This window comes from Paraburkholderia sp. RL17-347-BIC-D, from assembly GCF_046027915.1.
Taxonomy (GTDB): domain Bacteria; phylum Pseudomonadota; class Gammaproteobacteria; order Burkholderiales; family Burkholderiaceae; genus Paraburkholderia.
Genome location: NZ_JARESS010000005.1, coordinates 114,744 through 172,414, shown reverse-complemented (window position 1 = coordinate 172,414; position 57,671 = coordinate 114,744). Strand labels below are relative to the sequence as shown.

50 protein-coding genes and 3 tRNA genes (2 of these 53 cut by a window edge) are annotated in these 57,671 nt (G+C 62.5%); 31 read left to right on the top strand and 22 right to left on the bottom strand.

The window, feature by feature from the left end; all coding sequences use genetic code 11:
* Both P0D96_RS09580 and ompR read right to left on the bottom strand, forming a co-directional pair.
* A protein-coding gene (locus P0D96_RS09580; protein ID WP_095419485.1) for an ATP-binding protein crosses the window boundary here: on the bottom strand, positions 1-1,014 show its 5' portion. The gene continues 336 nt to the left of window position 1, outside the view; only the first 1,014 of its 1,350 coding nucleotides appear in the window; its start codon is at positions 1,012-1,014; the stop codon falls past the left edge of the window.
* A gap of 44 nt (positions 1,015-1,058) precedes the next feature.
* Complete coding sequence (ompR, locus tag P0D96_RS09575) at positions 1,059-1,793, bottom strand: osmolarity response regulator transcription factor OmpR (protein WP_006048917.1); 735 nt, start codon at positions 1,791-1,793, stop codon at positions 1,059-1,061.
* A gap of 229 nt (positions 1,794-2,022) precedes the next feature.
* Between ompR and P0D96_RS09570 the strand changes: the two genes are divergently transcribed.
* The 3 genes from P0D96_RS09570 (at position 2,023) to P0D96_RS09560 (ending at position 5,504) form a co-directional block, all read left to right on the top strand.
* Complete coding sequence (locus P0D96_RS09570) at positions 2,023-2,343, top strand: hypothetical protein (protein ID WP_132374732.1); 321 nt, start codon at positions 2,023-2,025, stop codon at positions 2,341-2,343.
* 181 nt (positions 2,344-2,524) lie between these two features.
* Positions 2,525-4,162 carry a DUF1800 domain-containing protein gene (locus tag P0D96_RS09565; protein ID WP_408313165.1) on the top strand — a complete coding sequence of 546 codons (1,638 nt, stop codon included), beginning with the start codon at positions 2,525-2,527 and terminating at the stop codon, positions 4,160-4,162.
* Between the two features lie 97 nt (positions 4,163-4,259).
* Positions 4,260-5,504 carry a DUF1501 domain-containing protein gene (locus P0D96_RS09560; protein ID WP_408313162.1) on the top strand — a complete coding sequence of 415 codons (1,245 nt, stop codon included), beginning with the start codon at positions 4,260-4,262 and terminating at the stop codon, positions 5,502-5,504.
* 46 nt (positions 5,505-5,550) lie between these two features.
* On the opposite strand, the gene P0D96_RS09555 is transcribed toward P0D96_RS09560, so the two are convergent.
* The gene (locus P0D96_RS09555) at positions 5,551-6,375 is read right to left on the bottom strand and encodes a squalene/phytoene synthase family protein (protein WP_408286716.1); all 825 of its coding nucleotides are present in this window, start codon (positions 6,373-6,375) and stop codon (positions 5,551-5,553) included.
* Positions 6,376-6,785: 410 nt separating this feature from the next.
* Between P0D96_RS09555 and P0D96_RS09550 the strand changes: the two genes are divergently transcribed.
* The 11 genes from P0D96_RS09550 to P0D96_RS09500 all read left to right on the top strand — a co-directional run bounded on the left by P0D96_RS09550 (position 6,786) and on the right by P0D96_RS09500 (position 19,270).
* A tRNA-Leu gene (locus tag P0D96_RS09550) sits at positions 6,786-6,872 on the top strand.
* A 382-nt stretch (positions 6,873-7,254) separates the two neighbouring features.
* The gene (locus tag P0D96_RS09545) at positions 7,255-8,391 is read left to right on the top strand and encodes a porin (protein WP_408313159.1); all 1,137 of its coding nucleotides are present in this window, start codon (positions 7,255-7,257) and stop codon (positions 8,389-8,391) included.
* 156 nt (positions 8,392-8,547) lie between these two features.
* Entirely contained in the window at positions 8,548-9,957 is a 1,410-nt protein-coding gene (locus tag P0D96_RS09540; protein ID WP_408175510.1) for an MFS transporter, read from the top strand.
* 9 nt (positions 9,958-9,966) lie between these two features.
* On the top strand, positions 9,967-10,512 hold the full coding sequence (locus P0D96_RS09535; RefSeq protein WP_408175508.1) for a GAF domain-containing protein: 546 nt from the start codon (positions 9,967-9,969) through the stop codon (positions 10,510-10,512).
* Positions 10,513-10,673: 161 nt separating this feature from the next.
* Positions 10,674-11,822, top strand: coding sequence for a branched-chain amino acid ABC transporter substrate-binding protein (locus P0D96_RS09530; RefSeq protein WP_132374725.1), 1,149 nt, complete (start codon positions 10,674-10,676; stop codon positions 11,820-11,822).
* A gap of 60 nt (positions 11,823-11,882) precedes the next feature.
* Entirely contained in the window at positions 11,883-13,157 is a 1,275-nt protein-coding gene (locus P0D96_RS09525) for an NAD(P)/FAD-dependent oxidoreductase (protein ID WP_408175507.1), read from the top strand.
* 73 nt (positions 13,158-13,230) lie between these two features.
* Complete coding sequence (locus tag P0D96_RS09520) at positions 13,231-14,133, top strand: dihydrodipicolinate synthase family protein (RefSeq protein WP_132374723.1); 903 nt, start codon at positions 13,231-13,233, stop codon at positions 14,131-14,133.
* A gap of 57 nt (positions 14,134-14,190) precedes the next feature.
* Positions 14,191-15,189: a 4-hydroxyproline epimerase gene (locus P0D96_RS09515; RefSeq protein ID WP_132374722.1), complete on the top strand. Its 999-nt coding sequence runs from the start codon at positions 14,191-14,193 to the stop codon at positions 15,187-15,189.
* A 46-nt stretch (positions 15,190-15,235) separates the two neighbouring features.
* The gene (locus P0D96_RS09510) at positions 15,236-16,471 is read left to right on the top strand and encodes a metal-dependent hydrolase family protein (RefSeq protein ID WP_132374721.1); all 1,236 of its coding nucleotides are present in this window, start codon (positions 15,236-15,238) and stop codon (positions 16,469-16,471) included.
* Positions 16,472-16,604: 133 nt separating this feature from the next.
* Positions 16,605-17,282 carry a GntR family transcriptional regulator gene (locus P0D96_RS09505; protein ID WP_243658260.1) on the top strand — a complete coding sequence of 226 codons (678 nt, stop codon included), beginning with the start codon at positions 16,605-16,607 and terminating at the stop codon, positions 17,280-17,282.
* 371 nt (positions 17,283-17,653) lie between these two features.
* Positions 17,654-19,270 carry an aldehyde dehydrogenase (NADP(+)) gene (locus P0D96_RS09500; protein ID WP_408313155.1) on the top strand — a complete coding sequence of 539 codons (1,617 nt, stop codon included), beginning with the start codon at positions 17,654-17,656 and terminating at the stop codon, positions 19,268-19,270.
* A gap of 75 nt (positions 19,271-19,345) precedes the next feature.
* Here P0D96_RS09500 and P0D96_RS09495 read toward each other — a convergent pair whose 3' ends face one another.
* Positions 19,346-20,506, bottom strand: a complete 1,161-nt coding sequence (locus tag P0D96_RS09495) for a pyrroline-5-carboxylate reductase (RefSeq protein ID WP_408286705.1) — start codon at positions 20,504-20,506, stop codon at positions 19,346-19,348.
* On the opposite strand from P0D96_RS09495, the gene P0D96_RS09490 reads away from it, so the two are divergent.
* Both P0D96_RS09490 and P0D96_RS09485 read left to right on the top strand, forming a co-directional pair.
* Positions 20,414-20,800 carry a cupin domain-containing protein gene (locus P0D96_RS09490; protein ID WP_408286704.1) on the top strand — a complete coding sequence of 129 codons (387 nt, stop codon included), beginning with the start codon at positions 20,414-20,416 and terminating at the stop codon, positions 20,798-20,800. The two genes, P0D96_RS09495 and P0D96_RS09490, sit on opposite strands and share 93 nt — an antisense overlap.
* Positions 20,801-20,848: 48 nt before the next feature.
* Positions 20,849-21,043, top strand: coding sequence for a hypothetical protein (locus tag P0D96_RS09485; RefSeq protein WP_408286703.1), 195 nt, complete (start codon positions 20,849-20,851; stop codon positions 21,041-21,043).
* A 16-nt stretch (positions 21,044-21,059) separates the two neighbouring features.
* Here the strand turns inward: P0D96_RS09485 and P0D96_RS09480 are convergent, their stop codons facing one another.
* The 5 genes from P0D96_RS09480 to P0D96_RS09460 form a co-directional block, all read right to left on the bottom strand.
* Positions 21,060-21,530, bottom strand: a complete 471-nt coding sequence (locus P0D96_RS09480) for an aconitase X swivel domain-containing protein (RefSeq protein ID WP_408286701.1) — start codon at positions 21,528-21,530, stop codon at positions 21,060-21,062.
* Between the two features lie 10 nt (positions 21,531-21,540).
* Entirely contained in the window at positions 21,541-22,797 is a 1,257-nt protein-coding gene (locus tag P0D96_RS09475) for an aconitase X (protein ID WP_408286700.1), read from the bottom strand.
* A gap of 102 nt (positions 22,798-22,899) precedes the next feature.
* On the bottom strand, positions 22,900-24,438 hold the full coding sequence (gene hpnR / locus P0D96_RS09470; RefSeq protein WP_132374715.1) for a hopanoid C-3 methylase HpnR: 1,539 nt from the start codon (positions 24,436-24,438) through the stop codon (positions 22,900-22,902).
* A gap of 250 nt (positions 24,439-24,688) precedes the next feature.
* On the bottom strand, positions 24,689-25,354 hold the full coding sequence (locus P0D96_RS09465) for an ureidoglycolate lyase (protein ID WP_408313151.1): 666 nt from the start codon (positions 25,352-25,354) through the stop codon (positions 24,689-24,691).
* Positions 25,355-25,450: 96 nt separating this feature from the next.
* The gene (locus P0D96_RS09460; RefSeq protein ID WP_408286694.1) at positions 25,451-26,065 is read right to left on the bottom strand and encodes a TetR/AcrR family transcriptional regulator; all 615 of its coding nucleotides are present in this window, start codon (positions 26,063-26,065) and stop codon (positions 25,451-25,453) included.
* 85 nt (positions 26,066-26,150) lie between these two features.
* On the opposite strand from P0D96_RS09460, the gene P0D96_RS09455 reads away from it, so the two are divergent.
* A complete protein-coding gene (locus tag P0D96_RS09455) occupies positions 26,151-27,281 on the top strand; it encodes an MBL fold metallo-hydrolase (RefSeq protein WP_408313149.1) in 1,131 nt (376 codons plus the stop codon).
* 534 nt (positions 27,282-27,815) lie between these two features.
* Positions 27,816-28,337, top strand: a complete 522-nt coding sequence (locus P0D96_RS09450; protein WP_408313146.1) for an SgcJ/EcaC family oxidoreductase — start codon at positions 27,816-27,818, stop codon at positions 28,335-28,337.
* A gap of 84 nt (positions 28,338-28,421) precedes the next feature.
* Here the strand turns inward: P0D96_RS09450 and P0D96_RS09445 are convergent, their stop codons facing one another.
* On the bottom strand, positions 28,422-29,264 hold the full coding sequence (locus P0D96_RS09445; RefSeq protein WP_408313144.1) for a LysR family transcriptional regulator: 843 nt from the start codon (positions 29,262-29,264) through the stop codon (positions 28,422-28,424).
* 173 nt (positions 29,265-29,437) lie between these two features.
* Here P0D96_RS09445 and P0D96_RS09440 point away from each other — a divergent pair, with 173 nt between their 5' ends.
* Positions 29,438-30,142, top strand: a complete 705-nt coding sequence (locus P0D96_RS09440; RefSeq protein ID WP_408313141.1) for an SDR family NAD(P)-dependent oxidoreductase — start codon at positions 29,438-29,440, stop codon at positions 30,140-30,142.
* Positions 30,143-30,222: 80 nt separating this feature from the next.
* On the opposite strand, the gene P0D96_RS09435 is transcribed toward P0D96_RS09440, so the two are convergent.
* The 9 genes from P0D96_RS09435 to P0D96_RS09395 form a co-directional block, all read right to left on the bottom strand.
* Positions 30,223-30,576: a RidA family protein gene (locus tag P0D96_RS09435; protein ID WP_408175489.1), complete on the bottom strand. Its 354-nt coding sequence runs from the start codon at positions 30,574-30,576 to the stop codon at positions 30,223-30,225.
* Positions 30,577-30,656: 80 nt separating this feature from the next.
* Positions 30,657-31,829, bottom strand: coding sequence for an NAD(P)/FAD-dependent oxidoreductase (locus P0D96_RS09430; RefSeq protein WP_408313138.1), 1,173 nt, complete (start codon positions 31,827-31,829; stop codon positions 30,657-30,659).
* Positions 31,822-33,240: an FAD-dependent oxidoreductase gene (locus P0D96_RS09425; protein WP_408313136.1), complete on the bottom strand. Its 1,419-nt coding sequence runs from the start codon at positions 33,238-33,240 to the stop codon at positions 31,822-31,824. The genes P0D96_RS09430 and P0D96_RS09425 overlap by 8 nt, the downstream gene beginning before the upstream one ends.
* Positions 33,230-33,610 (bottom strand): (2Fe-2S)-binding protein, encoded by a 381-nt coding sequence (locus P0D96_RS09420; protein ID WP_408286686.1) that lies wholly within the window; start codon positions 33,608-33,610, stop codon positions 33,230-33,232. Before P0D96_RS09420 ends, P0D96_RS09425 begins: the two co-directional genes overlap by 11 nt.
* A gap of 7 nt (positions 33,611-33,617) precedes the next feature.
* Positions 33,618-34,766 carry an NAD(P)/FAD-dependent oxidoreductase gene (locus P0D96_RS09415; protein WP_408286684.1) on the bottom strand — a complete coding sequence of 383 codons (1,149 nt, stop codon included), beginning with the start codon at positions 34,764-34,766 and terminating at the stop codon, positions 33,618-33,620.
* Positions 34,763-35,560: an ABC transporter permease gene (locus tag P0D96_RS09410; protein WP_132374704.1), complete on the bottom strand. Its 798-nt coding sequence runs from the start codon at positions 35,558-35,560 to the stop codon at positions 34,763-34,765. The genes P0D96_RS09415 and P0D96_RS09410 overlap by 4 nt, the downstream gene beginning before the upstream one ends.
* Positions 35,561-35,576: 16 nt before the next feature.
* The gene (locus tag P0D96_RS09405) at positions 35,577-36,449 is read right to left on the bottom strand and encodes an ABC transporter permease (protein WP_132374703.1); all 873 of its coding nucleotides are present in this window, start codon (positions 36,447-36,449) and stop codon (positions 35,577-35,579) included.
* Positions 36,436-37,515: an ABC transporter ATP-binding protein gene (locus P0D96_RS09400; protein ID WP_408286683.1), complete on the bottom strand. Its 1,080-nt coding sequence runs from the start codon at positions 37,513-37,515 to the stop codon at positions 36,436-36,438. The genes P0D96_RS09405 and P0D96_RS09400 overlap by 14 nt, the downstream gene beginning before the upstream one ends.
* A gap of 57 nt (positions 37,516-37,572) precedes the next feature.
* The gene (locus P0D96_RS09395; RefSeq protein WP_408313133.1) at positions 37,573-38,640 is read right to left on the bottom strand and encodes an ABC transporter substrate-binding protein; all 1,068 of its coding nucleotides are present in this window, start codon (positions 38,638-38,640) and stop codon (positions 37,573-37,575) included.
* Between the two features lie 157 nt (positions 38,641-38,797).
* On the opposite strand from P0D96_RS09395, the gene P0D96_RS09390 reads away from it, so the two are divergent.
* Positions 38,798-39,766: a LysR substrate-binding domain-containing protein gene (locus tag P0D96_RS09390; RefSeq protein WP_132374701.1), complete on the top strand. Its 969-nt coding sequence runs from the start codon at positions 38,798-38,800 to the stop codon at positions 39,764-39,766.
* Between the two features lie 201 nt (positions 39,767-39,967).
* On the top strand, positions 39,968-40,648 hold the full coding sequence (locus P0D96_RS09385) for an alpha/beta hydrolase (RefSeq protein ID WP_408313130.1): 681 nt from the start codon (positions 39,968-39,970) through the stop codon (positions 40,646-40,648).
* 120 nt (positions 40,649-40,768) lie between these two features.
* Here P0D96_RS09385 and P0D96_RS09380 read toward each other — a convergent pair whose 3' ends face one another.
* On the bottom strand, positions 40,769-41,056 hold the full coding sequence (locus P0D96_RS09380) for a hypothetical protein (RefSeq protein WP_106283485.1): 288 nt from the start codon (positions 41,054-41,056) through the stop codon (positions 40,769-40,771).
* Between the two features lie 451 nt (positions 41,057-41,507).
* Here P0D96_RS09380 and P0D96_RS09375 point away from each other — a divergent pair, with 451 nt between their 5' ends.
* Both P0D96_RS09375 and P0D96_RS09370 read left to right on the top strand, forming a co-directional pair.
* A complete protein-coding gene (locus tag P0D96_RS09375; RefSeq protein ID WP_408313127.1) occupies positions 41,508-44,927 on the top strand; it encodes a DUF2339 domain-containing protein in 3,420 nt (1,139 codons plus the stop codon).
* The gene (locus tag P0D96_RS09370; protein WP_408313125.1) at positions 44,924-46,390 is read left to right on the top strand and encodes a DUF3999 domain-containing protein; all 1,467 of its coding nucleotides are present in this window, start codon (positions 44,924-44,926) and stop codon (positions 46,388-46,390) included. Before P0D96_RS09375 ends, P0D96_RS09370 begins: the two co-directional genes overlap by 4 nt.
* A gap of 27 nt (positions 46,391-46,417) precedes the next feature.
* Here P0D96_RS09370 and P0D96_RS09365 read toward each other — a convergent pair whose 3' ends face one another.
* A complete protein-coding gene (locus P0D96_RS09365) occupies positions 46,418-46,867 on the bottom strand; it encodes a MarR family winged helix-turn-helix transcriptional regulator (protein WP_132374698.1) in 450 nt (149 codons plus the stop codon).
* Between the two features lie 62 nt (positions 46,868-46,929).
* Complete coding sequence (locus P0D96_RS09360) at positions 46,930-48,075, bottom strand: glycerate kinase (protein ID WP_408313122.1); 1,146 nt, start codon at positions 48,073-48,075, stop codon at positions 46,930-46,932.
* Between the two features lie 568 nt (positions 48,076-48,643).
* Between P0D96_RS09360 and tig the strand changes: the two genes are divergently transcribed.
* From tig to P0D96_RS09320, 8 genes are all read left to right on the top strand, one after another.
* The gene (gene tig, locus P0D96_RS09355) at positions 48,644-49,990 is read left to right on the top strand and encodes a trigger factor (protein WP_132374696.1); all 1,347 of its coding nucleotides are present in this window, start codon (positions 48,644-48,646) and stop codon (positions 49,988-49,990) included.
* Positions 49,991-50,181: 191 nt separating this feature from the next.
* Positions 50,182-50,835, top strand: a complete 654-nt coding sequence (gene clpP, locus P0D96_RS09350; protein WP_007182010.1) for an ATP-dependent Clp endopeptidase proteolytic subunit ClpP — start codon at positions 50,182-50,184, stop codon at positions 50,833-50,835.
* A 183-nt stretch (positions 50,836-51,018) separates the two neighbouring features.
* Positions 51,019-52,290: an ATP-dependent Clp protease ATP-binding subunit ClpX gene (gene clpX / locus P0D96_RS09345; protein WP_007182009.1), complete on the top strand. Its 1,272-nt coding sequence runs from the start codon at positions 51,019-51,021 to the stop codon at positions 52,288-52,290.
* 202 nt (positions 52,291-52,492) lie between these two features.
* Entirely contained in the window at positions 52,493-54,916 is a 2,424-nt protein-coding gene (lon, locus tag P0D96_RS09340; RefSeq protein ID WP_132374695.1) for an endopeptidase La, read from the top strand.
* 342 nt (positions 54,917-55,258) lie between these two features.
* Entirely contained in the window at positions 55,259-55,531 is a 273-nt protein-coding gene (locus tag P0D96_RS09335; RefSeq protein WP_012432917.1) for an HU family DNA-binding protein, read from the top strand.
* A gap of 73 nt (positions 55,532-55,604) precedes the next feature.
* Positions 55,605-55,680: transfer RNA gene (locus P0D96_RS09330), tRNA-Val, on the top strand.
* 49 nt (positions 55,681-55,729) lie between these two features.
* Positions 55,730-55,806, top strand: a tRNA-Asp gene (locus P0D96_RS09325).
* A gap of 86 nt (positions 55,807-55,892) precedes the next feature.
* A protein-coding gene (locus P0D96_RS09320) for a SurA N-terminal domain-containing protein (protein ID WP_408313119.1) crosses the window boundary here: on the top strand, positions 55,893-57,671 show its 5' portion. Its footprint extends 159 nt past the window's final position; only the first 1,779 of its 1,938 coding nucleotides appear in the window; the start codon lies at positions 55,893-55,895; its stop codon lies off the right edge, out of view.

Below are 57,671 nucleotides of genomic sequence, written 5' to 3'. Positions count from 1 at the left end.
CCGCCGCATGTCGGTTTCGTCGGCTTCGATCACCGCCGACGGCGCGAGCCGCGTGATCAGGCGCATGCTGTCTTCGCTCTGCATGCGCGCGGCCAGTTCTCCCGCGATCACGGACAGGTCCACGGGTTCCGGCACGCGCTGCACCGGGCGCGCGTAATCGAGGAACCGGCCGATGATCATGTCCATCTGCTCGATGTCGTCGACCATCGCATCTTTGGTGGCCTGGTCGGACGGGCTCATTTCGGTTTCGAGCCGCAGCCGCGCGAGCGGGGTGCGCAGATCGTGCGAGATGCCCGCGAGCATCAGCGCGCGGTCGGCCTCGAGCTGTTCGAGGTCCTGCACCATTTGATTGAAACTGCGATTGGTTTCCGCGGCGACGCCCATGCCGCGCTCGGGCAGCGGCTCCGGCGACTGCCCGGAGCCGACCTTGCGCGCGGCCATGGCGAGGCGCGCGAACGGACGGTTCACGAGACTCGTGATGAATGCCGCGCCGAACAGCGACAGCGCCAGCGCGAACACGCCCCAGCCGGCCCATTGCAAACCGGTGGCGTTGTCGAGCTGATCGCGGTCGAGCGCGACCCAGTAGTCGTCGTCGTCGATCTTGAAGCTGATCCAGACGCCGGGGATGTCGTTCACGCTCTGGGCAATCACGGTGTCGTCGCCGAGACGGCCGCGAATGTCGTGTTCGATCAGCCGGTTCAGCGACTCGTCGGGCTGCAACTTGTACTTGTCGGTGGTTTCGCGCGGGTACACGCGCACCCCTTCATTGCTTTCCAGATCCTGCAGCAAGGCGCGCCGCAGGTCGGGATCGGAATAGAGGAGTGCGGTGCGCGTGAGCTTGACGATGGCGACGAGCTGCAACGCCACGCGCTGCGCGCGCGGCTCGCGTTCGATCACCCGGAAGCTCTGGAACCAAGCGGCGAGACTGACTGCGATCAACAGCGCGATCAACAGAAAGGTCCGCCAGAAAAGGCCGCCGAACGCGAGCGTCAGGAGGCGCCGGTCGATCCGCATGGGCCCTTCTTATCTAGAATCAAAAGCAGCAGATGAAAACAAACTCAGGCTGCACCGTCGGGGATGAACACGTAGCCCAGACCCCAGACGGTCTGAATGAAACGCGGGCTGCCCGGATCGGGTTCGATCAGCTTGCGCAGACGCGAGATCTGCACGTCGAGACTGCGGTCGAAGACTTCGTACTCACGGCCGCGTGCGAGCTCCATGAGCTTTTCACGCGACAGCGGCTGGCGCGGGTGACGCGCGAACACCTTGAGCACCGAGAACTCGCCCGTGGTCAGCGGAATTTCCTGGCCGGCCTTGGTGAGCGTACGGGTGGCGAGATTCAACGCGAACTCGCCGAACTCGAACACCTCGGTGGTTTCGGACGGCGCGCCCGGCAACTCCGAAGGCGACTGGCGGCGCAGCACCGCGTGGATGCGTGCAACCAGCTCGCGCGGGTTGAACGGCTTGGGTAGATAGTCGTCGGCGCCCATTTCGAGGCCTACGATCCGATCGACGTCTTCGCCCTTGGCCGTCAGCATGATGATCGGCGTGCGGTCGTTGCTGCCGCGCAGGCGCCGGCAGATCGACAAACCATCTTCGCCTGGCAGCATCAGATCGAGCACCAGCAGGTCGAAGCGCTCACGCACCCAGAGCTTGTTCATGGACGGCGCGTTCTCGGCGACATAGACATTGAAGCCCTGTTCACCGAGGTAGCGGCGCAGCAGATCGCGCAGGCGCGGATCGTCGTCGACGACGAGGATTTTCGAAGGGTTTTTAGTTTCCATGGTCGGCATCTTAGCGCGATTAGAAAGTGGTGCGCGTTTGCATCATTTAACGGGTTACAGTCAGTTACAAAATTTACCCGCACTGTGGCACGACGTAAAGCGGGGGCAGGTAGACTCCTTTACTGAATGCGGCTGTTCGGTGGATACTTCACACGACTAAAACTATCGCACCCGGCTCGTTACCGGGGTTCGTATACGCATTTGAGGTAGCCGGTTGCCGCGCCACGAAGGGAACAACATGAAGGGAGGGGTTTGGCCGAATGTGCGCCTAAGCGTGATTGCACTGGCGGTAGCCGGTACGCTTGCAGGCTCACTAGGACCAACGCTCGCCCATGCCCAGCCTTCCGCCGACAGAGCTGCGAGCGAGCACGCGCCCAAGCAGGGCAAGCCCAGCCGCCACAACCCGAACACCGACCACCCCGCATCAGACGTCATGTTGCGCACCGCAGTTCCCCCCGATCTTGATCAACGTCGTCGTGACGGTCATATGACGCCCGACGAACGGCGTCTGTTACGGCAGCATATCGAAGACGCTGTCCGCGAACTTTATAAACGGTAGCTATTATCGTGCCAGCCCTCGGCACGCGTTCACGCTTCTGCCCCGCGTGAAAGAATTCATCGCATTTCCCCCGTCAACTTTCCCGTTCAGTCTGCCGTTGAGCCGTCAGAGCGAAGCGCGCCATGCACGCACTGCACGCGCCAACGCCTGTTCCATGACGTCGCGCCAATCTTGATGACCGATGATGAAATTGCTCACGCGTGGTAGTCATGGCCGCCGGTTCGCAGCATCGGCGATTGCGCTGGCGGTGGTGGCATGTGGCGGACCGGCCGCCGCTGTGCAGCCGGGCGCGACCCATGGTCAACAGTTCAGGCACCGTGTGGCGACCGCCGATGAGCGTGCAGCTTCAGAGCGCGAACAGAGCATCCTCGGTGCCGACGATGCGCGCTTCTTCCTGACGCGCGTCGGCTTCGCGCCGGATAGCGCCGAGCTTGCGCAATACGTTGGACTCACGCGAGCGCAGGCGGTCGACAAGGTACTCGCGAGCACTCGAACCGAGGCGGTCACGCCGTTGCCCGACTGGGTCCTCGAACCGATTCCGACACGCGAGACGCGCAAGGCGTGGAGCGACGATCAACGTCGCGAAGCGCTGCGCCTGCGTGGCCAGCGTTACGAACTATTACGCGCGTGGTGGGTGCGCGAGATGTTGACCACGCCGTCGCCGTTCACCGAGCGCATGACGCTCTTCTGGCATAACCACTTCACGTCGGGTCAGGACAAGGTGCCGTATCCGCAGCAGATGGCGCTGCAGAACATGTTGTTGCGGCGAGACGCGCTCGGCCACTTCGGCGAGCTGTTGCACGACGTCGCCAAAGATCCGGCGATGCTGCAATATCTCGACGGCGCGAGCAATCGCAAGGGCAAGCCCAACGAAAATTTTGCCCGTGAAGTGATGGAGCTGTTCACGCTCGGCGAAGGGCATTACACGCAGCGCGACGTGTCGGAGGCTGCACGTGCGTACACCGGTTGGAGTCTCGATCCGGACACGCAGGCCTACGTGTGGCGCGCCAGCCAGCACGACGACGGCGAGAAGACCGTGCTCGGCGAGACGGGGCCGTTCGACGGCGACCAGGTGCTCGATATTCTGCTCGCACGGCCGGAAACGGCGATCTTCGTGACCACCAAACTGTGGCGAGAGTTCGTCTCGGATACGCCGGACCCGTCGCGCATCGAACCGATCGCGGCGCGGTTTCGCGCGAGCCACTTCTATATCAAAATCGCGTTGCGCGGTGTCTTCCTGAGCGACGCGTTCTGGGACGACGACAATCGCGGCGTCCTCGTGAAGTCGCCGGCGGAGTTCGTGGTCGGCACGCTGCGGGCGTTCGACATCGGCTACGACAACCCTGCGCCGTTCGCCTCGCAAATCCGCGCGCTCGGCGAGAACCTGTTCTATCCGCCGAACGTCAAAGGATGGCCGGGCGGCACGACATGGATCAACAGTTCCACGCTGCTCGCCCGCAAGCAATTCGTCGAGCAGCTGTTTCGCGCGACCGAGGCCGCCGGTCCGCGGCGCATGACCAATCCGATGAACGCAGAGTTCGCGGCAAGCGGCGCGATGCCGGACATGCAGACGGCGCCAGCGCCGCAACGCACGATGGCGCGAGCCGCTCAAGGTGGCAAAGGTGGCGTACGCTTCGACATCGAGACGTGGCTCGCGCACTACAACACCGCGCCGACGGCCAGGCCGGGCGTGTCGGCCGAGTTGCAGTTGCAGCATGCGGTCTTGCCGCTCACGCCGGTGGATGCGATCGAAACCGGTTCGACCGCGAGTGCGTATCTGGAGGCATTGCTGATGGACCCGGCGTATCAACTGAAGTGAGGTGAGCAGCTGAAATAAGCACGCGCCAGGCCGCTAAAAAGAATATGTCTGTCGACGGCGACACGATTCGCGCCGCGACAATCGAACGAGGTGCAGGATGAAACGACGCAGCTTTCTCTCGATGAGCGCGGCCGCCAGCGCAACACTCTGGCTGCCCCGCGCGTTCGGCGCGCAGATGGCGGCGCCGGGCGCGTCTCCGGCACGCGGCTACGACAACCTGTTGATTCTCGTCGAACTGAAGGGTGGCAACGACGGTTTGAATACCGTGATTCCCTTTGCCGATCCCGCCTACTACCAGTTGCGCAGGAACATCGGCATCAAACGCGAGCAGGCGATTCAACTCGACGAGCGCACCGCGCTGCATCCGTCCTTGCAACCGCTGATGCCGCTGTGGCGCGGCCAGCAACTGGCGATCGTGCAGGGCGTGAGCTATGCGCAACCGAACTTGTCACATTTCCGCTCGATCGAGATCTGGGACACCGCGTCACGTTCCGACCAATACTTGCGCGAGGGATGGTTGACGCGCGCGTTTGCGCAGACGCCGGTGCCCGCCGGTTTTGCCGCCGACGGCGTGGTGATCGGCAGCGCCGAGATGGGGCCGCTCGCGAACGGCGCGCGTGCGATCGCGCTGGTCAATCCGGCGCAGTTCGTCAAGGCTTCGCGGCTCGCGAAGCCGGTATCGCTGCGTGAGCGCAATCCCGAACTGGCGCATATTCTCGACGTCGAAAACGACATTGTGAAAGCCGCCGACCGGCTGCGTCCCGCGCAAGGACAGGCTCAGTTGAAAACCGTGTTTCCCGGCGGCGCGTTCGGCAGCTCGATCAAAACGGCGATGCAGGTAGTGGCGGCGGGTGAAGCTCCGAAGAAAGTTTCTTCGGGAAACGCGCCACAAGAACAGCCGAAGCGTGGCCAGGGCGTCGCGGTGATCCGCCTCACGCTGAACGGTTTCGACACGCACCAGAATCAGCCAGGTCAGCAGGCGGCGCTGCTCAAGCAGCTCGCTGAAGGATTGATGTCGATGAAGTCGGCGCTCGTCGAACTCGGCCGCTGGGACGATACGCTGGTGATGACCTATGCCGAGTTCGGCCGGCGTCCGCGTGAGAATCAGAGCAACGGCACCGATCACGGCACCGTGGCGCCGCATTTCGTCATGGGTGGACGCGTGCGCGGCGGCTTATATGGCGTGCCGCCGGTGCTGGCGCGGCTCGACGGCAATGGCAACTTGCCGGTCGGCGTCGATTTCCGGCAGCTTTACGCCACCGTGCTCGGGCCGTGGTGGGGACTCGACGCGTCGACGATTCTGCAGCAGCGGTTCGAGCCGCTGCCGTTGCTACGTGTCTGACAACGTGCTGTGAGCGCAACTGGGCTGATGCAGCCGCGCCGGTCGATCACCTCGCGCGCCACGCGATCCACAGCTTGCGGATCGGCGTCAACGCGATGCGCTGATGCAGAACGTGATAGCCGTCGCGTTCGATTTCATCCAGCAAGGCCAGCGCCAATGCCGCCTGCGCGACGAGCGTGCGCTGCGAGCGGCGCTTGCTTGCAGGCACGGCGCCGAGCGCGGTCTGCAACGCATCGCGGGCGCGCTTGGTCTCGAAGCGCATCAACTCGGTGAACGCGTCGCTATATTTTCGATTGATCAGGTCCGCGGCAGTCACATTGAAGCGCTGCATTTCGTCGATGGGAATATAGATGCGGCCGTGGCGCGCGTCATTGCCCGTTTCGACGACGATCTGCGCGAGCAGCAGCGCCTCGCCAAGCGGTGCGGACCAGTTCGACGCCTGCGCGGGATCTTTCGCCGTCGCGCGCGCGATCAACGACGCGAAGGTGCCACCCACGCCTTGCACGTAGCGCCGCAGATTCGGGTAGTCGAGATAACGCGCCTGGTCGAGGTCCATCTCGAAGCCGGCGAGCAACGCCTGCAGCGCCGGGTACTCGGCTTTCACATCGGGCAGATAGGCTGCCAGCGCCTTGGACACCGGATGCGACGGCGAGCCCGAAGCCAGTGCGGCGAGCTCGTTTTGCCACCACGCGAGTTTCGTGCGGCCGATGGCCGGATCGCTGGTCTCCTTGACCGTTTCCTCGAACTCACGGCGCAGCGCGAACAGCGCGGTCAACAGCGGCTGGGTGGCTGCGGGCGCCTGCCGAAGCGCATAGTAAGTGCTCGATCCGGGCGGCGCCGCTTTCTGCTGGCAATATTCGTCGAAATTCACTGGATTGGAAATGTGGGGAAGGGCAGGCGAAGAAGGGGCACGCCGTGCGTGCATCAAGCCAAAAATTGTAGCATCGGCGCCGCCCGGACAGATGCCAGGCAAATGCAGACAAGTGCGAATCAATCGGTTAGAATCTCGCGCTTACGCTTTCGGGCGCGTGTTTCTGACGCGGCTGACGGCATGCGGGACAACGGGCAGGCGCATCGTGCCGTGCCTGCCTGCGCGGGTAGCGAAATGGGTGGGCGGACCAGGTTCAGGTCCTGACGCTCCGCCAGGCGGCGGCAGGGCTGAAGTCGCGGGAACCCGCGTAGAATAAGGGCTGTTGCTGGTATCGCAGAAGTTCGATGTCTCGCCTAGGTTTGTGTCGCTCGCGATATCGTAGCGGTCCTGCCTGCCAGGTAAAAAAATTCGCGTGAGTGGCGAAATTGGTAGACGCACCAGGTTTAGGTCCTGACGGGAGCAATCTCGTGCCGGTTCGAGTCCGGCCTCACGCACCAAAGAAATAAGGCCACGTTCCCAAAAGGTACGTGGCCTTTTTTACGTCCGTCGCGCGCTCAAGCTGCCGATCCGCCATCAACGTCGGGCTTGTGATCGCATCCAGCATATTTGGGCAGTTCTCGCCATAGGCGCACGCCCGAGCCTCACAACATCCACTGAACGCTGCGGGAACCGCTTGACCGATTATATTGGATCCAGGATATTGTAGTTCGTTGTGAGGGTCTTTCTGTGTGGAGACCCGCAAGCGTCGTCCTGTGAAGATGACGGGGCAATCGGTTCCCGTCCGGCTGTCACCCAAGCCGCGCGGGCGGCACCATACACAGAGATCTGGCAGGACATTCCATTTGCTATCAGTAGTACCACTTATTAAAGAGGGGCGAGATGAAGAAGGCAGGTATGGCAGCTGCGATCATGTCCACCGCGGTCGTGTGTCACGCGCAGAGTTCCGTTACGTTGTACGGCACGCTGGACGATGGGATCACGTATACAAACAACCAGGGTGGCCACTACAACGTCCAGGCCTCCAACGGTGCATTAGGCAGCACAAAATGGGGGTTTCTGATCAACGAGGATCTCGGCGGCGGATACAGTACGGTGGCCCGTCTGGAAAGCGGCGTCGATATCAATACCGGAAAGCTGAATAACGGTGGGCGTCTGTTTGGCCGTCAGGCCTACGTCGGCCTCGGCTCGCCCTTCGGTACCGTGCTGATGGGGCGCCAGTACGATCTGGTGCTCGATTCGCTGATCGGTCTTTCAGCTTCTGGCCGGTTCAATGGAATTCTCGCTACGCACGCAGCAGACGTCGATAACGTCTGGGGCAACTACTCGCTGAGCAATTCGATCAAGTACATCTCGCCTACCTACGGCGGTTTCAAACTGTCGGGGCTTTTCAGCCTGGGCGGCGTGGCAGGAGACTTCTCCAACGGTAAAAAGGAGGCGATCAGCCTCAGCTACGCGAACAACGCGCTCAGCGCCAGCGCGGTATTCTCGCGAATCAATAACCCCGCGACGTCCATCTACGACGCGACGGCAAACCCCGTGGCCGGCGGCACGTTTGTGAACCCGATCACCAATCCGACTTACAGCGGGTACACGTCGGCCCAGACCCTGCAGGTTGCGGGCGCTGGCGTCAACTATCGCATCGGCGCGGCGCTGCTGGGGTTCACCTATACGAATACCCGCTTTGAAGACGTGGTGCGGACGTCGTCGACGCCGTTTTCGGGCACGGCGACCTTCAATAACTACGAGGCGCTGGCAACGTACAACGTCACGCCGGCACTTCTGCTGGGAGCCTCGTATGACTATACGAAGGCTGAATCGGCGAAATATTTGCAGCTCAACGTGGGCACTCAGTACAGCCTGTCGAGGCGGACGTTGCTCTATGCGACGACCTCCTGGGAGCGGGCGACCGGTATCGATTCGACCGGCAAGTCCGCCGTCGCGGCATTGTCCTTCCTGACGCCGTCGTCCACGAATAGCCAGGTCGCCGTCCGCGCGGGCATCCGCCATACTTTTTAAGGGCTCCAGGTCCCGATTCACAGTCGCGTCCCGGGCGACGGAAGCACACGCGGAGGTTTACCCGGCCTTGACTCTGGATTTTGGATACAGGATATTGTTATCGCACTTCGGTCCGGAACTCCGGGCTGGTCGATCCCTCATTGCGGGAGCAACTACATGTCACCGATTGCAGCCCGGCTCGAACGCCTTCCGTTCAGCCGTTTCCACTTCAAGCTGCTCATCATGGGCGGCTTGGGCTTCATGTTCGAAGCCGTTGACGCAGCCATCATCGCGTTTATCCTGCCCGTTGTTCGTACCAAATGGCATCTGACGAGTTTCGAAACCGGGCTTCTCGGTAGCAGCACTTATGTCGGCTTTCTCGTCGGCGCGCTATTCGCCGGCTTGCTGGGCGATCGTTTTGGCCGCCGTGTCGTCATGATGTGGGCGCTGACCTTCTTCTGCGTGCTGACGTTCGCCAACGCGTTTGTGAACGACTGGCACACGTTCGCCTTGCTGCGAGCCATAGCCGGCATTGGGATGGGCGCCGAGGGCGCGATCATTGCGCCGTTCCTGGTGGAGTTCGTCAGCAACCGCTATCGGGGCGCCTTCACCGGCGCGCTGGCCGGCTTCTTCTCGTTCGGTTTCGTGGCTGCGGCGCTGATCGGCTACTTCGTGATCCCGCTGAACCCGGAAGGCTGGCGTATCGCGCTGGTGATCGTTTCCGTGCCTGTCGTCGTGCTGCTGTGGTGGCGGCGTTCGCTACACGAGTCGCCGCGGTGGCTGGAGATTCGCGGCCGTCATGCCGAGGCCGAAGCCGTCGTGTCCGATATCGAACGGCAGATCGAACGCACGGGTGTGACGCTGCCTCCCGTCGTGCCTGTGGCAGGTGCTGCCGCCAGCTATGAGCACTCGGGTTCCTTCTTCGGAAACCTGAAGCTGCTGTGGAAGCCGCCGCTCGCCAAAACGACGTTGATGAGCTGGTGTCTATGGCTGTCGGTGACGTTCTGCTCTTACGCCTTCTTCGTCTGGATCCCCGGCTTGCTCGTTCAGCACGGCATGACCATTACGAAGAGCTTCTCCGTCTCGATCCTGATCTACCTCGCGCAGATTCCGGGCTACTACTCGTCGGCATATTTTTGCGAAAAGCTGGGGCGCAAGGCCACGATCGTCACGTACATGGGACTGGCTTGCGTCGCAGGTATCTGGTTGGCCAATGCGGGCAGCGACACATCGATCGTGCTTGCTTCGATCTTCATGTCCTTCGCGATGAACGGCGTCAACGCGGGCGAATATGCCTATACCCCTGAGGTGTTCCCGACGCATCTGCGTGCGACGGGGATGGGTACGGCTTCGGCGTTCGGCCGTATCGGCGCGATCTGCTCACCCATGCTGGTGGGCTACATCTACCCGTTGTGGGGTTTTGCCGGCGTGTTCGGCATGACCACCGTCATCCTGCTGATCGGCGCGCTCGCTGTGATTTTCCTGGGCGTCTCGACAACCGGGAAGACGCTCGAACAGATTTCCGACGAGGAGTACGGCTCACTGCGTCCCGACGCGCAAAGCGCCGCGCTTCGTACCGCGAAATAAGGAGTTTTCGTGACGAACACAAACCACGCACACAATTTTCAGGCGATCGAGCGTCTGGCCGCGATTCAACAGAAAGGCGGCGACGCCGACAGCATATGGTCCGAGTTCGAGCGCTCCCTCACGGAGGTATTCGGACAGCGACTCTTCACGGTGCTGGCGTATGACGAGGCGTCGAGCCGGCTGGGACGTCTGCATAGCAATCGCCTGGATATCAATCCGGTAGGTGGGCTCAAGCGAGTGACGCAAAGCCGCTGGTCCGACCAGGTGCTTCGCCGCGGTGAGATCTTTGTCGGTTCATCGCGCGAGGATATCAAGGCGGTGTTTTCAGAGTACGAGGTGTTGTGGTCGATCGGGTGTGAGAGCGTGCTGAACATCCCCGTGCGCAAGAACGGCGTCACGCTGGGCACAATGAATCTGCTTGGCGAAGCTGGGCTGTATGACCATGCTGATATGGGACTGGCGCTGGTGTTCGCACAACTGGCGGTTTCGCCGCTCGAAGATCAGGTTCACAGGCTGCGCGGGCTCGAGGATCCTGACTTCATGGAACAGGTGTAGGACCTGGGGCGGGGCGGCCGTCATCGCGCTCCGCCAATTTTCGGACGCATTTGACAGACCCGCTGAAGGGGCGCATCATACGCAGAATATTTGTATATTGGATCCAATATAATGTGCTGCGGCGAACCCAACGCGGCTTTACGGGTAGTAAGGAGACTGGTATGAAAGTTCGCACGATCGCTTTTGCAGCCGCTGCTTCGGGATTCCTCGTCCTGTCCCTCGGAGCCGCCCAGGCCGCCGAAACACAAACGGTCAAGCTGGGTCTGGCCGCTCCGATGACTGGCGCGCAGGCGCAGTACGGCAAGGATTTTGAATCGGGTGTGCAGCTCGCCATTGACGACTTCAATGCCACGAAGCCCAAGGTCGACGGCAAGGAAACGAAGTTCGTGCTGGAGGCGCTCGACGACCAGGCGGACCCGAAGACGGGCACGGTCGTCGCCCAGAAGCTGGTCGATGACGGCATCAAGGGCATGCTCGGTCACTTCAACTCCGGCGTGACGATTCCCGCTTCGGCGATCTATTCACGCGCAGGCATTCCGCAGATTTCGACGGCAACCGCGCCCGCCTATACGCGCCAGGGCTTCAAGACTACGTTCCGGATGATGACGTCGGATACGCAGCAGGGCAGTGTGATGGGCAAGTACGTCGTCGAGACACTCCATGCGAAGCGTATTGCGATCATTGATGACCGCACGGCATACGGCCAGGGTCTTGCGGAGCAGTTCGAGACGGCAGTGAAGGCGGCTGGCGGCAACATCATCGATCATCAGTTCACGTCCGACAAGGCCGTCGACTTCAAGGCCATTCTCACCGGCATCAAGTCGAAGAATCCTGATTTCATCTACTACGCAGGGGCCGATGCGCAGTCCGCGCCGCTGGTCAAGCAGGCGCGCTCGCTGGCAATGAAGGCAACGTTTGCCTCGGGTGAAATGTCGAAGACGGAAGATTTCATCAAGATCGCCGGGACGGCTGCGGACGGTGCGATTGTCTCGCTCGCGGGGCTGCCGCTGGAGAAGATGCCGGGTGGCGCGGGCTTCACGCAACGCTACAAGAGCAAGTTCGGCACTGAACCGACAACCTATGCGCCGTACACGTACGACGGCGCGATGGCCATGATGCAGGCGATGCAGAAGGCCAATTCGTCGGACCCGGCCGTCTACCTGCCGGTGCTCGCGAAGACTGACATGAAGGGTGTCACGAGTGAGCACTTCGCCTACGACAAGTTCGGTGATCTGCGCGACGCAATCATCACCGTCTACAAGTGTGAAAACGGACAGTGGAAGCCGATCACGGTACTCGGATCCAAGTAACTGAAGCAACGGCGGACGGCGAGTCTGCCGTCCACTCATGCAATACCTCGACTCACGGAAATGACTCAGCAAGCTCAACACTCCCGGACGACTCCCGACGTCGTGGTTATCGGTAGCGGAATCGTCGGTCTCGCCTGTGCGTGGTCCGCACTGCGCGACGGCGCGAGCGTCACCGTCATCGACCGCGACTTCGAAGGCGACCGTACGTCGCACGGAAACGCGGGCGGTATAGCCGTGACGGAGAGCACGCCCATTTCAGTGAACGGGTTGTACATGAAGGCGCTGAAGTGGCTATTCGATCCGCTGGGGCCGCTGGCGCTCGACTGGAAACATGTGCCGAGCGCGTTGCCCTGGTTCATGGAGTTTCAGCGCTCGGGCAACAAGGACCGTTTCCGCGAAATCTCGCTGGCTCTCGCCAAACTGAACAATCGTGTCTATGACGACATCGTCCCGATGTTCGAGGACATCGGCGCGATGGACAGTTTCTATCGCCGCGGCGCCTTGACGGTCTACGAAAGCGACGAAGCCTTCGCCGCGGATCAGCATGAATGGGAATTCAAGCGGGATCTGGGCGTGCGCTGGCATGCCATGTCGGCCGACGAGGTTCGCGATTGCGAGCCGTCGCTCGCGCCGGTTTTCCGCCACGGCGTATTTCTCGACGACTGGTCGCACATCGGTGACCCGAAGCGTCTCGTGACCCAACTGCGTGAGCGCGTGAAGCAACTCGGCGCCACGTTTGTCGTCGGCACCGTCAAGGCGCTCGATCTCGCTGACGAGCTTGCGCCGGCAGCGGTCACCGAGACCGGTGAACGGGTGAAGGGACGCCGCCTCGTCGTGGCGACGGGTGCATGGTCCGCCGCGCTGGCCGGATCGATCGGCGACCGCGTCCTGCTGGACAGCGAACGCGGTTACAACACGACGCTTCCCGCGCATGGCATCAGCCTGTCACGCGAAGTGATTTTCGCCGAACGCAAGTTTGTCGCCACCCCGCTGGATATCGGTGTGCGCATTGGCGGCGCGGCGGAGTTCGCCGGCCTCAACGCGCCACCCAACTACAAGCGCAGTGACGCGCTGCTCGCGCTCGGCAAGCGCTTCCTGCCCGGCATCAACGACCAGGGCGCCGTGAAATGGATGGGGCACCGGCCAGCCACGCCCGACTCGTTGCCCGTCATTGGCCGGTCGCCACGCTCGCCGTCCGTCATCTATGCGTTCGGCCACGGTCATCTCGGGCTGACACAATCGGCAACGACAGGTGCGCTGGTTGCCGACCTGCTTGCCAATCGAACACCTGGAATCGGCCTCGATCCGTACTCGATCAGCCGCTTCCGGAATTAACGGGGCCCCCGCGACCTCGATCGACCCGCGGGACATCCCGCCTCTGATTATCATTTTTTGAAAAGGTGTAGCCATGCAAGTCAACTGGAAAGGTGTATTCCCCGCTGTCACGACGAAGCTGAAGGACGACGGTTCCCTCGATCACGAAGCCATCAAGGCGGGTCTGAATCGCCTCATCGAGAACGGCGTCGGTGGCGTCGTCATGATGGGTATGGTCGGTGAGAACGCCCAACTCACGCCGGAAGAGAAGCGCACGGTGATCAAGCTTGCGGTTGAGGTCGTGAACGGCCGCGTGCCGGTGATCGCCGGTCTCGCCGAAACCAATACGGCAAACGCGGTCCAATACGCGAAAGAAGCGCAAGCGCTGGGCGTTCAAGGCCTGATGGTCTTCCCGGGACTGACGTACAAGTCCGACCCGCGTGAAACCGTCGCCTTCTATAAGACGATCGCGCAAGCGTCGACGCTGTCCATCCTGCTCTATAACAACCCGCGTGGCTACGGCGTGGACCTCACGCCGGACCTGGTGGCACAGTTGCTCGAAGAGCCGACGATCGAAGCCATCAAGGAAGAATCGTATGACACGACGCGCGTCACCGATCTGATCGGCCGCTTCGGCGATCGGCTTGCAGTCGTGTGCGGTGTCGACGATCTGGTGCTCGAGTCGGCTGCCCTGGGCGCGAAGTGCTGGGTCTCGGGCATGGCTAACGCGGTTCCGAAGGAATCGGTCGAGCTACTGAATCTGGCGATTGCCGGCGACTATGAATCGGCCCGCAAGCTGTACCGTGTACTGATCGACCTGTTCCACCTGGATACGCATGTGAAACTCGTTCAGTACATCAAGCTGGCGGAGAACATCACGGCGGGTTACTCGGAAGCCGTCAAGGCTCCGCGACTGAAGCTCGAAGGCGAAGAACGCCGGAGGGTCGTTGCAATCGTGGAGAAGACGCTCGCCGACGTGCGCGCCCTGTCGAAGTAATGCGCACGGGCCTGGACCGGGCCACTTTTTGCAGGTCATTCTGGATGGAGCAGGGCTATGAAATCGACATTCTTTTGCATCGACGGACATACGTGCGGCAATCCGGTCCGCGTCGTCGCAGGAGGTGCACCGCGGCTGGAAGGCGCGAACATGATCGAGCGACGCGCGCATTTTGAGCGCGAGTTCGACTGGATCCGGACATCGCTCATGTTCGAACCTCGGGGCCATGAAGTGATGTCGGGCAGTATCCTCTATCCGCCGACCCGTTCCGATTGTGACGTCGCCATCCTGTTTATCGAGGTCAGCGGCTGTCTGCCCATGTGTGGCCACGGCACCATTGGGACGGTGACAACGGCCATCGAGCACGGTCTGGTGCGTCCGCGTGAACCGGGTGTGCTGCGTCTGGACACGCCGGCCGGTCTCGTGGTTGCGCGCTACAAGATGGACGGAGACAACGTCGACTCGGTGCAACTCATCAATGTTCCGTCATTCCTTCACTCGACGGACCTGACAGTTGAAGTCGAGGGGCTCGGCGAAATCCGCTTCGATGTCGCCTACGGCGGAAATTTCTACGCGATCGTCGAACCGCAGCAAAACTTTGGTGGCCTCCATACACTCAAGCCTTCGGATATCCAGCGTCTGAGTCCGATCCTGCGCCAGGCAGCGAACGAGAAGTACCTGTTCGTTCACCCAGACAAGGCGGAAATCCGTGGTCTAAGCCACGTGATGTGGACAGGCGAACCCACGGTCGAAGGGGCAAGCGCACGCAATGCGGTGTTCTACGGTGACAAGGCGATCGACCGGTCACCCTGCGGCACCGGGACTTCCGCCCGTATGGCACAACTGGTCGGCAAGGGCAAACTCAAGATCGGCGAGCGTTTTGTTCACGAAAGCATTATCGGCACGCTCTTCACTGGTGTGCCGGAAGAAGCGACCAGGGTCGGTGAACTCGACGCGATTATTCCGAGCATCGAAGGGTGGGCGCGGGTGACGGGACACAACACGATCTTTGTCGATGACCGTGATCCGCTCGCCAAAGGCTTTCTGCTGAAATGATCTACCGCGGCCCGTGGGCCGCTCAACTATCAGTTGAGGAATCGAAATGTTGATCCTGAAGAACGCACGTGTCCTGGACGTGAATCACGAAAACGACACGGCCCGTTATTCGATTGTCGTGGACGGGGATGTCATCAAGGAAGTGACCCGCGAGCCGGTGTCGATAAATGGCGCGCAGGTCATTGACGTCGGTGGCAAGACAGTCATGCCTGGCATGATCGATTGCCACGCGCACGTCATTGCCTCGGTGGCGCACCTTGGTAACAACGGGCGTTTGCCGAATACCTTCGCCGTCTTGCGGGCGGTACCTATCCTGAGCGGTATGCTCAACCGGGGATTCACCACGGTGCGGGATGCGGGCGGCGCCGACTACGCGCTCTCGCGTGCCATCGAGGAAGGCGTGATCGCCGGGCCGCGGCTGTTCGTGGCCGGCAAGGCGCTCTCGCAGACGGGCGGTCACGGCGACTTTCGCGAGCGCTTCGACAACTCCGATCCTGATCCTTGCGGCTGCCATCGCAATCTCGGGGCAATCGGACGCATCGTCGATGGCGTGGACGACGTTCGCAAGGCCGTGCGGGAAGAGATGCGCGCCGGCGCGCATCACATCAAGATCATGGCGTCGGGTGGCGTTGCGTCGCCGACGGATCCGATCGGCAACCTGCAATTTTCCGTCGACGAGGTCAAGGCCATCGTCGAGGAAGCCGCGTCGCACCAGACCTATGTCATGGCACATGCCTACACAGGGAAGGCGATTGCTCGCGTCGTGAAACTCGGTGTGCGCACGATCGAGCACGGCAACCTGATCGACGACGAGGCGGCGGCCGTGATGGCGGAGTTTGGAGCGTTTGCGGTGCCCACGCTCGTGACCTATGACGCAATGAACAAGGTCGGTGCAAAAGCGGGTGTGGCGGAAAGCGCGCTCGCGAAAAACGAGAATGTTCGTATCCAGGGCCTGAAGGCGCTTGAACTGCTCAAACGCAACGGCGTGAAAATGGGTCTTGGCACCGACCTGCTGGGCGACATGCACGAGTATCAAAGCGATGAACTGACGATCCGTTCAGCCATTCTCGGTGCTTTCGAGACGATCTGCCAGGCCACCGCCGTAGGTGCCGAGATCGTCGGACAGCAGGGACGTCTGGGCGTCGTGTCCGCGGGAGCCTTCGCTGATCTGCTGGTCGTCGATGGTGATCCGCTAGCGGATATCAGCGTGCTTGCCGGGCAGGGTGAGCGCATCGCCGGCGTGATGAAGAACGGCGCGTGGGTCCGGCAAACGTTGCAGTGACGCGGCGTCGGTCATTGGATTTTGTATCCGAAAGCCGGGAGCATGGTAGCATGTCCACTGTATCCTGAATCCCCACGTGAACCTGACCATGCCCCCGGTAGCCGCCAAACGTCGTACCAAAGAGGCGTCCGCGATGAGCGAAGTTATCGCGGACGAAAGCACGCGAAAAATCGTCCGGCCAACTACGGTCGAACTCGTCACCACGGCGGTTCGACAGCGAATCCTGAGCGGCGACCTGGCGCCGGGTGAGGTATTGCGGCAGGAGGCGCTCGCCGAAGAGCTCGGCGTCAGCCGTGTTCCTATCCGCGAGGCTATCACCCGTCTGACGGCAGAGGGACTGCTGATCAATGTGCCGCACAAGGGCGCCTATGTCGCTGAGCTGTCGATAGGCGAGGTGAAGGAGACGTTCGACATCCGGCTACGTCTTGAACCGTGGATATTTTCGGAAGCAATCCCGCGCATCACTGAAGCCGAGATGGGCAAGGCGGAGCGGCTTATCAAGGAAATGGACAAGGCGGACTCGGGCGTGTGGGGGCAACTGAACTGGCGTTTGCACGAAACGCTCTATCTGCCTGCGCAGCGGGATATTACGCTTCAGTTGTTGCGGGTACTGCATGACCGCTGCGATCGGTATTTCCGCTTTCAGGCCGTGCAGGTGCCGATCCGCGAACAGTCGCATGACGAGCACATGGCGTTGGTCGAGGCGTGCAGGAAGCGCGACGCGAAGCTTGGAGCCAAACTCCTGGAGCAGCACGTCAAGACGGCCGCGCAGCAGATCATGTCGGTTGTCGAGGCGGTGGTGACGCGTTGATTCCGCTGGTCCAGCGCGTGCAATGCTTCGTGCTGTCTACCCTTGGCACGCTGAGAGCGCAGATCAAGTCCGCAACGCGTTTCGGTAAGCTCGCCGCGCATCCGTAGTGCTGATAGTGCGCGTCCGCGCGCTGCTACTTTTCCACGCGCTGCTTTCTCAACGCTGATTGCGTTCCACTACATCGCAGAAACGAACCTGTCCTATCTGCCCGGCGGACCCAAGACCTCGGCGGTGTTTGCACTGCGTGCGGTGACTTGCATAACGCGGTCGAGTCTAGTCAACGGCATTCACGGCGTGGCCTTCGGTCCCTGTACGAACCACGACTCCGCCGTAGTCCACGCCATCCCATTGAACCTTTTGAGGATATCGACATGACTCTTACTGGCGAAATGCTTATCGGCTTTTCCGCGGTGCGTGGCACCGAAGGCAGCCAGCGCGCGTTCAATCCTGCCACCGACGCCGAGATCCCGGAGCCATCCTTTGGTATGGGCGGCGCGCCGGAAGTCGAGCGCGCGGCCTCTCTGGCCGCGCAAGCCTTCGACGTGTTCCGGAACGTCCCCCTTGCGAAACGCGCCGCTTTTCTCGATACAATCGCCGACAACCTCCTCGGTATCGGAGATGAACTGATCGAGCGGGCCCATGCCGAGACGGGCCTTCCCGTTCCGCGTCTGCAGGGCGAGCGTGGCCGCACCGTCGGTCAGTTGCGTCTTTTTGCGAAGGTCGTGCGGGACGGGCACTTCCTCGGTGCCACGATCGATCATGCCCAGCCGGAACGGCAGCCGCTGCCGCGTGCGGATCTGCGCCTCGCGAAAGTGCCGGTTGGTCCCGTCGCTGTGTTCGGCGCGAGTAACTTTCCGCTAGCCTTCTCGGTTGCGGGAGGCGACACCGCTTCGGCACTCGCAGCGGGCGCACCGGTTATCGTGAAGGCACACGGCGCGCATCTTGGAACCTCAGAGCTGGTAGGTCGCGCTATCCAGAAAGCAGTCAAGGAGCAGGGCTTGCCGGAGGGCGTGTTTTCGCTGCTTTTCGGCGCTGGCCGCAAGCTCGGCGAAGCGTTAGTCGCGCATCCTGCCATCAAGGCGGTTGGCTTCACGGGTTCCCGTCAAGGCGGTCTCGCGCTGGTGCGGATCGCGAACGCTCGACCCGAGCCGATTCCCGTCTATGCCGAAATGAGCAGTATCAACCCGGTGTTTCTGTTCCCGGGCGCGCTCGCGAGCCGCGCTGAAGCGATCGGCAAGGCTTTCGCGGATTCGCTGACGTTAGGTGCAGGACAGTTCTGCACGAACCCGGGGTTGGTGCTTGCGATCGACAGTCCGGACCTCGAGCGTTTCGTCAAGGCGGCGGGCGAAGCGCTGGCAAGCAAGCCGGCCCAGACGATGTTGACCCCCGGAATCTTCGATGCCTTCCGCGACGGAGCGCAAAAAGTCGACGCGGTTCAGGGCGTGACAAAGGTGGCAGAGGGCAGGTCGGCGGGCGAACTTCCGAATGCCGCGCAGGCTGCCCTGTATGTGACCGATGCACGTCGCCTGCTGGCTACGCCCGAGCTTGAGGCAGAGATGTTTGGCCCGGCTTCTGTGGTGATTCGTGCCCGCGACTTTGAGGAATTGCTATCGGTTGCAGAACATGTGGAAGGGCAGCTTACCGTCACTCTGCAGATCGACGCTGTCGATTATGCAGACGCCCAGCGCCTGCTGCCGGTGCTCGAGCGCAAGGCCGGACGTATCCTCGCCAATGGTTTCCCGACGGGTGTGGAAGTCTGCCACGCGATGGTTCACGGCGGTCCCTTCCCGTCCACGTCGAATTCGATGTTCACCTCGGTGGGCGCGACAGCGATCGACCGATTCCTGCGGCCTGTGTGCTATCAGGATTTGCCCGATGCATTGCTGCCGGCAGCGGTAAAGGAAGCCAATCCACTGGCCGTTTGGCGTCTGGTTGACGGCGAGCTGAGTGCGCCGGAGCAAGCCGCGAGTTCAGCGGCCAAAAGCTGACGTCCCGGAAAGTGCGGGTCGCCAATGCACGCCGGCGACCTGCAAAGGCGGCGGACTTTTCCCTCGAGCAGGTGTTCAGCGATTCTTGATGCGTTCGAAAACGCGATCGAGGGCGAGGTGCTGAGCGTCCAGTGCTCCCGCGCGTTCAAGATCGGCTGTCATCTGCTCATTCAAACCGCCCGGCGTTGAAAATTCCTTCGACAGATCGGCAAAGGTTTCAAGCCGCGTTTGGGCGGTGCGCGCCAGTCCGCTGAATAGCGACGCGAGGTAAGTCCGCGCGTCGGCGTAGGCAATGCCTTTGTCTTGCAGCCAGATTGCGTGTCTTTCGAGCATGGCGAAAAAACTGCCCATCAAGGCGGTCGACGCGAAAAGGCTGTCGAACGCATCTTCGTCGTCGACGGCTATTGCTGTGCCGAGCGGTGCGAAAAGCTCGATCGCGACAGGATCGGCCGGAAACACGATGGTCGGGCCCATTGCCTGGGCGACCATCGGCAAGGGGGCCAGACGCACTATATGTGCGACATCAGGCATCAAAGCTGCCAGCCGCTCGCGATTCCACGTAGCAACGAAGCTGAGAACGCGGTGTGTTGGCCCAAGCCGAAGCTCCGACAGTACCTGTCGTGCAATTTGAGGTCGAATTGCCAGACACAGCACGGTGCACCGATCCGCGACGTCCTGGTTGTCGCGTCCGACGTGCACTAGCGGGTGTTCGTGTGAAAGCCCTGCAGCGGTTTCGTGATTACGAGGTGAGACCCATATCTCGCGCAGACCGCGCGGCTGTGCCGCCAAGCCGGTGACGATCGCCTGCGTAATGGTGCCTGTCCCGATGAAACCTATTCGCTCAATCATTTCCAGACCTCCTGCCTGAATGCCCGTATTCGCGGTGTAGGGAAAATATGCGTTGAACCATCTTTGGATACAGGATATTGTTTCACAATAGTAGGCTTGCTGTGCATCCCGCTTACAAGTGAGGCGCAAATGACGGATGACGCACCCGATAGCCCGGCCTCGGGCGTCAATCTTGACGACCGCGACGGCAAATCCCAGTTCCTGATCGTGTATCCGGGCGAGGAAGAGAGCTACTGGCAGCCCGTGCCCGCCAATGGCTATGCCGCGGTCCACGTCGCGCCCCACCTCGTGTCGATGCAGCGGCCCTTTTCGGCAGGCACGCAGACAGTTCCACGCGGAGGCTTCGTTCGCCTGCACGCGCATGCAGAGTCTGAAGAGGTACTTCACTTCATTCGGGGAAAGGGAACGGCAATAGTGGAGGGGCGCGAGTATCGAATCGAGCCTGGCGTGACGGTCTTTCTCGGACCACGACAGTCGCATACATTGATCAACGACGGGACCGAAGACCTGCACTGGGTGTGGTTCTTTCTACCGTCCGGCCTCGAGACATTTTTCAAGGCTATCGGACGTCGGCGCAATCCAGACGAAGAGGCTCCAGGCCCGTTTAAGAGACCCGAGAACGTCAGCGAAATCGAAGCGAGCACAGGGTTCGCGCCGTTGGAAGCGAAGCGCGCAGAATAGGGCGCTTGCGTCGGCCGTTTCTTTTACTGTTTTAGGACAGAGTTTGTCATGGTACACATCGCATCACCGCGTTCATTCCATCACCAGATCAGGAACATTGGCCATCGCAACGGCCAACGCTCGAACGCTGCCGCGCTGGTTTCTTCCTATGCGGCACTTTTGACGCCGCCGCTTTCGGGGCTAGCAGGCAATACGCTCGAGCGGGCTGATGTCGCTTCAGTCGCTATCCTGGGCTACAACTAGGGCTTGTGCGAAACCGCTACGCGTCGCGGCGTCCTTCGCCTTCACTGTCCTTGACGTAGATGCTCGCGGGCCGCGCGGCATCGCACGCGTCAATCTCCAGTGTTGCGGTGAAAGACGCAATCTGCGCGAACACGTTCTCGCCGACGCTCACCACTGGCACGTCGAGGGCGTAGAGCTCATTGGCGGCAATCACACCGATGGCGAGAATCAGGTCGCGTTCCGCCAGTATGATGCCGCTCGGGCCAGTCCCGTTGCGCAACGCTTCAGCCAGTACGCTGCTGCTGGAACTCGATCCGCGCGCTCGCGCCATCACGAGTATCCGGCCTTTCAGGCTTTGACCGTAGCCGGAATGGGTCTTGTCGATGATCATCCCGCTTTCGGCATCGTAGCCGCCCCAGAAGCTCAGGGGAGGCAGCGCGATTGCAAGGCCGCTTGCGCGGCCCGGAACGAGTACTTGCCCGGCAAGCACGGTAGTGGGTGAAATCATGGTCGTCGCTTTAGCCGGCCAGTTCATCGATGCAAACTCTCCCTTCGAAGGCTGAGCGAACACACTCGGCCATGCTTCCAAACGCAACGGTGACACCGATGTTCGCAGGTGCGTAGTGGGCCCACTTCCCTGAGTTAGTCATCACGAGTCCACTGATCTGTTTCATCACGGGAGTGATGTAGGTGCAGGTGTCCACCACAATCTGGACGCCGCGGGAGGCGAGTTGCTGGGCGACCCCTTCAGCTTCGATCTGCCACAGCACGAAACGGCTCGTATTCACATAGAAGTCGCATCGTGGCGAGCCATCGTGTTCTTCGAACAGCTTGCCAAGCGTGTGGAACTCATCGACCGAAAAATGCGGGGTTCCCAGACTGATCGCGGCGAGTGGCTCGCTAGAACGAGCACCGTTCCACTTTCTATGGATGCCGACGAGATCCGCCTCGGTGACAACAATGGTCCGTTCCGGTTCGCCGCCTTGCAGCGCGGCGTCGAGTGTCGGCGCTTCCGGCGTGATGCCTACCGCGTGAAAGAGCGCCACAGAGCCACTGGAAGCGGCTGCCGCGCCCAGAGCCTTAAGCTCGTCCTCCGTTGTGTCGACAGGCAGTCCCGTGATTGCCGCCACCGTTGCGCCGGCATTGAGGCCAAGCAGAAAACCGAGTGCCGCGAAATACGCATCGCGTCGCGGGGAATCACCGAAGCTGGGCGCTTCGAGCACGATGCGGGCGGCCCTGTTTTCGGTGACGTGCAGTCCGGCGTTTGGCACGCGGCCGGTAATGGCCGCCGCAAGATCAAGAAAATCTCCGTAGCGACTTGTACGGGCGCCCAACACGGAGTTGGCGAAAACGATCGCGTTCGATTCAGCCCATGCGATCTGATCGCCCAGACGCGGGCGGTGCTTGAGTTGATACGGCGCGCATGTGAAGGTCGCTTCGCAGCCGAGTTCCAGATGCGCTTCCATCAGGCGTTTGGCAGCATTCGCAATTTCCGCTTTGCCGCGATACAGCTCTGGATGAATGAGATCGAGCGATCCGACATTGAGCGTGGTCGGCACGGCGACCCGCGTTCCGGATGCGACAAACCGTTCGACGAAATCGAGACTGACGGATCCGTGATACAGACACCCGTCGATGTGGGCGGAGGAAACGTCGACGAGTTCCTGGGCGTTCATCACATGCGCCGTGGCGGCAACTATTCGCATCGCGAGCGCTGCACCTTCACCCAATTCACCACTCAGCATTGCTTTGTCACGAACCGATAGTTCAAGCACTGTCGCCTCTTCGTTGTGGTCATTCTCAAATCAGGAATGAGGATACCCGAAGTCCGCATCGGCGACTGTATGACCGCTGTAAAGAACGGCTAGATCAAAACATCAGCCCGCACCCGTGCGGGTTTCGTCGACGAAGCTTTCCGTTGCATCGTCGAGCTTGCGGCCCTTGCGTCCCGCCGGCCCGTGCACATACAGCACCTTGACATTGGCGTGCTCGGTCGAGGCGGCGGGCGGCGTCATCGAATACCGGACTTCGCGCGCGTGGTCGTTCAATTGCAGGTTCGGATTGAACACCGAGTTGAAGCGCCACAGCATCCGCACAAAGTTCGTTTGCCCGTGCATCAGCAAATGTGCCGCTTCGCTCGCCGCGCCGCGCAGTGCGCTCCAGCCAAGGTGCTTGCGGTTGAGTACCTGCTGCGTGCGCACCAGTTCGCGGTAGAACTCGGGCAAGGGCAGCTTCGTCGGCAGGACGGCGTGCTGGATGTCATAGAGCCGGTAGTCGAGGCTCGTCAACTGACGATGCTCGCGCAGCCAGATTTCCGTACCCGGATAAGGCGTGTTCACGCTGATGTTGACGATCTCGGGAATCTCCAGACACCATTGCCTGATCGCTTCGAAGCGGTCATGGTCCCAGTCGGGATCGGCGATCAGATTGATCGCGACCGTGATGCCGAGCGAGCGCGCGAAGGCGAGCGCCTCGAAGTTCTTGTCGAGATTGACGCGCTTGCGAAACGCCTTGAGGCCTTCTGCATCGATCGCCTCCATGCCGATAAACATGTATTGCAGGCCCAACTCGCGCCAGTATTCGAAAACCTCCTTGTTGCGCAACAGCACATCGCCGCGTGTCTCGAGGTAGTACTTTTTACGTATGCCGCGGCGCTCGATTTCGCGGCCGATCGCCATGCCGTGATCCGCATGCACGAAGGCGACGTCGTCGACAATGAAGATGCCTGGCTCGCGAATCGACGCCAGTTCGTCGGCGATCACTTCGGGGCTGCGCGAGCGATAGCTGCGTCCGTAGAATGTCCACGCACTGCAGAACGTGCAATCCCACGGGCAGCCGCGCGCGAATTCGATCGATGCACACGGATCCAGCACGCCGATGAAGTATTTGCGCCGATGTCGCAGCAGATCGCGCGCGGGGCGGACCTGATCGAGGCTTTCGGCGAAGCCTGGCAGCGGTCCTTCGCCGCGGCAGGTCACGACGCCAGGTATCGACAGTAGATCGGCGTGGCGCGCGACGGCGTCGAGAAGTTCGGCGACCTTCGCTTCGCCTTCGCCTCTTAACACGCAGTCGATTGCGCCGTCGGCGTGCTTGAGCATATCAGCTGCGGTGAACGACGCGCTGTGTCCGCCCACGAACACGAAGCAGTCCGGCCACTGCGCCTTGATCGCTTTCGACAGATCGATGATTTCGGGAATATTGGCGAGGTAGTTGCCGGAGAAACACACGGCATCAGGGCGCCATTTGCGGATCAACCGCTCCAGATCGCGATGCGATTCGACTTGCAGGTCGAGCAACCGGACCTCGTGCGCAGCCGCGCGGAGTACGGCCGCGACCGTCTCCAGGCCGAGCGGTTCGAGTCGCAGGAACACGCGGGTGTACATCAAGCCACTGGGATGTACGGCGAGCACCTTCATGAGATCTCCTTGGCAGAAAGGGCGCGTCCGAGACCTGTCGGTGCGAGCCGGACCTTCCTGCAGAAATCCTTGGTACGGTTGACTGCCGCGCCTTGCGTCCTGGCGATGTCAACGCGCGCGGCTTCTTGCGATTCTACTGCCCGTCGTCGCGGCTTGCTCGTATGAGGGCAGAGGCGCAGTGACTGCGTCGCATTGATTTGGCACGGGCGACGACAAAACAATCCGCGCTCTACCGCTGCAAGTTGCCGCCTCAACCTGACCGTTGCGCCTCACGGGCGATCGACGCCTCGAGAAGACAACCGAACTCGCGGGCAAAGTCGACAGAGACCCGTGCATGGACGGCGCCCTGCTTGTCAAAGAACCGCTGGGCCCCGCCAAGAGCGAACACCCCTTCATGCCAGATGTTCGGATGGATGTAGAGACCCTGCTGTCCATCGAAGCGAAAGCACACGAACTTCTCCGGCGCAATGTCGTCGCCGGGCAATGCCAAGGGAACGTAGAACGGGCGATGGTCGAGAGGAAAGAACAGTTGCCCACCATCCGGGTGGTAGTTCGCGTGCCAAAGCAACATCCGTTCCGGTGCATGGGCGTTGTCGTCACGGGCAGCTTCAGGCTCTGTCGCGTACGCAAGAATGTAGTCGCCGCCCACGGCCTCGTTTGAACCGTACAGAATGTCCCCGCGCCATTCGCTCACAAACGTGCCTTCGGTAGTGCCGGCCTCGTCACCGGTTCCGGCGTCTATGGGCCGTGTCCCCATTGCAGGCCACTGCACGATCTCGATCGGGCACTCGCTCGGATCCGCCACGAGCCTGCCAAATCCGTCAAGCGTTGTCGGGGTCGCGTCGACCACGGGCATCGACACGCGCCGGAGGCCAGGAGGAAGAGCGGGGTTGAGGTAGTCGATCTTTTGGGACATCGGCACAGTTTGAACGAGTCGAAAATACAGATTGTAGACGCTCGAACAAGACGTTTGGCCGACCCTTATGCACATGAAAACGGTCCGGCGGTCCGCTCATGCGTAGCGCGCGAGGAACATGTCGGCGGCCGATTCCGCGACCTGCTTTTGCTCCTGTTCGCCGAGCGGCGCCTGGCCCATCGTCACCTGCGGCCAGAAGGCGAAGGCTTTCACCAGCGCCTGCAGTTGCAGCGCCGCGAAGAGCGGATTGTCGGTCTTGAGACGGCCGTCGGCGACGGCCGCCCGGATCCACACGGTCAGGTCTTCCTCGCGTTCGCCGAGGCGCGCGACCATGTCCCGCGCCCGCTCCGGCGAATGGATGCCGGCCGCGATCGCCACACGTGCCAGCGACAGAAAGGACTCGTCGTTCAAGAGCCGCAGCTTGCGGCCCAAAAGGTCGAGCAACTGCGCGCGCAACGGTTCGTCGGCGCGGTAGGCGGGCGCGTCGCCGCTCTGGCTCGCGTCCCACAACTGATGGAGAATCGCGGCGAAAAGGGCTTCCTTGCTTGGGAAATGGTTATAGACCGTACGTTTGGAGACGTTCGCGCGGGCGGCGATGCGGTCCATGCTGGTCGCGTCGTAGCCGGCCGCGAGGAATTCCTCGATCGCGGCGCCGACGATGGCGACCCGCTTGCGGTCAGTCAGGCGTTGATGGGTGGCACTGGGATCCATAAAAGGATTTTACACCGGGCAGTTTACTTTTCTCGAAAATAAACTACACTGGCTAGTGTACATTTATCTACGGATGGCCTGACTTATGACGTCGCTTCCCGCTGTTGTCAGCCGCATGCTTGGCTTTACCGCCGCGCGACGCGGTCGCACGTTGTCCAGCACCTCGCCGCAGCACGACGGCGAACGCTTTCGCAACGTCAAGCCGCGTCCCGTCGAGGGCCTGCGCAAGACGCTCGGCATTGTGTGGAACGTGTTGCTCAACAAGCCGAACGGCACTGTGCCGACAGACGCGTTGCCCGTCGATGCGCTGACGCGTGCGCAACTCGATGCGGCGCCCGACCGCAGCCTCTATCGGCTCGGCCATTCGACGATGCTGCTGAAGCTGCGCGGCCAGTTCTGGCTGACCGATCCTGTGTTCGCCGAACGTGCCTCGCCGTTCCGGCATCTCGGCCCGAAGCGCTTCCATGCGCCGCCGATCGCGCTCGCCGATTTACCGCCGTTGCGCGGCGTGATCCTGTCGCACGACCACTACGACCACCTGGACCGCGAAACCGTGCTCGCGCTCGCGCAGACCACCGGCGTGTTTCTGACGCCGCTCGGCGTCGGCGACCGGTTGATCGAATGGGGCATCGACGCATCGAAGGTGCGGCAGTTCGACTGGTGGCAGGGCGCCGAGGTCGACGGTGTGCAGTTCACCGCTACGCCCGCGCAGCATTTTTCCGGCCGCAGCCTGTTCGACGGCAACAGCACGTTATGGGCATCGTGGGTGATCGTCGACGATGATCTGCGTGTGTTCTTCAGCGGCGACACCGGCTACTTCCAAGGCTTCAGGACGATCGGCGAGCGCCTTGGGCCATTCGACGTCACGCTGGTCGAGACGGGCGCCTACGACGCGCAGTGGCCGTACGTTCACATGCAGCCCGAAGAAACCGTGCAGGCGCACATCGATCTGCGCGGCCGTTGGCTCGTGCCGATTCACAACGGCACGTTCGACCTCGCGATGCATCGCTGGCAGGAGCCGTTCGAAAGGGTGACGGGCCTGGCCCTCGCTCGCGGCGTCGTATTGTCGACGCCCCGCATGGGCGAGCGGCTGGATCTGAGCGCGCCGCATCGCGGCGAGCGCTGGTGGCGCCACGTTGCAGAGACCGTCGCTGTACCGAAGGCCGCATGGCGTCTGTGTGCCGCGCGCAATGCCGGAGATGCGGAGTCTTCGTGATCTTTTGTGAGCGTCGCCTGTCTGAAAGCACGCTCACCTGGGGCCACACGGAGTGCATTGCGGGTATGACCATCGGCGCGCCGTCGACCGCCGGGTGATCTTCGGGCGGCTGCGTCGAACAGCAACCAGATCAACCCGCCCGGGGTTCGTCGTCCCCGGTACTTAGCGTCGCGATGCGCACACGGTGCGGCCTTCCCGCTTCGAACGGTAGAGCGCCTCGTCGGCGCGTTGCAGGATGCCTGGCTACCCCATGCAACGGAAATGCGCCAGTCACGCCGGCAACCGCGGCGTTGCGCCCAGCGATGCTAGCAGCAAACCTCGATGCGGATTCGAGCGCTTTGACGAGCGGCACGGCTACCCGACTAGGCGTATCAGGCTGAATCCCCTAGCCCCCGCGCGAAGCTCACCGTTGCACGAATAGCGGGCGCACAATCGCAATCAGTCTCGCGGTCGTCAATAGCGCCTTTCGACCGCTGACTGGCGCCTCGGTGATGCGTCGAGATTCGACCAGGGGGAAATGTGCGACACGTACAGATGTGGACGACATCCTTTATTGCCGTTGCGGCGATCGGATTCAGTATCGGTTGCGCGCAAAATGCGAGCATGCACAGCACGAGCAGCCTTCAGGACGAATCCGCGATCAAAGAAGTGATCTCCGAGATGACAGCGGGCTTTAACAGCCATGATGCGGAGGCGGCCACCCGGATGTACACGGAGGATGCCGACTTCGTCAGTGTCCGCGGCGAGGTGGCAAAGGGAAGGGGCGAAATTAGAAAGGGGCTGGCTGCCATTCTGAGCACAAGGGCAAGGAACGCAGCGCTCGAAACTCGGAGCGTGGCAATCCGATTTATTCGGCCTGACGTTGCTCTTGTGCACGTCACCAATGAGCTGAGCGGGCTCATGAATTCTGATGGGCAGACACTGCCCGCGCATCGGGAGCTAAGCCTCAGAGTCTTTGTGAAGGAGTCCGGGGTCTGGCGGGTCGCCGCCTTTCAAAACACCCTAGCGAAACCGTTTGAGGCTAGCTCGACGGGGCAAGGCGCTGCCGCGCCGTGACACGCTAGCTCGACTTGCGTTCAGAACGGCACGTGCTGACGGCACACGCTAAGAACCAACTGCCGAAACCAACGATGAACAGGGTCATTCTAAACGAGGATGCCACATCTGAGAAATCGTAAAGCCATCAGTCGCCACAGGAAGCTCGAAAACGTAGACGGACGCGGCGTGCTGAGCGTTCGCGAACGATGCAGGCAGGAGCGCAACCAGATCGGACGCGCGCGCCACCGCCAACGCGGCGGGAAAGCTGGGCACGACCGCTACGGTCGTTCGTTCCAACCCTAACAGGGCAACCGCAGCGTCGAGAGATTCAATTATCTGGCGACCGTGCGGAGCGACTACGTGGCCAAACGCTGCGTATTGCTCGGTAGTCACTTGCTGTTTCATGTCGAGGGGATGCCCCTTTCTGACAACGGCGACGTAGCGGTCTCGAAACAATGCCCGGACGCGTATTTCAGGTCCCATTTCCTCCAGGACACCAATCTCGAGATCGGCCGAACCATTTCGAAGATACTCCGCACTCTTTTCCGATTTGGACGAGAAGTGCAAACGCACAAGTGGCGCCACTGCAGTCACTTCAGCAATCAAGGGTGCACCGAGGGCTTCCACGAAAGCTTCATTGGCACGAATCCGAAAGGTTCTACGCAACGTTGAAAAATCTGTCGCCGCCGGCGACGGATGGAGCAAGGCGCGCGCCTCAAGAACAGTATTGTGTGTCTGCTCACGAATCTCCTCGGCATACGGCGTCAGCACCATATGGCGCCCGGCGCGGACCAACAATGGATCGCCGGTCGCAGCACGAAGGCGAGTCAGCGTGCGGCTCATTGCTGAGGCACTCAGATGCAGCGACCGGGCAGCGCGCGTCACGTTTTTCTCGGTCAGCAACGCATCGAGCGCGAAAAGTAGATTGAGGTCCGGTTCAGGCATCGCTTGATCGTAGTCAGCAAGGTGAGATAGGGCGTCCGATGCATATATTAGATGCATTCAGCGCGGCTTCCGCCATCGCCAATGAACCGCTACATTGGTTTGCGTGATTGACCCCGGAGGATCGCTCCCGTCACGTTCAGATTCGAGAGCGGCTTTGCTTATCGAGGATGCCAATGCAAAACACACTTTCGCAGAAAACCGTTCTCTTGATCGGCGCCTCGCGCGGCCTTGGCCTGGCGATGGTTGAGGAGTATCTGAAGCGCGGCTACCGAGTCATCGCCACCGCACGAGCGGCCTCCACAGATAAGCTTCGGCACGTCGCGGAAGCGTCTGCTGGCGCGCTCGAAGTAGAGACTGTCGATATCACGATTCCAGAGCAGGTCGCAGCTCTGCGCGCCCGCCTCGAAGGTCGGCATATCGATGTGCTTTTCGTGAATGCCGGTGTCAAAAACGACGATGGTGAAACGATAGCGGACGTCTCGACCGAAGAATTTATACGGGTGATGGTAACGAACTCGCTGAGTCCCATGAGGGTCATTGACGCGCTTCAAGACCTCGTCCCGCCGACTGGAACGATCGGTGTCATGTCGTCGGGGCAGGGCAGTATCACCAATGCTACTAGCGCGAATTATGAAGTCTACAGAGGGAGCAAGGCCGCGCTGAATATGTTCATGCGTACCTTCGCGGCGCGCAGCGCGAGTTATCCGCGCAGCCTCCTGACCATGGCGCCTGGATGGGTCCGGACAGACATGGGCGGCCCGACGGCGCGCCTGACGATCGAAGAAAGCATTCCGAACCTGGTTAATACGATCGAGGCTTATGAGGGGCGCCCCGGCTTGTACTACCTCGACTATCTCGGAAGGCCCGTGCCTTGGTGACGGGCCGCTTGCAAACTTGCGCCGCCGCACGCGGTACATCAGTGCAGATGTGATTACCTCGGACGCGCTAACGGCACCTCTCAACCAAGCGCCACGACCGCGATCTCGACGAGCAGCTCGGGCGCGGCAAGCTTCGCTTGCACCGTCGCGCGCGCCGGTGCGTGACCTTGCGGAACCCACGCATCCCAAACCTCGTTCATGCCTGCGAAATCGCGGGCGATGTCCGCGAGCCAGACTTGCGCGGAAACGAGGCGCGTCTTGTCGATGCCGGCCTTCTCCAGATAGCCGTCGATCTTTTCCAGCACCTTCGCGGTCTGGAGTTTCACGTCAGCGGTGTGATCGGCGGAAGTCTGGCCGCCGACGAACACGAGGCCGCCGGCTTTGACGACGCGGCTCATACGTTGGTTGGTTTCGATACGAACGATATCGGTCATGACAATCTCTCCACTTGAACGCGAATGAAATCGCCGCGCGCTTCGACCGAAGGCGCGACGGAGCAAAAAAATAAAACCGGTTAGTGCGTCACGAGATGCGAAGCGCCCGTGCGGGAAGCCGCCGCGTCGCGGCCAAAGCGATCGATGGCAAACGCATCGAGCGAAATGGACGGCGCGCCGCCCAGCATCAGTTCGGACACGAGCTTGCCGCAACCCGGCCCGAGCTGAAAGCCGCTGCCGCAATAGCCGAACGAGTAATACAGATTCGACGCCTGGCGGCTCGCGGAAATCACCGGCAGTTCATCTTCCGTAAAAGCTTCGACACCGGCCCAAGCGCGGTTCACGCCGAGATTGCGCAGATGAGGAAACAGATCGGTCACGGTCCGCGCACTGCGCACGAGGCGGGCGAAGTCGACTTCGCCGTGACGATTCGCCAGATCCGCGATGCCGATCAGTTTGCCGCCGATTACTACGGTGCCGTTGTCGAACTGCTTGAAGGACAACGGCCGGCCCGTTGCGCCGAGCGTCGCGTGGCAGAAGGGCGCGACGCGCTGCGTGACCATCAGCATCAAACCTTCGGCATGCACCGGCACAGGCTCGCCGACCTGCTTCGCCAATTCGCCGGACCATGCGCCCGCGGTGACGAGCAGCTGGTTCGCGCTGAACGTGCCATGCGGCGTGACGGCGAACCATCTGGTGCCGCGCTGCTCGATACGGCGCACCGGCGTACCTTCCAGAAAACGCGCGCCGAGCCGCTGCGCGGCGAGTCGGAACGCCGTCGTGGTTCGATAAGGCAGCGCGTAACCGTCGCGCTCGACCCAGATGCCGCCCGTGAGATGCCGCGCCAGCGCCGGTTCGAGTTCGAGCACGCTTTCGCGGTCGATCACCTTCTCGTGCGTGAATCCATGCGATTCGAGCAGCGCGACCCGCTGGCGGCACGCTTCGAGTTCGTCATCCGTTTCGGCGATCTTCAACTGACCGGAAGCAACGAAGCCGCCAGTCTCGCCGAGCAATTCGCTCATGCCGTGCCAGATTTCCCGCGACATCAGCGCGAGCGGAATTTCAGGCAACGGACGGCCCAGCGTGCGCACGCCGCCCGCGTTCACGCCCGACGAATGACGCGCGACATAATCGGCTTCGAGCACGATCACCTTCACGCCGCGCCGCGCCAGGTAGAACGCGCTGCTCGTGCCGTGCAGGCCGCCGCCGACCACGAGGACATCGGCTTCCTGGATGTCGGTCGGGTCACTCACCGGCGAGTTCTCCGAGCGTGAGCGGCTTGATCGGCGGACGGATGCGGTAATAGCCGACTTCGGCGGGCGAGACGCGGCGCGCATCGGCGATCACTTCCGTCACCGTGAGGCCGCACATGCGTCCCTGACACGGACCCATGCCGCAGCGTCCGAACGACTTTGCCTGATTCGGTCCGACGCAGCCGAGCTCGACGAACTCGCGCAACTCGCCCGCGGTGACTTCCTCGCAACGGCAGACGATGGTCTCGTCGCGCGGAATGCGGTTGATGTCGCGCGGACGATACAGGCTGTCGAGAAAAGGCCGGATGCGCATGACGCCCGCGAGCGCGCGGCGATGCGCGAGAGCTTCGGCATCGCGCGACTCGGACGTGATCGCGCCGAGCTGCGCAGCCGCCGCGAGACCCGCGAGCGTGCCCTGCAAGGCTGCCGCCTGCGCGCCGCCGATGCCCGCGCCATCGCCCGCGACAAAGATGCCGGGCACCTCCAGTTCGCCCCACGCATCGACTTTCGGCGTGAAGCACAGTTGTGCGTCGTCCCAGCGGTGCGAGGCGCGCAGCGCTTGCGTGAATTGCGTGTTCGGCACGACGCCCTGATGCAGCAGGATCACATCGGCTTCGAGACGATGCGCCGTGCCTTGCGTCGTGAAGTGAAGCGCGGCGGCGCGCTCGATATGATCCGTGCCGATCCGTGCTTCCACGCGCAGATCGTCGGCTGCCTCGAAGATCGGCACGTTCGCTTCGCGCAGCGTGCGGATCAGTTGCAAGCCTTTGCTCAGGAACGGCCACGCGCGCAGCGCCGCCAGCATGTGACGCTTGGCGCGCCAGCGGTCTTCGTGACGCGTGGTGTCGACCAGCGCGCGGATCGGTACGCCGGCGCGCACGTATTGCCAGCCGAGCAGATACAGCAGCGGCCCGCAGCCGGCGAGCACCGGCGGCGCGGCGGGCACTTCGCCCGCGCTCTTCAACAGGATCTGCGCCGCGCCCGCTGTCAGCACGCCGGGCAGCGTCCAGCCGGGAATCGGAAAGGGCCGCTCCAGCGCGCCGCTGGCGAGAATCACGCGTTGCGCGTCGAAGCTGCCGATCTTGCCGTCCTGCAGATAATTGACGCCGCGCTCGCGAGTAACCTGCCACACGCTCGCGTTCGTCAGGTGGCGCGCACCGGAGGCGGCGAACGCTTCGGCGACAGCCGCACCCGCCGCGTAGTCCGGCCCGAGAATCTCCTTGCGGCGCGCATCGGCGCGGCCGATGGCGCGATAGATCTGGCCGCCCACGGCGTCCTGTTCGTCGATCAGCACGGTCGTGAGGCCGGCGCGCGCCGCGCGCGTCGCCGCGCTCATGCCGGCGGGACCGGCGCCGACCACGACGACGTCGACGGCTTCGGAAGCGAAATCGGATGCGAAATCAGCGGTCATGGGCGTTCTCCAGCGGTGCGTCGGTCGCGGCAGTCGCGCCGAAGTGCGGCAGATCGCGCGCGCCTTCCTGCGAGCGGATTCGCATGCCGGCCTTGACTTCGACCATGCAGGCCTGGCGGCTCGGCATGCCGTCGATCTCGACGAGGCATTCGAAGCACGCGCCCATCATGCAGAAAGGCCCGCGCGGTGCGCCGGATACAGGCGTCGCACGAAACCGCGACACGCCTGCGGCGAGCAGGGCCGCCGCTACCGAGCAGCCGCCCGGCACGGACAGCGGCTGATCGTTGAACCAGATGGCGACGTTCGTGGCGGCCGCGCCTTGCACGCCCGGCAGCGGCTTGAAAAGCGTGTGAGTCGATTGAGTAGTCATGTCGAATTCAATGAGCGGGAGTCAGTTCTCCGGCGTGCTCGAAGCGGCGCGCGGAGAAGTGGGGCAGTTCCTCGGGCATCGGCGCGCCCATGATCCACGGCGCGACGCGCAGCGCATGCGCGGCCGCCAGCGTCACGCCGCTATGGCAGGTGACGACGAACGCGCCGGGGTGCCCCTCGGAGTGGTCGTAGATCGGAAAACCGTCGGGGCTATAGACACGCAACGCGGCCCACATGCGCACGAGCCGCACGTGCTGCAACATCGGGAACGCGCGCACGCCGCGCCGGGCGATGTCGGCAAGCACGTGCGTGGTGGTGAAATCGTTGAAGCCGACTTCTTCCATTGAATCGCCGAACTGCACGCTGCCTTCGTCGGTCTGGCGCACGTTGAGCGTCGGATAGTCGAGAAACCGCGCGACACGCTCGCTCACCAGCACCTGTCCGCGATTGGGCGCGACCGGCGCGTCGAGCCCGACGAACGGCGCGAGCGCGCGATTGCCGAGGCCCGCGGCGAGCACGACCCGCGCGGCGCGATAGGTCCCGTGCTTTCCGTGCACGACGAAGCCCTGCGCTTGCGGTTCGATGCGCTCCGCGCGTTCGCCCGACACGAGCCGCACGCCTCGCGCCTGCATGGCGGTATGCAGGCCGCGCAGGAGCTTGAGCGGATTCACGTGACCGTCCATCGGCGAATAGCTCGCGCCGATCACCGCGGGGCCGATTTGCGGAATGCGCGCGCGGACTTCGGTGGCGTCGAGCATCTGATACGGGTAATCGCCCAGTTCGGCTTGCAGCGTCGAGAGGCGCTTGTCGCGTTCAGCGAGTTCGTTGTCGTTGAAGCAGAAGTGAAAGCCGCCGGGTTGACGCAACGCCACGTCCACGCCCGTTTCCTTCTGCAGCGCTTCGGCGAGTCCCGGCCAGCGCGTGGCCGAACTGCGCGACCAGCGTGCATAAGGCGACAGGCCATAGCCCTTGCCCTGAATCCAGACGAGGCCGAAATTGCCGCGCGACGCGCGAAAGCCGCCGTCGTCCTCGTCGAGCACGGTCACGCGCGCGCCTTCGCGGGCAAGGCCGTAGGCCACGGCCGAACCGACGAGGCCGCCGCCCACAACCACCACATCCGCCGGGACGCTGGGGCTGGCGCTACTAGTCAATGTCATCGGGTTTCTCCGATCAGAATGCGATCCAGTCCGACCATGCGGTCGAGCAGGACCATCAGGAGGACCGTGCCGACGATCAGCACCGCCGACACCGAAGCGACCAGCGGATCGATCGTCTGCGCGATCTGGTTGTACATGGCGACGGGCAGCGTGGTGGTGCCGGGCGTCGCGACGAAGATGGTCATGGTCAGTTCGTCGAAACTCTGGATGAACGAGAGCACCCAGCCGCCCGCCACGCCGGTGCGGATCATCGGCAGGACCACGCGGCGAAACGCGGTGAAGCGGCTCGCGCCACAGGAGAGCGCGGCGCGTTCGGCGTCGCGATCGAGCCCGACGGCCGACGACAGCGCGAGCCGCAACGCATACGGCAGCACGATGATGACGTGCGCGCAGACCAGCGACCAGAACGATCCCGACAGATGCAGCAGCGACAGAAAGCGCAGGAACGCGATGCCGAGCACGACTGCGGGAATCATCATCGGCGAAAGGAAGAAGCTCGTGAGCGCGGCGCGGCCCGGGAAGCGATAGCGCGCGATCGCCAGCGCGGCGGGCACCGCGAGCAGCACGCCGATGCTCGCCGCCGCGAACGCGAGCCGCACCGACAGCCAGAAGGCCGCCACGATGTCGCCGTTCTCGATGATCGCGCGGAACCAGCGCAGCGACGCGCCATCGAACGGCATCGAGATGAAGCCCTTGTCGGTGAAAGCCACCAGCATCACCACCGCGAGCGGCGCGAGGATGAAGGTCAGAAAGAACGCGTTGTAGACGAGCCCGAGAATGCCGTTCTGTTTCATGATCGCTGTCTCCCGCTCAATCGAAGATGTGCTGGAAGCGGCGCTCGGCGAGGCGGCTGCAGCCCATCACGATCGCCACGTTGGCGATCAGCAGCAGCACGGCGATGCTTGCGCCGAGCGGCCAGTTGAGCGTGCCGAGGAACTCGTCGTAGGCGGCGGTGGCGACCACCTTGAGGCGCCGGCCGCCGATCAATGCCGGCGTGGCGAACGCCGATGCCGACAACGCGAACACGATGATCGAGCCCGACAGCACCCCCGGCATGATCTGCGGCAGCACCACGCGGCGGAACACCGCGAACGGCGAGCCGCCGAGCGAGCGGCCGGCCCATTCGACTTGCGGATCGAGCTTCTGCATGGTCGCCCAGACCGACATCACCATGAAGGGCACCAGCACGTGCGTGAGCGCGATGATCATGCCGGTCATCGTGAAGACGAGGCGGATGGGTTCGTCGGTGACGTGCAGCGTCTGGAGCAAGTTGTTCAGCACGCCGTTGTTGCCGAGCAGAATCTGCCAGCCGAGCGTGCGCACCACTACGGAGATGAGCAGCGGCCCGAGCACGATCAACAGACACAGCGACTGCCACGGACGCTTCATGCGCGCGAGCACGATGGTCTCCGGCACGCCGAGCACGATGGACAGCAGCGTGACGGCGAAGGCGAGGCCGGCGGTGCGCAGGAAGATCGTGCCGTAGTACGGGTCGCTGACGACTTCCCAGTAGTTCGCGAGCGTATAAGCAGCAGTGACGCCCGCCGTATCGCTGAAGACGCGGAACGACAGCATCAGCGTGAGCAGCAGCGGCACCAGCAACAAGCCGACGAAGAGCAGCAGCGCGGGCCCCGACAGCAGCCACGGCGCGGCGCCGGGACGGGCGTCGTCAAGCGTGGCCATGAGCGCTCTCCGGATTGTCTTGCGTGAGTACGCGCAGGTCGTCGTCGGTCCACGCGAGACCGACTTCGTGGCCTTCCTCGGGCGGCGGCGCGCCGTGATTCGGTTGCGCGACGCGCAACTTGCCGAGTTCGGTGTCGACTTCGAGCAGCCATTGATTGCCGACAAAGACACGCGTCGCGATGCGGCCGCGCACGCGCGCATCGCCATTGGCCAGATGAACCTTTTCCGGGCGGATATAGACGTTCACCGTGCCGTCGACGTGACGGCCTTCGTGCGGCACATGCAGCGTCGTGCCCGCCACGTCGATTTCCGCGCAGCGCGGGTTGCGGCGCAGCACTTCGCCGGAAAACGCGTTGGTGCGCCCGAGAAACGTCGATGCAAACGGCGTGGCGGGACGCTCGTACGCGTCATACGGCGTGCTGAGCTGCGCAATGGCGCCGCGATGCATCACTGCGATGCGGTCGCTCATGGTCATCGCTTCGACCTGATCGTGCGTGACGAGAATCGTCGTGATGCCGAGGCGCTTCTGGATCGCGCGCAATTCGATGTGCATCTCCTCGCGCAGCTTGGCGTCGAGGTTGGACATCGGTTCGTCGAGCAGCAGCAGTTCCGGCTGCATCGCGATGGCGCGCGCGATCGCCACACGCTGACGCTGGCCGCCCGACAGTTCCTTCGGATAGCGGTGGCCGAGGCCCTTCAGACGCACGAGCGAGAGCGCTTCGGCGACGCGCTCATCGCGCTCCTTGCGCCTGACCTTGCGCATCTCCAGTCCGAAGCCGACGTTGCCCGCCACCGTCATGTGCGGAAACAGCGCATAGCTCTGGAACACCACGCCGATGCCGCGCTTCTCGGGACGCTCGTTGGTGATGTCGCGGCCATCGAGCAGAATGCGGCCCGTCGTCGGCGTGATGAAGCCCGCGACCATTTGCAGCGTGGTGGTCTTGCCGCAGCCGGAGGGTCCGAGCAGCGACAGCAGCTCGCCGCGTTCGACGGCCAGATCGAGTCGATCGACCGCCGTGAAATCGCCGTAGCGTTTCGAGATGCCTTGCAGAGTCAGGAAGGCCATGCGCCTCGCTCCTTCATCAGATCGCGCGCCGCGCGAGGAACCTGCTGGTGCCGCACTTCAGCGTTCGACCGAACGGTTCCAGCGCTCGGTCCATTCGGTCCGATGCTGGTTGATCGTGGCCCAGTCCATTGCGGTCAGCTTCGAGATCTGCTCGGGACCGTAGGGCACGCGCGCGGCGATCTCAGGCGTGAGCTTGACGGTCTTGTTGACCGGACCCAGACCGATGCCTTGCGCCTGCAGTGCCTGCACTTCCGGGCTCAACAGGTACTGCACGAACTGCTGCGACAACTGCGGCTGCGCGTTCTCCGCGATCGCGCAGGCCGCCACCTGCAACGCGACCGCGCCTTCCTTCGGGTAGATGAACTTGAGCGGGAAGCCGGTGTTCTGCAAGGCGACCGCGCGGCCGCTGCCGTAGGGCGCGAGGATCACGTCGCCGGACTGCATCTGGCCGTCCATCTCGCCGGGCGTCGGCGCCCAGGACAGCACGTTCGGCGCGACTTGTCGGGTCATCGCGGTGAAGCCGGGATCGATGTTCTTCTCGCCGCCGCCGGACAGACGCGCGAGCATCACGAGCGTATGCAGACCATAGGTATTGGTGATCGGCGGCACGCCGAGTTTGCCCTTGATGCGGCTGTCGGTGAGCGCCTTCCACGAGTCGGGCGGCGGCAGGCCGGCCTTTTTGAAGGCCTCCTCGTTATAGCCGATGCCGGTTGCCACCATGCCGACGCCGATCGCGCTCGGCCCCAGCTTCGCGAGCGGGTAGAGATCTTTCATCACGGGCGCGTCGTCGAGCTTCGCGCACAGGTTCAGTTGCATCGCCTGGTACATGGGACCATCGTCCATGACCGCGACGTTGATCTGCTGATGGCCTTTCTGCGCCTGCAGCTTGGCGAGCGTATCGCTCGAATTGCCCGCGACGTAGACGATCTTGACGTTATGCGCCTTCTCGAACGGCGGGATGATTTTCTGCCGGTAGAGCTGCTCGTTCGAGCCGCCGACGTTGGCGACATAGAGCGTCGTTTCGGCCTGCGCGAAGAGCGGAGCGGCGAGGGCGCAGGCGCATAAAAGCGCCGCGAAGGCAGGGTGGGACGGGGCGGACAGGCGGCGATGCAACGCTCTTCTCATGACGACGATCTCCAGTTCCGGTGTGGGGAGGCGGGCTTCGCTGCCCGTCGTTGGAATGCAGTGTCGCGCCGGCTGGTCATGTCGTCCAATACGAATAAAATACCTATCTATGCATGGATGATATGGGTTGCAGGACGTCGTCTAAGGGAGAATACGGATGAATCTCAAGCACATCGAGGCGTTCCGCGCGGTGATGGTGTCGGGGTCGATGACCGCTGCGGCCAAGGCGCTCTTCACGTCGCAGCCGAACGTGAGCCGTCTGATCGCGCAACTCGAACGCGACACGGGGCTGCAACTTTTTCAGCGCAGCGGCGTGCGGCTGATTCCGACGAGCGAGGGCGAAGCGTTCTTTCGCGAAGTCGAACGCGCGTTTGTCGGCTTGCAGGGGTTGGCGAATGCCGCGGCGCAGATTCGCAATCTCGGCAGCGGGCGTCTGCGCATCGCGGCGATGCCCTCGGCGGGCATGACGCTGGTGCCGCATGCCATCAAGCGGTTTGTCGAACTGTTTCCGGATGTCACCGTGTCGCTGCACGTGAATACGTCGGGCACGGTCAATCATTGGACGGCGTCGCAGTTTTGCGATCTCGGCGTCGCGGTGTATGTCAGCGAGGCGTCCGATTGCGAGGTCGAACAGCTGGCGGACGTGGCTGCCGTGTGCGTGATGCCGGCGGCGCATCGGCTGGCGGCGAAGCGCAGCATCAAGCCGGAGGATCTGGAAGGCGAGTCGTTCATCTCGCTGTGTCACGGCGACGGCACGCGCGCCTTGATGGACGAAGTGTTCCAGCGCGCGGGCGTGCAGCGTGTCATGGCGATCGAGGCGCAATACACCGCGATGTGCTGCGAGATGGTTCGTCACGGCATGGGCGTGACGCTCGCGCATCCGATCGTCGCGCGCGACTTCGCCGGGCCGGAAATCGCGATTCGCCCATTCCTGCCGGCCACGCGCTTTCAGACCTATCTGCTGTTTCCTCCGCACAGGCCGCGAGAGCGGCTGGCGTCGGCGTTCGTCGAGGTCTTGCGAGCGCTGCACGAGGAACTGCTCGCTGAGGTCGTGGCGCCGGCGCGGAGCGCGGCGGGACGCGGGCGGGCGCGGTCGCGGGCGGAGGCGGGAGGAGACAGGCTTTGAATCGAACAGCCTGCAATTGACAACCGGAGGATCACGGCGCTTTGGAAGAAACAGGAGGCGAGCCGTGCTCGCGCCGTACTTTGATGACTGGGCACGATGACAATCGAGATGACTGGTGTACCTTGTCTAACTTGGCGGTATATCCTCCCTGTACTCATTCCGATCCTCTGAACGTTTTCTGAAACCGAGTAATCGCGATACATGAACGAGCAACCGTCCACCATCGAAATTGAAAGTGCGCCGAATCCCAGGTTCGCCGTGATCCTGATGCACGGTCTCGGCGCCGACGCCAACGACTTCGTGTCGCTCGTGCCCGAACTGCGTCTCGCCGATGCGCCCGCCGTACGCTTCGTATTTCCCAATGCGCCGGAGATTGCCGTTACCGCAAACAACGGCTACGTGATGCGCGCGTGGTATGACATCCGGTCGTTTCAGAGCATCAATGAGCAAGTCGACGAAGCGGGTATCGAATTGTCTTGCGCAACCGTGCGGCATTTGATCGAAGCGCAGAACCGGCGAGGCATTCCGACTTCGAACATCTTTCTCGCGGGTTTTTCGCAAGGCGCGGCGATGACCTATTCAGCGGGGCTGACGCACCCTGAGACACTTGCCGGCTTGATCGTGCTGTCGGGTTATGTGCCGTCGCCGGGCTTTATCGACAGCCGCTTGAGCGCTGCGAACCGTGGCACGCCGATCTTTGCCGCGCATGGCATGTACGACGACGTGTTGCCGATCCAGTTAGGCGAGGCCGCGCGCGACTTTGCGATCACGCGAGGTTGCAAGGTCGACTGGAGCGCGTATCCGATGCCGCATTCAGTGTGCGGGGAGGAGATATCGGCGCTGCGCACCTGGCTCGCCACAATTCTCGCAGCGTCGTCCTGAAGGGTGTAGGCGTTGGACCTTCTCCTTCGCACCGTCTATTCGCAGAAGAAAACCCCGTTGAATCCGTGGACTGACAGGGTTCCGTTTTTCGGCGCTACCGGCGGCGCGGTCTGGCCGGGCTCAGGCGTCCGGCGTTTGCGCAGGCGCTTGCGTGCCCGGCAGGTCCGCTTGCGCGGCGCCTTCGAGAAAGCGGCGGGTCGATTCGAACGCCTGCAGCATCGGCTCGGGCCACGGCGTTTGCAGCATGACCGCCTGATGGTTTTCGAAGGCCGACGACAACAGCTTCGCCAGCTCAGGCGAGCGCAGATGACGCAGCAGCACGCTAACCGCAATCGCCGTGGCCTGGCTCGCGCCGGCCGTCTGGAGTTCCGAAGCGGTGAGGGCCGCGACCTGTTTGTTGATGTCCACTGCAACTTCCTTGGATGAGATGTGGGAGATGGATGGCCCGATGGCCGGTGCCGAATTTTGACATGGTTGGCCGCTCGTCGTGAGCAGCCGGCGGTGCGAGTCTATATTGACGACCTCACGCAGGCCGAGCGTTACCCGTATGAGATGCTTTCCGGTAATGGCCATTGCCACAGTTTGCTAATTCGCCGGCTGAATTAATCGGGGTATTCGCTAGCGCGGCTTGCGCGGCTGCGGGAATCAATTCGCTGGGTATCAATGGCGGAATGTCGTAGGAAAAATCATTAAGCATCGTTGCATATTCGCTATTCACCGCGTTGTTGGCTCGAAAGCGCGATTTGCATGGTATTCTGCGCGCCGATTTTCGCCGTATCGTTGACGTAGTACTCGCGGATTAATCCGTGCGTGACCAAACAGATCTCGCTACAGAACACAATAAAAAGGTGGGGGTGCGATGAGCGTGATATTGACCGTGCTTGGCGCGGTGGTCGGCATGCTGGCCGCCTTATCGAACGATTTTTCGATCAGCCTCGGTGCACTGCTGGGCGCCGTGGCCGGTTTCGCGTTTTCGCGTCTGCTGCAAAAGAAGTCGTCGGGTGCCGCGACGGAATCTGCTGCCAAAGCGGCCGCGAGTGATAGCTGGAATTCTCCGGGTGAACTGGCGGCGCGCGTCGAGCGGCTCGAACGCGAGATCGTCGTGTTGCGCGGCGAGATTCGTCAGTTGCGTGCGGGCGGCGTCGAGGGCGCTACGGATACCACTACGCAGGCCGCCGATAGTGCGGCGTTCAAGCCGCGGCCAGCGGACGCCGCGTCGAATCCTTACGCGATCCCGCCTGCAAATGAGCAGACGGCACGTCCGCAGCCTGCGGTGCTGACGATGCAACTCGCTGCCGCGCGCTCACCGACAAGCGCCGAAGCCAGCGTGCCGGCCTCCCAGAGTGCGGCGCGCACAGCCGGCGCACCCGGCACTCCAAGCACGCCAGGGGCACCAGGCGCACCAGGCGCCACACCGGCCACCTCGACCGCACCACTGGTTTCAGCCCAGCCGACAACGTCAGCGCCGCTGCCTCCCGTACCACCTTCACCACCCGCGCCCCCGCGTGGCCCCGGTCTCACCGAACGTCTCTTCAAAGCGGGCCGCGACTGGCTTCTAGGTGGCAACACGGTCGTGCGCGTCGGCATCATCGTGCTGTTTTTCGGCATTGCCTTCCTGCTCAAATACGCGGCCGACAACAGCCTGCTGCCGATCGAATTCCGCCTCGCCGGTGTAGCGCTCGCCGCGACGGCCTTGCTCATGCTCGGCTGGCGTATCGGCGAGCGACGCGGTGCGTACGGTCTGATCCTGCAAGGCGGCGGCGTCGGCGCGCTGTATCTGACCGTGTTCGCGGCCACGAGGCTTTACCACTTGCTACCGGCGGGCGCAGCCTTGCCGCTGATGGTCGCGATCTGCGCGCTCAGCGCGTTTCTGGCGGTGCGGCAGAACGCTTCGTCGCTGGCCTTCATGGGCAGCGCGGGCGGTTTTCTCGCGCCGGTGTTGCTGTCGACGGGCGGCGGCAGTCATGTGATGCTGTTCAGCTACTACGCGCTGCTCAACGCGGGCATCTTCGCGATCGCCTGGTTCAAGGCGTGGCGCCCGTTGAATCTGCTCGGTTTCGTATTCACGTTTTCGATCGGCGCCGCGTGGGGCGTGATGGCCTACCGCCCCGAGCTGCTCGCGAGCACCGAGCCGTTCCTGATTCTGTTTTTCCTGATGTACGTCGGCATCGCGCTGCTCTACGCGGTACGGCGCGAAATCGCGCTCAAGCATTACGTCGACGGCACGCTGGTGTTCGGCACGCCGCTGGTGGCGATCGGCCTGCAAGCCGCGCTGATGAAGAACACCGAGTTCGGCCTGGCGTGGAGCGCGGTGGCGCTGGCCGCGTTCTATCTTGCGATCGCGGGCTGGCTCTCGCGGCGCCGTGAACGCCTCGGCATGATGTTCGAGGCGATGCTCGCGCTGGCGGTGATCTTCGCCACGCTCGCCGTGCCGCTCGCGTTCAGCGGACCGACGACGAGCGCGACCTGGGCCATCGAAGGCGCGGCGATCACCTGGCTCGCCGTGCGTCAGCGGCGCCTGAGCGCGTTTGGCTTCGGCCTGCTGTTGCAACTGGCGGCGGCGGGCGCCTACGCGATCGGCACGATCACGCAGAGCCCTGACGCGAGCGTCTGGCCGGTCCTGAACGGCGCCTACATCGCGTCCGTGCTGATCGCGCTCGCGGGCATCTTCACGGGATGGCGTTTGCACGGCCGCAGCGAAGCAGGCGAGTGGCACCTGTGGATGCCGCAGATCGGTCTCGTCGCCAGCGTGTGGGGTTTGTTGTGGTGGACCTTCGGTGGCCTGTACGAAATCCATGCGTACACGAGCGCTCATCCTGGCTACGGCCACGCCCGTTTCGACACCGCGGCCGTCGCGCTCTTCGCCGTGCTGACGGCGTGGCTCGCTCACGGCGCGCGCCGCGCGCTGCGCTGGCCGCTTGCCGAATTGCCGGCGCTGGCGCTCGTGCCGGTCCTCGCGCTGCTGACTGCGGAGCTTTTCACGTTGGGCATGGCGCCGGTGAGCGGCTACGGCTGGCTGGTCTGCGCGCTCGCAGCGCTCTCGGCGTATGGGTTGTTGTGGCGTCAGCAGCGCGACGTCAGCGATATCCTGCTCGCGCCGCTGCATACGCTGATGTTCTGGACGGCCGGCGCGCTTGCCGCGCTCGAAGGCTACTGGGGATTGCGGGCCTACGTGCCCGAAGGCGCGTGGAGCTGGAGCGCGTGGGCGTACGGCTTCGGCGTGCTGCTGCTGTTGCTGGCGGGCGCCGGCCATCGTCTGCGCTGGCCGGTCGCGCGCTTCATGCAGGCGTATCAGGTGTGGGCCGCGGCGCCGCTCGCCGTCCTGCTGTGGGCGTGGAGTATCGCGAGCGTGACGAGCGACGGCAGCGCCGCGCCGCTCGTGTGGTTGCCGATCCTCAATCCGCTCGACGTCGCGCAGATCCTCGTGTTCGTCGCCTGCGCGGTATGGCTGCGCAGACTACGCGCATTGGGTGTGCAATGGCATCCGCGCGCCTTCGATTACCTGGTGCTCGCCACGCTGTTTCTATGGTTCAACGCGCTGCTTTTGCGCACGCTGCATCATCACTTTCACGCGGCGTACGATGTCGATGCGGTGCTCGCGTCGTTCAGTCTGCAGCAGGTGTTTCTGGTCGGCTGGAGCGCGTTTGCTTTTGCCGGGTTGTGGCTCGCGCGCCGCGACAGTATCGTGCGGCTGTGCGCGATCGCCTCGACGCCACTCGTGCTGGTGATGTGGATATGGACGTTCTTTGCGAACCTGACGCAGGACGGCGGCACATGGGCGCGTCTGCCGTTGCTCAATCCGCTCGACCTGGTGCAGGCGCTGATATTCGCGCTGGCGGCGTTCTGGCTCGTGCGGATTCACCGGCTCGGCGTGCCGATCGGCGAATATCGCGTGCCGTTGCAGGTGGCGGCCGGCGCGACCGGATTCTTCTGGCTGAACGCCATGCTGCTGCGTACGCTGCATCATTGGACGGGAGTGCCGTACCAGCTCGAGACCATGTCACACTCGATGCTCGTGCAGGCGTCAATATCGGTATTCTGGACCGTGTGCGCGCTTGCCATGATGATCTGGGCGACGCGCCGCGCGAGCCGGATCTTCTGGTTCATCGGCGGCGCGCTGCTGGCGGTGACCGTGGTCAAGCTGTTCCTGTTCGACCTGTCTCACGTGACCGGAATCGAGCGGATCGTTTCGTTTATCGGCATCGGGTTGATGTTGTTGCTGATCGGCTACTTCTCGCCGTTACCGCCTAAGGCTCTGGTCGTGGAAACTAAGCAATGAAGCGTGTCTTTACATTGACCGGCTGGTGTTTTGCGATCGTGGCGACGTGGGCGTCCGCGTCCGCGTCCGCAGTCGCGGCCGACGACTTCGCGCAGCATTTTGCGCTGCAACTCGACGAGGGCGCCGCGTACTACAGCGTGACGTTGCCGGCAACTGTCTACGCGGCAAGCCAGCGTCACGATCTCGGCGACGTGCGCGTCTTCAACGGCACCGGCGAACCCGTGCCGTACTCACTCGATGCGCCGCGCGAGCCTGCCCGCACACCGCCCACGCTGCGTCCGGTGCGCTGGTTTCCGTTGCCGCCCGCGGCCTCCGGCAGTTCCGGCGCGCCGCTCGGCGTGACGATCGCGGCCGACGGTTCGCTGCGCGCGACCTCGGCTCCGCCCTCCCGCGCGCAACACGACACCGACCTGATCGACCTCGGACGCGCGTCGCGTACCAGCCGCGTGAGCGCGTTGCTCGTGCACCTGCGCGACGACAATTACCAGGGGCGCGTCACGGTCGAAGCGAGCGACGACTTGCGGCACTGGCAACCCGCCGGCGATGCGCAACTTCTCAAGGTCAGCTACAACGGCAGCACGCTGAGTCAGGACCGGATCGAACTGGACGGCATGCGGGCGCGTTACCTGCGTTTGCGCTGGCTCGACGGCGCGCCGTATGTCGAGTCGTTGGACATGGAGATACAGGCGCTGGCCGCGGACGCCGCGCAACGCGCGGAGCGGACGTGGCGCGACGGCATCGTCGCGCACGCGGGGCCGAAACCCGGCGAGTATTTCTTCAGCACCGGCGGCCCGTATCCCATCGACCGGTTGCGCCTGAATCTGCCTCAGCCGAATACCGTTGCGCCTGCGGTCGTCTATTCGCGAGCGGGGCTGGATACGCCGTGGCGCGAAGTCGCGGGCGCGACATTGTTCCGCCTGCACAACGGCGACGTGGAGCAAAGCAATCCTTCGCTCGAATTGACGCCCGACACGGATCGTCAATGGCGCGTGGTGGTCGACCCGCGCAACGGCGGACTCGGCAGCGGGACACTGACCATTGCCGCGGGCTGGCGTCCGGCGACGCTGACGTTCGTCGCGCGTGGGACCGCGCCGTTCACGTTGGCGGTGGGTAGTGCGACGACGGTGTCCTCGGCGGTGACCCGTGACGAGCTGTTGATGGGTGCCTCCGCGGTCCCCGCGACGGCGCGCCTGGGTGATGCGCTGTCACCGGAGCAGGCCGCGAGGGCGCAATCCGCGAAGGATCCGGATGCGATGCGCCGCTACTTGCTATGGGCGGCGCTGCTACTGGCAGTCGGTTCGCTCGCGGCGATCGCGTGGCGGCTCGCGCGTGGTGCTCATGCGCAGGCGGGCGTTACGCCCGTTGGCGCACCTGGCGCGTCGGAAGGGTCCGGGGTAGCGAGCGCGGCGGCTAGCGATCCCGGCGCGGGCGACGCGAACGGGCAGGGCGAGCGCAAAAGCTGAATTCAGCGCCCGCATGCGGCGCGCAGGTCACTCCTCGCGCGCCGTCATCGTGCCGATGATCTTGTCGAGCGCGTCGCCGAAGGCGAGCTTCTCCTGCTCGTCGAGACAGTCGAACATATCGCCGTTCCATTTGCGCGCGATCGGCATCACCTTCCGATACAGCGCGCGGCCCTCGGGAGTGAGCGACACCAGCACGACGCGGCCGTCTTCGGCGCTCGCCTCGCGTTTCACGAGTCCCTGCTTGATCAACGCCTCGGCGGCGCGGCTTGCCTGGCTTTTGTCGAGATTGGCATGCCTTGCCAGTTCCATGATCGAGAACGGCCCGAACGATCCCACCGACGCAATCACGCGCGCTTCAGGCAAGGTCACGCCGAGCTTGTTCTGATAGCGTTCGCTGATGCCGCGTTCGGCGAGTTTGTTGAGGACATGCAGACGGTACGTCAGGAACTGTTCGAGCCCGGCTTTGGCGTCCTTCATGGTCTTCCCGTAGTGTGTGAGCGGTCGCGGCGCTGTGATTGTTGCCGCAACCGTCTTGCCGGTCAACGCGTGCCGTATTTCAGGCGCGTCAACTGTTCGGCTTCGTCCGCCAAGAGGCGCGCCGCGTCGCGGATCGCGACTTCGAGCGTGATCGGTCCAGGCGCCGGCGAGAAGCAGCCGCTGAAATATTCGGCGAGGCGCGGCAAGGCAGCGGAGTCGACGCCACCTGAGAGGAGCGTGGCCGGCACGCCGGCAGCCTGTGCGTGACGGCAGGCGATGAAGGGTGCCTTGCCATGCAGCGTTTGCACATCGGAACGGCCTTCGCCGGTGATCAGCCAGTCCGCGCCTTCGAGCGCGGCGTCCAGCCCGATTTGTCGCGCGACGGTTTCCGCGCCCGGTTCGAACTGCGCGCCAAGCATATGCAGCGCGAAGCCGAGGCCACCGGCCGCGCCCGCGCCGGGCAGTTCGCGCGCCGTGCGGCCGAGCGCCGGTTCGAGCAGATCGGCGAAACGGGCCAGCGCTGCGTCGAGCGCGGCCACCTGGTCCGGTTTCACGCCCTTTTGCGGACCGAACACCGCGGTGGCGCCGTGATCGCCGGTAAGCGGATTGTCCACGTCCGACATGCCGACGAACTGCGTGTCGGCGAGACGCGCGTCGAGTTGCGACACGTCCACTCGCGCGAGACGGGCGAGTTGTTCCGGCGTGGCGTCGAGTTCATTGTCCTGGGCGTCGAACAGCTTGAGGCCGAGGCCGGCCAGAAGGCCCGCGCCACCGTCGTTCGTGCTGCTGCCGCCAAGCGCGACGAAAAAGCGCCGCACGCCGGCGTCCATCAGCGCGCGAATCGCTTCGCCCATGCCGCGCGTGCTGCGCGCCTCGACGGGCACGCCCATTCCCACCGGGTCCGTAATGCCGACGACCTCCGCCGTTTCGATGATCGCGCTGCCGTCGGCGAGCAGACCCGTGAGCGCGTCGCGCACCGGACCGGCCGCGCCGCGCACGCTCAGCGTGCGGCGTTCGCCGCCGCTCGTGAGCATGGCGTCGAGCGTGCCTTCGCCGCCGTCGGCCATCGGGCAGATGCGCACGTCCGCGTCAGGACGGGCGCGCTGGATGCCAGCTGCGATCGCTTGCGCGACCTGTTCCGCGCTGAGCGAGCCTTTGAAGGAATCGGGAGCAATGACGACGACGGGCGAGGACGGCGAATTCGGCATGGTGTCTCTGAATGGTTGGAATCGTTGCGAGGGCGGGTGAAATGTCGGGATGCGCGCGCAGCCCCGAGCGCGTCCATTAGCTTATCAGCATGGGCGCGCCGACTGAATATGTCGAATGGCATAGCCGGCATTGACAGCGTCAGCGCGCGCACGCGCGGCGCGTGCTTTTGCTTTGCTTTTGCGTTTGTCCGCGCCGGGTGATGGAAGCGAAGCTGTCGGGAAAAATTCGTGCAGACACGCGCGGCGTCATAGTGGCGCGGCACCCCTGCCGCACTGGAACAGTGCGCAAACGGGCCTGAAACAGCGCGGAAAGCGGCCGGAATCCGAGCAAAATCGCGATAAAAACGCGCCCATTCATCGAATCCCGGCTAGGCGCGCAAATAGTTTGCTAAAATATTCGGCTCTTTGGACCCAACCGTGCTGCCGGCGGCCTGCAAGCCCGCGGCGCAGGCGCGCAATCGAGGCGAAGCGATCAACACGCGACCAAAAACGCGAGATCGCGCGACATCGACAAGCGGCACGGAGAAGATAACTGATTCGCTCGAATAATTTTAGGACGATTGAAGCCATGGCTAACGTTGTTGAAAACCTCGGCAAGCTCGAACGCCGCGTAACGATTTCCCTGCCGAAGGACGCCGTGCAGAAGGAAGTGGACTCGCGTATCCGTCAACTCGCGAAGAACGTGCGCATGCCGGGTTTCCGCCCGGGCAAGGTGCCGCTCAAGATGGTGACGCAACAGTATTCGGGCCAGGTGGAAGCCGAAGTGCTGAGCGACAAGGTCGGCAAGGAATTTTTCGACATCAGCCGCGCCGAAAACCTGCGCGTCGCCGGTCAGCCGAGCTTCGCGCCGAAGGCCGAGGCCACTGAAGGCGACTACGCGTTCGACGCGACCTTCGAGGTGTATCCGGAAGTGAAGCTGGGCGACGTCGCCACGGCTGAAATCGAGCGCACCACGACCAGCATCAGCGAGGCTGAAATCGACCGCACGCTGGACATCCTGCGCAAGCAGCGCGTGCACTTCCACGCTCGCGGCGAAGCCGGCGAGCACGGTGACGGCGGCGGCGACACGGCAGCGAAAGAAGGCGATCGCGTGACGGTCGACTTCGTCGGCAAGATCGAAGGTGAAGTGTTCCAGGGCGGCAGCGCAGACGACTTCGCGTTCGTGCTGGGCGAAGGCCGCATGCTGCCGGAATTCGAAAAGGCAGCCACGGGCCTGAAGGTCGGCGAGTCGAAGGAATTCGATCTGGCGTTCCCTGAGGACTATCACGGCAAGGACGTCGCCGGTAAGACCGCGCAATTCACGATCGCGATGAAGAAGATCGAGTGGCCGCATCTGCCGGAAATCGACGCTGAATTCGCCAAGTCGCTCGGCATCGAAGACGGTGACCTGACCAAGATGCGCGCCGAGATCAAAGACAATCTCGAGCGCGAAGCGAAGCGCCGCACGCAAGCCATCGTCAAGAACCAGGTGATGGACGCGCTGCTGAAGATTTCCGAACTGGACGTGCCGAATGCACTGATCGAACAGGATCAGGAACGCCTCGTCGCGATGGCGCGTCAGGATCTGGAGCAACGCGGCGTGCCGAACGCCAAAGATGCGCCGATCCCGGCTGCCATGTTCAAGGAACAGGCTGAGCGCCGCGTCAAGCTGGGCCTCGTGCTGGCCGAGCTGGTCAAGGCCAACGAACTGCAAGCCAAGCCGGAGCAGATTCGCGCCGAAGTGGACGAGTTCGCGAAAAGCTACGAAGACCCGAAGGAAGTCGTCCGCTGGTATTATTCCAACCAGCAACGTCTTGCCGAAATGGAAGCGTACGTCGTTGAGGCCAACGTCGTCGATTTCGTCCTCAGCAAGGCCAAGGTGACGGACAAGGAAGTGAGCTTCGAAGAACTGGCAAGCGCAACGGCGCAAGCGTAAGCGTCGCTGCAACGGCGTGCCGGCTGTCGGAGCGACGGCCTGCACGCCGTTTTTTTGTGCTGTGAATGTGTATTGCGTTTTTGCTCGTGTTGCACGGCGCACGTGCACTGATCGCGCACTTGAATACGGGGTTGTCGACCACACCTGTCCAGCATCTAATAGTTAGAATATTTCAGACAAGGATCCACTGCATGACCTTTCGCGCTCAAATGCTGGACACGTTGACCTCCCAGTCGTCGCGGGATCTCGAAGCGCAGGCGCTCGGACTGGTGCCGATCGTCGTGGAAACGAGCGGCCGGGGCGAGCGCTCGTATGACATCTACTCCCGTCTGCTCAAGGAACGCATTGTGTTCCTGGTCGGTGAAGTGAACGACCAGACGGCCAATCTCGTCGTCGCGCAGATGCTGTTCCTCGAAAGCGAGAATCCGGACAAGGACATCAGTTTCTACATCAACAGCCCGGGTGGCTCGGTTTCCGCCGGCATGGCGATTTATGACACGATGCAGTTCATCAAGCCGGACGTCTCCACGCTGTGCATGGGTCTCGCAGCCAGCATGGGCGCATTCCTGCTGGCGGCCGGCGCGAAAGGCAAGCGTTTTGCTCTGCCGAATTCGCGCGTGATGATTCACCAGCCGCTCGGCGGCGCGCGTGGTCAGGCGTCGGACATCGAAATTCAGGCGCGCGAAATCCTGTATTTGAAGGAACGGCTGAATCATCTGCTCGCGCATCACACCGGCCAGCCGGTCGAGCGTATCGCGCGCGACACCGACCGTGACAACTTCATGTCCGGCGACGACGCGCAAGCTTACGGCCTCGTCGACCAGGTGGCGCACAAGCGTCCTTGAGATGGTGCGTTTTTGCCCCGAATTGGGGCAAAAACGTCGCCGGATCGGTTGTGAAATAATCAAATTTCGTCCGAGTGCCTGCGGCAAACGCCGTCACCTTGGCTCAAGCCCGGCCCCGCCCAAACTGCGAGGCCAGGGCAAACGGCGTATCATGTAATCGAGTGTCCGGAGGCTCACACATCTATGGCGGACAAGAAAGGTTCTAACAGCGAAAAGCTGTTGTATTGCTCGTTTTGCGGCAAGAGCCAGCATGAGGTCAAAAAACTGATTGCCGGCCCGTCGGTGTTCATCTGTGATGAATGTATCGACCTGTGCAACGAAATCATCCGTGATGAGGCTGCAGGTGCGGGCATCGAGGCGGGCTTGTCGAAGTCCGATCTACCGAGTCCGCAGGAAATCCGTGAAATCCTCGACCAGTATGTGATCGGTCAGGAACGCGCGAAGAAAATTCTCGCGGTCGCGGTGTACAACCACTACAAGCGTCTCAAGCATCTCGACAAGAAGGATGAGATCGAGCTGTCCAAGAGCAACATCCTGCTGATCGGCCCGACCGGTTCCGGCAAGACGCTGCTCGCGCAGACCCTCGCGCGCCTTCTGAACGTTCCGTTCGTGATTGCCGATGCAACCACGCTGACGGAAGCCGGCTATGTCGGTGAAGACGTCGAGAACATCATTCAGAAGCTGCTGCAAAACTGCAATTACGAAGTCGACAAGGCCCAGCGCGGCATTGTCTACATCGACGAAATCGATAAGATCAGCCGCAAGTCCGACAACCCGTCGATCACCCGCGATGTGTCGGGCGAAGGCGTGCAACAGGCTTTGCTGAAACTGGTCGAGGGTACGATGGCGTCGGTGCCGCCGCAAGGCGGCCGTAAGCACCCGAATCAGGACTTCATCCAGGTCGACACCACCAACATTCTGTTCATTTGCGGCGGCGCGTTTGACGGCCTCGAAAAGGTCATCGTCGATCGTACCGAGAAGACCGGTATTGGCTTCGGCGCAAGCGTGAAGAGCAAGCAGGATCGCGACGCCGGCGAAGTGCTGCGCGAAGTGGAACCGGAGGATCTGATCAAATTCGGCCTCATTCCCGAACTGATCGGCCGTCTGCCGGTGGTCGCCACGCTCGGCAAGCTCGACGAAGTGGCGTTGATGAAAATTCTCGTCGAACCGAAGAATGCACTGGTGAAGCAGTACCACAAGCTGTTCAACATGGAACGCGTCGAGCTCGAAATTCGCCCGGCCGCGTTGCAAGCTGTCGCGCGTAAGGCAATTCGTCGCAAGACGGGTGCGCGTGGTCTGCGCTCCATCCTGGAACAGGCGTTGCTTGATGTGATGTACGACCTGCCGCAAATGAAAGGCGTTAGCAAGGTCATCATCGACGACAACGTGATTGACGGCGACGGCAAACCGCTACTGATCTACGAAGACGCGCCCAAAGTGGCGGGTTCGAACTGATCGGCTTTCGGGTTCTGCAAAAAAAGCCGTTCATGGCAACGTGAACGGCTTTTTTCGTTTATCGTGTGGTCAGGCTGGTTGTTTTCACTATGGAGTCACTGAACCTTCGGAGTCACTGAACTTTTCCCACACGCGGAGGCTTGCAATCTTTTCTGCTGGCCTCACCTATCGAACGAACTGATTCCACTCATGGGGAAATGAAATGTCAGGAACCCAACTCCTTCCGCCGGAACGCATTACGCTCCCGCTGCTCCCGCTGCGTGACGTAGTCGTCTTCCCGCACATGGTGATTCCGCTCTTCGTAGGCCGCCCGAAGTCGATCAAGGCTCTCGAAGCAGCGATGGAAGGCGGCAAGCACATCATGCTCGTTGCCCAGAAGACGGCTGCGAAAGATGAGCCGACCGAAAAGGACATGTACGAAGTAGGGTGTGTCGCCAACATCCTGCAAATGCTGAAGCTGCCCGATGGCACCGTGAAGGTGCTCGTCGAAGGCTTGCAGCGCGCGAAAACGCTTTCCATCGAAGAACAGGAAACGCAGTTCTCGTGCGAAGTCATGCCGCTCGAACCTGACCACGCCGACAGCGCTGAAACTGAAGCGCTGCGCCGCGCGATCGTGTCGCAGTTTGACCAGTATGTGAAGCTGAACAAGAAGATCCCGCCGGAGATCCTGACGTCGCTGTCGGGTATCGACGAAGCCGGGCGTCTGGCCGACACGATCGCGGCGCACTTGCCGCTCAAGCTCGACCAGAAGCAGCACATCCTCGAAATGTTCCCGGTCATCGAGCGACTCGAGCATCTGCTCGCGCAACTCGAAGCCGAGATCGACATCCTGCAGGTCGAAAAGCGCATCCGTGGGCGTGTGAAACGCCAGATGGAGAAGAGTCAGCGCGAGTACTACCTGAACGAACAGGTCAAGGCGATCCAGAAGGAACTCGGCGAAGGCGAAGAAGGTGCGGACCTCGAAGAACTCGAGAAGCGCATCACGGCTGCCCGCATGCCGAAGGAAGCCAAGAAGAAGGCCGACGCCGAGCTGAAAAAGCTCAAGCTGATGTCGCCGATGTCGGCTGAAGCGACCGTCGTGCGCAACTACATCGACACGCTGATCGGCTTGCCATGGCGCAAGAAGAGCAAGGTCAACAACGACCTCTCGAATGCGGAACGTGTGCTCGACGAGGACCATTTCGGTCTCGAGAAAGTGAAGGAACGCATTCTCGAGTATCTCGCGGTCCAGCAACGTGTCGACAAGGTCAAAGCGCCGATCCTGTGCCTCGTTGGGCCTCCGGGTGTCGGTAAGACGTCGCTGGGTCAGTCGATCGCTCGCGCCACGAACCGCAAGTTCGTGCGTATGGCGCTCGGCGGCGTGCGCGACGAAGCCGAGATTCGCGGTCACCGTCGTACGTACATCGGTTCGATGCCCGGCAAGATTCTGCAAAGCCTGACCAAGGTCGGCGTGCGCAATCCGCTCTTCCTGCTCGACGAAGTCGACAAGATGGGTCAGGACTTCCGCGGCGATCCGTCGTCGGCTTTGCTGGAAGTGCTCGATCCGGAACAGAACCATACGTTCGCTGATCACTACGTCGAAGTCGACTTCGATCTCTCGGACGTGATGTTCGTCGCGACGTCGAACTCGCTGAACATTCCGCCGCCGTTGCTCGACCGGATGGAAGTGATCCGTCTGTCGGGTTACACGGAAGACGAGAAGGTCAGCATTGCGCAACGTTATCTTTTGCCCAAGCAGAAGAAGAACAACGGCCTCAAGGAAGGCGAGGTCGATGTGACGGAAACCGCGATCCGCGACATCATTCGTTACTACACGCGTGAAGCGGGCGTGCGTTCGCTCGAGCGTGAAATTTCGAAGATCTGCCGCAAGGTCGTGAAGATGCTTCTGCTGAAGAAGGCGGAAGGCGCGGTGAAGGTCGACGGCAGCAACCTCGATACGTTCCTCGGCGTGCGCAAGTACGACTTCGGTCTGGCTGCGAAGGAAAATCAGGTTGGCCAGGTTACGGGTCTCGCATGGACGGAAGTGGGCGGCGATCTGCTGACCATCGAAGCTGCGGTGATGCCGGGCAAGGGCAATGTGATCCGCACGGGTTCGCTCGGCGACGTGATGAAGGAATCGGTCGAGGCAGCACGCTCGGTGGTTCGTTCGCGTTCGCGCCGTCTCGGTGTCAAGGACGAAGCATTCGAGAAGCAGGACATTCACATTCACGTGCCGGAAGGCGCGACGCCGAAAGACGGTCCGTCTGCCGGTATCGCGATGACGACCGCGCTGGTGTCGGTGTTGACCGGAATTCCGGTACGCGCCGATGTCGCGATGACGGGCGAAATCACGTTGCGTGGCGAAGTTCTGCCGATCGGCGGCTTGAAGGAAAAACTGCTGGCGGCGCATCGCGGCGGTATCAAGCTGGTGCTGATTCCGGAAGAGAACGTCAAGGACTTGACGGAGATTCCGGACAACGTGAAGAACGCAATCGAAATCGTGCCGGTCCGTTGGATCGACAAGGTGCTCGAACTGGCGCTCGAACGTGTGCCGGCGGCGTTGCCGGAAGAAGAGCCGAAGCCTGCTGCGCCGGTCGCAGCGGAGCCGGGCAAAGACGCCGCAGCGACGGAAGTCGTGAAGCACTAAGATAGTCAGTAACGAAGCTGTGTGCTTGAAGAAAACCCGCGGTCACGGCCGCGGGTTTTTTTATGGCCGCGCGACTTGCGTCAAGCGTCGCGCGAGGTGCGTTTTCCCACCTATTGAGCAAAGCTGCGGTGCGCTTGCCGACTGGTTGCATGCGCATCGATTTGCGGCAACATCTTGTTATAGGAAGCCCCCTCGAAAACCACCCAAATCAGGCTCAACCCCGCTTGACACAAGGGTTTCGGCCAATTCTAATGATTGCGCCCGGCGTTGCCCGCCGGCCGCGTGATGCTAGGCGCTAAGAGAGTGCCGTCACGATTGCCATAAACATTCTCGGGGGTTGGAATGAACAAGACGGAATTGATCGATCACGTTGCACAGCAAGCCGACATTTCGAAGGCAGCAGCAGGCCGTGCACTCGACGCTGTGATCGATGGTGTCAAAGGTACGTTGAAGAAGGGTGGTTCGGTGACGCTGGTCGGTTTCGGCACCTTCGCGGTTGGCAAGCGTACCGCGCGCACCGGGCGCAATCCGCGCACCGGCGCTGCCATCAAAATCAAGGCGGCCAAGGTTCCTAAATTTAGGCCTGGCAAAGCTCTGAAGGATGCGCTAAACTAATGGGCTCGCTGCTTGAGGAACGTCGGTTGACGAGAATCGGGCGGCAGACAGAAGAAGCACTGAATCGAGAAACGGGTGCTTAGCTCAGTTGGTAGAGCGGCGCCCTTACAAGGCGTAGGTCGGGAGTTCGAGCCTCTCAGCACCCACCAGTTTCAGATTCGTTTAAGTGTTTCAGCGCAGCGCAGTTGTGCTGCATAAGGAGTGGTAGTTCAGTCGGTTAGAATACCGGCCTGTCACGCCGGGGGTCGCGGGTTCGAGTCCCGTCCACTCCGCCAGTATCCTCGAAAGGCGAACTCCGGTTCGCCTTTTTTATTGCCCGCTGTTGTAAGATCGGGCGTTCTGTTTTTGGCACTCCTCACGCATGCTCGATTTTTTCCGCAATCACAAACGCCTGATGATGTTCATGCTCATCCTCGTCATTGTGCCGGGGTTGGGTTTTGTGGGTATTCAGGGCTTCCGCGGCTTCTTTGACGAAAGTGCAAACGTCGCGAGCGTCAACGGTCACAAGATCACGCGCGCTGAATACGACGACGCGATGCGTCAGCAACTCGACCGCGCCCGTCAGATGCTCGGCGCGCAGTTCGACATGAAGTCGTTCGACACGCCGGAACGCCGCGCTCAGATGCTCGATGGTTTGATCGAGCAACGCGTGCTGGCCGATGAAACACAGCGCCTGCATCTGACCGCGTCTGACGACGCCGTGCGCCGTGTGTTGATGAACGATCCGGTGATCTCGTCGCTGAAGAATCCTGACGGCACGGTCGACGTCGAACGCTACAAGCAGTTGCTCGCCATGCAGGGCATGACGCCCGACCAGTACGACGAACGCGTGCGCTACAGCATTGCCACGCAGCAGTTGCCGGCCAGCATTCAGGGCAGCGCGTTCACGTCGAAAACGCTGGCTCAGCATTTGACTGAACTCGCGGAACAACAGCGCGAAGTGCAGGGCATTGCGTTTCATCCGCGCGATTACGCCGCGAAGGTGCAGCCCACCGACGCGCAGCTGCAAGCGTATTACGACGCGCATCGCAACGAATTCGCTACGCCCGCGACGGCCACGATCCAGTATCTCGTGATGTCGCCGGCCACGCTCGCCGCTTCCGCGCAGCCTACCGACGCCGATCTGAAGAAGTACTACGACGACAACATCGCGCACTACCGCACCGACGGCCAGGTGCGTGCGAGCCACATCCTGATCGCGGCGCCGAAAGACGCGAGCGCGGCTGACAAGGCCAAGGCCAAGCAGAAGGCCGAAGAGTTGCTCGCGCAGATCAAGGCGCATCCGGACCAGTTCGCGCAGATCGCGCAGCAGAATTCGCAGGATCCGGGTTCGGCGTCGAAGGGCGGCGATCTCGGTTACTTCGGCCGCGGCATGATCGCGGGCGGCCAGGCGTTCGACGACGCCGTGTTCGCGCTGAAGAAAGACGAAGTCAGCGGCATCGTGCAAACCGACTTCGGCTATCACATCGTCAAGGTGACGGATGTGAAGCCGGCGGTCACGAAGCCGTTCGACGAAGTCAAGGATCAGATCTCGAAAGACCTGAAGACGCAGTTGGCCAGCAAGGCGTTCACCGACGATTCGGAAGGCTTCACGTCGATCGTCTACGAAAAGGCGAAGAGCCTGCAGCCCGCTGCCGACAAGTACAAGCTGCAATTGCAGACCGCCACGGTCACGCCACAGCCGGATCCGAAGCTCGCGCCTGACAGTCCGCTGAACAACGCGAAGTTCCTCGCCGCGGTGTTCGCTAGCGACGCCACGACGGCACGCAACAACACGCAGGCCATCGACGTCGGCGGCAACACGTTGATCGCGGCGCGCGTGACCGACTACAAGGCCGCGGCGGTGCCGGCGCTCGACGCCGTCAAGGACGCCGTGCGTCAGAAGGTGATCGCCGTTCAGTCGGATGAAGCGGCTCACAAGGACGGCGTGGCCAAACTGGCCGAGTTCGAAAAGTCGAAGGCGACCACGGGCTTCTCGTCGCCGTTGAAGGTGTCGCGCAACGACGCGCAAGGCGTGCCGCCGGCCGCATTGAGTGCAATCTACAAGGCGGACGCGCAAAAATTGCCGGCCTATGTCGGCGTGGATCTCGGCGACGACGGCTATGCAATCTATCGCGTGAACGCGGTGGTGGCCGGTAAC

Coding starts and splice junctions, on each gene's coding strand:
- ompR (WP_006048917.1), bottom strand. CDS start 1,793: ATGCCGACCATGGAAACTAAAAACCCTTCGAAAATCCTCGTCGTCGAC.
- P0D96_RS09570 (WP_132374732.1), top strand. CDS start 2,023: ATGAAGGGAGGGGTTTGGCCGAATGTGCGCCTAAGCGTGATTGCACTG.
- P0D96_RS09565 (WP_408313165.1), top strand. CDS start 2,525: ATGATGAAATTGCTCACGCGTGGTAGTCATGGCCGCCGGTTCGCAGCA.
- P0D96_RS09560 (WP_408313162.1), top strand. CDS start 4,260: ATGAAACGACGCAGCTTTCTCTCGATGAGCGCGGCCGCCAGCGCAACA.
- P0D96_RS09545 (WP_408313159.1), top strand. CDS start 7,255: ATGAAGAAGGCAGGTATGGCAGCTGCGATCATGTCCACCGCGGTCGTG.
- P0D96_RS09540 (WP_408175510.1), top strand. CDS start 8,548: ATGTCACCGATTGCAGCCCGGCTCGAACGCCTTCCGTTCAGCCGTTTC.
- P0D96_RS09530 (WP_132374725.1), top strand. CDS start 10,674: ATGAAAGTTCGCACGATCGCTTTTGCAGCCGCTGCTTCGGGATTCCTC.
- P0D96_RS09525 (WP_408175507.1), top strand. CDS start 11,883: ATGACTCAGCAAGCTCAACACTCCCGGACGACTCCCGACGTCGTGGTT.
- P0D96_RS09520 (WP_132374723.1), top strand. CDS start 13,231: ATGCAAGTCAACTGGAAAGGTGTATTCCCCGCTGTCACGACGAAGCTG.
- P0D96_RS09515 (WP_132374722.1), top strand. CDS start 14,191: ATGAAATCGACATTCTTTTGCATCGACGGACATACGTGCGGCAATCCG.
- P0D96_RS09510 (WP_132374721.1), top strand. CDS start 15,236: ATGTTGATCCTGAAGAACGCACGTGTCCTGGACGTGAATCACGAAAAC.
- P0D96_RS09505 (WP_243658260.1), top strand. CDS start 16,605: ATGAGCGAAGTTATCGCGGACGAAAGCACGCGAAAAATCGTCCGGCCA.
- P0D96_RS09500 (WP_408313155.1), top strand. CDS start 17,654: ATGACTCTTACTGGCGAAATGCTTATCGGCTTTTCCGCGGTGCGTGGC.
- P0D96_RS09490 (WP_408286704.1), top strand. CDS start 20,414: ATGCAGCGGCCCTTTTCGGCAGGCACGCAGACAGTTCCACGCGGAGGC.
- P0D96_RS09485 (WP_408286703.1), top strand. CDS start 20,849: ATGGTACACATCGCATCACCGCGTTCATTCCATCACCAGATCAGGAAC.
- P0D96_RS09480 (WP_408286701.1), bottom strand. CDS start 21,530: ATGATTTCACCCACTACCGTGCTTGCCGGGCAAGTACTCGTTCCGGGC.
- hpnR (WP_132374715.1), bottom strand. CDS start 24,438: ATGAAGGTGCTCGCCGTACATCCCAGTGGCTTGATGTACACCCGCGTG.
- P0D96_RS09465 (WP_408313151.1), bottom strand. CDS start 25,354: ATGTCCCAAAAGATCGACTACCTCAACCCCGCTCTTCCTCCTGGCCTC.
- P0D96_RS09460 (WP_408286694.1), bottom strand. CDS start 26,065: ATGGATCCCAGTGCCACCCATCAACGCCTGACTGACCGCAAGCGGGTC.
- P0D96_RS09455 (WP_408313149.1), top strand. CDS start 26,151: ATGACGTCGCTTCCCGCTGTTGTCAGCCGCATGCTTGGCTTTACCGCC.
- P0D96_RS09450 (WP_408313146.1), top strand. CDS start 27,816: ATGTGGACGACATCCTTTATTGCCGTTGCGGCGATCGGATTCAGTATC.
- P0D96_RS09445 (WP_408313144.1), bottom strand. CDS start 29,264: ATGCCTGAACCGGACCTCAATCTACTTTTCGCGCTCGATGCGTTGCTG.
- P0D96_RS09440 (WP_408313141.1), top strand. CDS start 29,438: ATGCAAAACACACTTTCGCAGAAAACCGTTCTCTTGATCGGCGCCTCG.
- P0D96_RS09435 (WP_408175489.1), bottom strand. CDS start 30,576: ATGACCGATATCGTTCGTATCGAAACCAACCAACGTATGAGCCGCGTC.
- P0D96_RS09425 (WP_408313136.1), bottom strand. CDS start 33,240: ATGACCGCTGATTTCGCATCCGATTTCGCTTCCGAAGCCGTCGACGTC.
- P0D96_RS09420 (WP_408286686.1), bottom strand. CDS start 33,610: ATGACTACTCAATCGACTCACACGCTTTTCAAGCCGCTGCCGGGCGTG.
- P0D96_RS09415 (WP_408286684.1), bottom strand. CDS start 34,766: ATGACATTGACTAGTAGCGCCAGCCCCAGCGTCCCGGCGGATGTGGTG.
- P0D96_RS09410 (WP_132374704.1), bottom strand. CDS start 35,560: ATGAAACAGAACGGCATTCTCGGGCTCGTCTACAACGCGTTCTTTCTG.
- P0D96_RS09405 (WP_132374703.1), bottom strand. CDS start 36,449: ATGGCCACGCTTGACGACGCCCGTCCCGGCGCCGCGCCGTGGCTGCTG.
- P0D96_RS09400 (WP_408286683.1), bottom strand. CDS start 37,515: ATGGCCTTCCTGACTCTGCAAGGCATCTCGAAACGCTACGGCGATTTC.
- P0D96_RS09395 (WP_408313133.1), bottom strand. CDS start 38,640: ATGAGAAGAGCGTTGCATCGCCGCCTGTCCGCCCCGTCCCACCCTGCC.
- P0D96_RS09390 (WP_132374701.1), top strand. CDS start 38,798: ATGAATCTCAAGCACATCGAGGCGTTCCGCGCGGTGATGGTGTCGGGG.
- P0D96_RS09385 (WP_408313130.1), top strand. CDS start 39,968: ATGAACGAGCAACCGTCCACCATCGAAATTGAAAGTGCGCCGAATCCC.
- P0D96_RS09375 (WP_408313127.1), top strand. CDS start 41,508: ATGAGCGTGATATTGACCGTGCTTGGCGCGGTGGTCGGCATGCTGGCC.
- P0D96_RS09370 (WP_408313125.1), top strand. CDS start 44,924: ATGAAGCGTGTCTTTACATTGACCGGCTGGTGTTTTGCGATCGTGGCG.
- P0D96_RS09365 (WP_132374698.1), bottom strand. CDS start 46,867: ATGAAGGACGCCAAAGCCGGGCTCGAACAGTTCCTGACGTACCGTCTG.
- P0D96_RS09360 (WP_408313122.1), bottom strand. CDS start 48,075: ATGCCGAATTCGCCGTCCTCGCCCGTCGTCGTCATTGCTCCCGATTCC.
- tig (WP_132374696.1), top strand. CDS start 48,644: ATGGCTAACGTTGTTGAAAACCTCGGCAAGCTCGAACGCCGCGTAACG.
- clpP (WP_007182010.1), top strand. CDS start 50,182: ATGACCTTTCGCGCTCAAATGCTGGACACGTTGACCTCCCAGTCGTCG.
- clpX (WP_007182009.1), top strand. CDS start 51,019: ATGGCGGACAAGAAAGGTTCTAACAGCGAAAAGCTGTTGTATTGCTCG.
- lon (WP_132374695.1), top strand. CDS start 52,493: ATGTCAGGAACCCAACTCCTTCCGCCGGAACGCATTACGCTCCCGCTG.
- P0D96_RS09335 (WP_012432917.1), top strand. CDS start 55,259: ATGAACAAGACGGAATTGATCGATCACGTTGCACAGCAAGCCGACATT.